This is a genomic window from Hydrococcus rivularis NIES-593, from assembly GCF_001904635.1.
Classification (GTDB): domain Bacteria; phylum Cyanobacteriota; class Cyanobacteriia; order Cyanobacteriales; family Microcystaceae; genus Hydrococcus; species Hydrococcus rivularis.
This window is the reverse complement of record NZ_MRCB01000031.1, coordinates 1-57,671: the sequence shown is the minus strand read 5'-3', so window position 1 is coordinate 57,671 and position 57,671 is coordinate 1. Positions and strand designations below refer to the sequence as shown.

52 protein-coding genes, 3 pseudogenes and 1 riboswitch (1 of these 56 running past the window's edge) are annotated in these 57,671 nt (G+C 45.0%); of the genes and pseudogenes, 23 read left to right on the top strand and 32 right to left on the bottom strand.

Annotated elements, in window-relative coordinates; all coding sequences use genetic code 11:
- On the top strand, positions 1-934 hold the 3' portion of the coding sequence (locus tag NIES593_RS19285; protein ID WP_139253754.1) for a hypothetical protein. 209 nt of this gene lie to the left of the window's left edge; the window shows 934 of its 1,143 coding nt (coding positions 210-1,143); its start codon lies beyond the left edge, outside the window; it ends in the stop codon at positions 932-934.
- A 120-nt stretch (positions 935-1,054) separates the two neighbouring features.
- Here the strand turns inward: NIES593_RS19285 and NIES593_RS19280 are convergent, their stop codons facing one another.
- The gene (locus tag NIES593_RS19280; protein ID WP_073601123.1) at positions 1,055-2,383 is read right to left on the bottom strand and encodes a DUF7986 domain-containing protein; all 1,329 of its coding nucleotides are present in this window, start codon (positions 2,381-2,383) and stop codon (positions 1,055-1,057) included.
- Positions 2,384-2,598: 215 nt separating this feature from the next.
- Here NIES593_RS19280 and NIES593_RS19275 point away from each other — a divergent pair, with 215 nt between their 5' ends.
- Both NIES593_RS19275 and NIES593_RS19270 read left to right on the top strand, forming a co-directional pair.
- Positions 2,599-4,119 (top strand): FAD-dependent oxidoreductase, encoded by a 1,521-nt coding sequence (locus NIES593_RS19275; RefSeq protein ID WP_073601122.1) that lies wholly within the window; start codon positions 2,599-2,601, stop codon positions 4,117-4,119.
- A 231-nt stretch (positions 4,120-4,350) separates the two neighbouring features.
- Positions 4,351-5,115: a glycosyltransferase family A protein gene (locus NIES593_RS19270; protein WP_073601121.1), complete on the top strand. Its 765-nt coding sequence runs from the start codon at positions 4,351-4,353 to the stop codon at positions 5,113-5,115.
- Here the strand turns inward: NIES593_RS19270 and NIES593_RS24320 are convergent.
- Complete coding sequence (locus NIES593_RS24320; RefSeq protein ID WP_217651971.1) at positions 5,112-5,264, bottom strand: hypothetical protein; 153 nt, start codon at positions 5,262-5,264, stop codon at positions 5,112-5,114. The two genes, NIES593_RS19270 and NIES593_RS24320, sit on opposite strands and share 4 nt — an antisense overlap.
- Before the next feature lie 81 nt (positions 5,265-5,345).
- On the opposite strand from NIES593_RS24320, the pseudogene NIES593_RS19265 reads away from it, so the two are divergent.
- A pseudogene (locus tag NIES593_RS19265) lies at positions 5,346-5,492 on the top strand (tryptophan-rich sensory protein); the annotation flags it as partial.
- Between the two features lie 25 nt (positions 5,493-5,517).
- On the opposite strand, the gene NIES593_RS19260 reads toward NIES593_RS19265, so the two are convergent.
- From NIES593_RS19260 to NIES593_RS19250, 3 genes are all read right to left on the bottom strand, one after another.
- Positions 5,518-5,712 carry a hypothetical protein gene (locus NIES593_RS19260; protein ID WP_073601120.1) on the bottom strand — a complete coding sequence of 65 codons (195 nt, stop codon included), beginning with the start codon at positions 5,710-5,712 and terminating at the stop codon, positions 5,518-5,520.
- Between the two features lie 367 nt (positions 5,713-6,079).
- The gene (locus NIES593_RS19255; protein ID WP_073601119.1) at positions 6,080-6,583 is read right to left on the bottom strand and encodes a DUF6658 family protein; all 504 of its coding nucleotides are present in this window, start codon (positions 6,581-6,583) and stop codon (positions 6,080-6,082) included.
- Between the two features lie 57 nt (positions 6,584-6,640).
- Positions 6,641-7,063, bottom strand: coding sequence for a rhodanese-like domain-containing protein (locus NIES593_RS19250; RefSeq protein WP_073601118.1), 423 nt, complete (start codon positions 7,061-7,063; stop codon positions 6,641-6,643).
- Positions 7,064-7,539: 476 nt separating this feature from the next.
- Between NIES593_RS19250 and NIES593_RS19245 the strand changes: the two genes are divergently transcribed.
- Positions 7,540-8,325 (top strand): histidine kinase, encoded by a 786-nt coding sequence (locus tag NIES593_RS19245; protein ID WP_073601117.1) that lies wholly within the window; start codon positions 7,540-7,542, stop codon positions 8,323-8,325.
- Positions 8,326-8,723: 398 nt separating this feature from the next.
- Here NIES593_RS19245 and NIES593_RS19240 read toward each other — a convergent pair whose 3' ends face one another.
- Positions 8,724-8,900 (bottom strand): YqaE/Pmp3 family membrane protein, encoded by a 177-nt coding sequence (locus NIES593_RS19240; RefSeq protein ID WP_071880586.1) that lies wholly within the window; start codon positions 8,898-8,900, stop codon positions 8,724-8,726.
- A 231-nt stretch (positions 8,901-9,131) separates the two neighbouring features.
- Between NIES593_RS19240 and NIES593_RS19235 the strand changes: the two genes are divergently transcribed.
- Both NIES593_RS19235 and NIES593_RS24970 read left to right on the top strand, forming a co-directional pair.
- Entirely contained in the window at positions 9,132-9,524 is a 393-nt protein-coding gene (locus NIES593_RS19235) for a phage holin family protein (protein ID WP_073601131.1), read from the top strand.
- A gap of 346 nt (positions 9,525-9,870) precedes the next feature.
- On the top strand, positions 9,871-12,969 hold the full coding sequence (locus tag NIES593_RS24970; RefSeq protein WP_073601116.1) for a hypothetical protein: 3,099 nt from the start codon (positions 9,871-9,873) through the stop codon (positions 12,967-12,969).
- Positions 12,970-13,188: 219 nt separating this feature from the next.
- On the opposite strand, the gene NIES593_RS23720 is transcribed toward NIES593_RS24970, so the two are convergent.
- Positions 13,189-13,434, bottom strand: coding sequence for a hypothetical protein (locus NIES593_RS23720; protein ID WP_139253752.1), 246 nt, complete (start codon positions 13,432-13,434; stop codon positions 13,189-13,191).
- Positions 13,435-13,664: 230 nt separating this feature from the next.
- On the opposite strand from NIES593_RS23720, the gene NIES593_RS19225 reads away from it, so the two are divergent.
- Positions 13,665-15,317, top strand: coding sequence for an alpha-amylase family glycosyl hydrolase (locus tag NIES593_RS19225; protein ID WP_073601115.1), 1,653 nt, complete (start codon positions 13,665-13,667; stop codon positions 15,315-15,317).
- A 112-nt stretch (positions 15,318-15,429) separates the two neighbouring features.
- A complete protein-coding gene (locus NIES593_RS19220; RefSeq protein WP_073601114.1) occupies positions 15,430-16,263 on the top strand; it encodes a transglutaminase-like domain-containing protein in 834 nt (277 codons plus the stop codon).
- Between the two features lie 102 nt (positions 16,264-16,365).
- On the opposite strand, the gene NIES593_RS19215 is transcribed toward NIES593_RS19220, so the two are convergent.
- The 10 genes from NIES593_RS19215 to NIES593_RS19155 all read right to left on the bottom strand — a co-directional run bounded on the left by NIES593_RS19215 (position 16,366) and on the right by NIES593_RS19155 (position 26,734).
- Positions 16,366-16,680, bottom strand: coding sequence for a hypothetical protein (locus NIES593_RS19215; RefSeq protein WP_073601113.1), 315 nt, complete (start codon positions 16,678-16,680; stop codon positions 16,366-16,368).
- A gap of 44 nt (positions 16,681-16,724) precedes the next feature.
- Positions 16,725-16,934, bottom strand: a complete 210-nt coding sequence (gene psb35 / locus NIES593_RS19210) for a photosystem II assembly protein Psb35 (protein WP_073601112.1) — start codon at positions 16,932-16,934, stop codon at positions 16,725-16,727.
- Positions 16,935-17,251: 317 nt separating this feature from the next.
- Positions 17,252-17,467, bottom strand: a complete 216-nt coding sequence (locus NIES593_RS19205) for a hypothetical protein (RefSeq protein ID WP_073601111.1) — start codon at positions 17,465-17,467, stop codon at positions 17,252-17,254.
- A gap of 270 nt (positions 17,468-17,737) precedes the next feature.
- A complete protein-coding gene (locus tag NIES593_RS19200) occupies positions 17,738-18,289 on the bottom strand; it encodes a Uma2 family endonuclease (protein WP_073601110.1) in 552 nt (183 codons plus the stop codon).
- A gap of 226 nt (positions 18,290-18,515) precedes the next feature.
- A complete protein-coding gene (locus NIES593_RS19190; RefSeq protein WP_073601108.1) occupies positions 18,516-19,112 on the bottom strand; it encodes an exopolysaccharide biosynthesis protein in 597 nt (198 codons plus the stop codon).
- A gap of 13 nt (positions 19,113-19,125) precedes the next feature.
- The gene (locus NIES593_RS19185) at positions 19,126-20,463 is read right to left on the bottom strand and encodes an ArsB/NhaD family transporter (RefSeq protein WP_073601130.1); all 1,338 of its coding nucleotides are present in this window, start codon (positions 20,461-20,463) and stop codon (positions 19,126-19,128) included.
- Positions 20,464-20,871: 408 nt separating this feature from the next.
- Positions 20,872-21,001: riboswitch (cyclic di-AMP (ydaO/yuaA leader) on the bottom strand.
- Positions 21,002-21,082: 81 nt separating this feature from the next.
- A complete protein-coding gene (locus NIES593_RS19170) occupies positions 21,083-23,284 on the bottom strand; it encodes an EAL domain-containing protein (RefSeq protein WP_073601105.1) in 2,202 nt (733 codons plus the stop codon).
- Between the two features lie 24 nt (positions 23,285-23,308).
- Positions 23,309-23,851: a Rab family GTPase gene (locus NIES593_RS19165; protein WP_073601104.1), complete on the bottom strand. Its 543-nt coding sequence runs from the start codon at positions 23,849-23,851 to the stop codon at positions 23,309-23,311.
- Between the two features lie 136 nt (positions 23,852-23,987).
- Positions 23,988-26,075, bottom strand: a complete 2,088-nt coding sequence (locus tag NIES593_RS19160) for a BON domain-containing protein (protein ID WP_175561178.1) — start codon at positions 26,073-26,075, stop codon at positions 23,988-23,990.
- Positions 26,076-26,110: 35 nt separating this feature from the next.
- Entirely contained in the window at positions 26,111-26,734 is a 624-nt protein-coding gene (locus NIES593_RS19155; protein WP_073601103.1) for a hypothetical protein, read from the bottom strand.
- Positions 26,735-27,069: 335 nt separating this feature from the next.
- Between NIES593_RS19155 and NIES593_RS19150 the strand changes: the two genes are divergently transcribed.
- The 3 genes from NIES593_RS19150 to NIES593_RS19140 all read left to right on the top strand — a co-directional run bounded on the left by NIES593_RS19150 (position 27,070) and on the right by NIES593_RS19140 (position 30,184).
- Positions 27,070-28,020, top strand: coding sequence for an ABC transporter ATP-binding protein (locus NIES593_RS19150; protein WP_073601102.1), 951 nt, complete (start codon positions 27,070-27,072; stop codon positions 28,018-28,020).
- A 95-nt stretch (positions 28,021-28,115) separates the two neighbouring features.
- The gene (locus NIES593_RS19145) at positions 28,116-28,337 is read left to right on the top strand and encodes a hypothetical protein (protein WP_073601101.1); all 222 of its coding nucleotides are present in this window, start codon (positions 28,116-28,118) and stop codon (positions 28,335-28,337) included.
- A gap of 80 nt (positions 28,338-28,417) precedes the next feature.
- Positions 28,418-30,184, top strand: coding sequence for a hypothetical protein (locus NIES593_RS19140; protein WP_073601100.1), 1,767 nt, complete (start codon positions 28,418-28,420; stop codon positions 30,182-30,184).
- 73 nt (positions 30,185-30,257) lie between these two features.
- On the opposite strand, the gene NIES593_RS19135 is transcribed toward NIES593_RS19140, so the two are convergent.
- Both NIES593_RS19135 and NIES593_RS19130 read right to left on the bottom strand, forming a co-directional pair.
- Positions 30,258-30,599: a thioredoxin family protein gene (locus NIES593_RS19135; protein WP_073601099.1), complete on the bottom strand. Its 342-nt coding sequence runs from the start codon at positions 30,597-30,599 to the stop codon at positions 30,258-30,260.
- Between the two features lie 214 nt (positions 30,600-30,813).
- The gene (locus NIES593_RS19130) at positions 30,814-31,530 is read right to left on the bottom strand and encodes an NnrU family protein (protein WP_073601098.1); all 717 of its coding nucleotides are present in this window, start codon (positions 31,528-31,530) and stop codon (positions 30,814-30,816) included.
- Positions 31,531-31,818: 288 nt separating this feature from the next.
- Between NIES593_RS19130 and NIES593_RS19125 the strand changes: the two genes are divergently transcribed.
- From NIES593_RS19125 to NIES593_RS19110, 4 genes are all read left to right on the top strand, one after another.
- Positions 31,819-32,820 carry a LysR family transcriptional regulator gene (locus NIES593_RS19125; RefSeq protein ID WP_073601097.1) on the top strand — a complete coding sequence of 334 codons (1,002 nt, stop codon included), beginning with the start codon at positions 31,819-31,821 and terminating at the stop codon, positions 32,818-32,820.
- A gap of 99 nt (positions 32,821-32,919) precedes the next feature.
- Positions 32,920-34,287 carry a serine/threonine-protein kinase gene (locus tag NIES593_RS19120; protein ID WP_073601096.1) on the top strand — a complete coding sequence of 456 codons (1,368 nt, stop codon included), beginning with the start codon at positions 32,920-32,922 and terminating at the stop codon, positions 34,285-34,287.
- Positions 34,288-34,385: 98 nt separating this feature from the next.
- Positions 34,386-34,880, top strand: coding sequence for a hypothetical protein (locus tag NIES593_RS19115; RefSeq protein WP_073601095.1), 495 nt, complete (start codon positions 34,386-34,388; stop codon positions 34,878-34,880).
- Between the two features lie 78 nt (positions 34,881-34,958).
- On the top strand, positions 34,959-36,803 hold the full coding sequence (locus NIES593_RS19110; RefSeq protein ID WP_073601094.1) for a peptidoglycan D,D-transpeptidase FtsI family protein: 1,845 nt from the start codon (positions 34,959-34,961) through the stop codon (positions 36,801-36,803).
- A 16-nt stretch (positions 36,804-36,819) separates the two neighbouring features.
- On the opposite strand, the pseudogene NIES593_RS25665 reads toward NIES593_RS19110, so the two are convergent.
- A pseudogene (locus tag NIES593_RS25665) lies at positions 36,820-36,933 on the bottom strand (IS607 family transposase); the annotation flags it as partial.
- 89 nt (positions 36,934-37,022) lie between these two features.
- A complete protein-coding gene (locus NIES593_RS19100; RefSeq protein WP_073601093.1) occupies positions 37,023-40,973 on the bottom strand; it encodes a PAS domain-containing sensor histidine kinase in 3,951 nt (1,316 codons plus the stop codon).
- Between the two features lie 640 nt (positions 40,974-41,613).
- On the opposite strand from NIES593_RS19100, the pseudogene NIES593_RS19095 reads away from it, so the two are divergent.
- Positions 41,614-41,796: pseudogene (locus tag NIES593_RS19095) on the top strand (cyanophycinase); the annotation flags it as partial.
- An 85-nt stretch (positions 41,797-41,881) separates the two neighbouring features.
- Here the strand turns inward: NIES593_RS19095 and rpmA are convergent.
- The gene (gene rpmA / locus NIES593_RS19090) at positions 41,882-42,157 is read right to left on the bottom strand and encodes a 50S ribosomal protein L27 (RefSeq protein WP_015141970.1); all 276 of its coding nucleotides are present in this window, start codon (positions 42,155-42,157) and stop codon (positions 41,882-41,884) included.
- Positions 42,158-42,219: 62 nt separating this feature from the next.
- The gene (gene rplU / locus NIES593_RS19085) at positions 42,220-42,642 is read right to left on the bottom strand and encodes a 50S ribosomal protein L21 (RefSeq protein WP_073601092.1); all 423 of its coding nucleotides are present in this window, start codon (positions 42,640-42,642) and stop codon (positions 42,220-42,222) included.
- Positions 42,643-42,817: 175 nt separating this feature from the next.
- Between rplU and NIES593_RS19080 the strand changes: the two genes are divergently transcribed.
- Complete coding sequence (locus NIES593_RS19080) at positions 42,818-43,882, top strand: tocopherol cyclase family protein (RefSeq protein WP_073601091.1); 1,065 nt, start codon at positions 42,818-42,820, stop codon at positions 43,880-43,882.
- A gap of 20 nt (positions 43,883-43,902) precedes the next feature.
- Here NIES593_RS19080 and NIES593_RS19075 read toward each other — a convergent pair whose 3' ends face one another.
- Positions 43,903-44,241, bottom strand: coding sequence for a type II toxin-antitoxin system PemK/MazF family toxin (locus tag NIES593_RS19075; RefSeq protein WP_073601090.1), 339 nt, complete (start codon positions 44,239-44,241; stop codon positions 43,903-43,905).
- A complete protein-coding gene (locus NIES593_RS19070; protein WP_073601089.1) occupies positions 44,235-44,477 on the bottom strand; it encodes an AbrB/MazE/SpoVT family DNA-binding domain-containing protein in 243 nt (80 codons plus the stop codon). The genes NIES593_RS19075 and NIES593_RS19070 overlap by 7 nt, the downstream gene beginning before the upstream one ends.
- A gap of 211 nt (positions 44,478-44,688) precedes the next feature.
- Between NIES593_RS19070 and NIES593_RS19065 the strand changes: the two genes are divergently transcribed.
- Positions 44,689-45,258 carry a Uma2 family endonuclease gene (locus NIES593_RS19065; protein ID WP_073601128.1) on the top strand — a complete coding sequence of 190 codons (570 nt, stop codon included), beginning with the start codon at positions 44,689-44,691 and terminating at the stop codon, positions 45,256-45,258.
- Between the two features lie 373 nt (positions 45,259-45,631).
- Positions 45,632-48,049 carry a transglycosylase domain-containing protein gene (locus NIES593_RS19060; protein WP_073601088.1) on the top strand — a complete coding sequence of 806 codons (2,418 nt, stop codon included), beginning with the start codon at positions 45,632-45,634 and terminating at the stop codon, positions 48,047-48,049.
- Positions 48,050-48,066: 17 nt separating this feature from the next.
- Here the strand turns inward: NIES593_RS19060 and NIES593_RS19055 are convergent, their stop codons facing one another.
- The 6 genes from NIES593_RS19055 to NIES593_RS19030 form a co-directional block, all read right to left on the bottom strand.
- Positions 48,067-49,698, bottom strand: a complete 1,632-nt coding sequence (locus NIES593_RS19055; RefSeq protein WP_073601087.1) for an alpha-D-glucose phosphate-specific phosphoglucomutase — start codon at positions 49,696-49,698, stop codon at positions 48,067-48,069.
- An 81-nt stretch (positions 49,699-49,779) separates the two neighbouring features.
- Entirely contained in the window at positions 49,780-50,226 is a 447-nt protein-coding gene (locus tag NIES593_RS19050; RefSeq protein ID WP_073601086.1) for a DUF1269 domain-containing protein, read from the bottom strand.
- A gap of 39 nt (positions 50,227-50,265) precedes the next feature.
- Entirely contained in the window at positions 50,266-50,961 is a 696-nt protein-coding gene (locus tag NIES593_RS19045; RefSeq protein WP_073601085.1) for a 2,3-bisphosphoglycerate-dependent phosphoglycerate mutase, read from the bottom strand.
- Positions 50,962-51,000: 39 nt separating this feature from the next.
- On the bottom strand, positions 51,001-52,425 hold the full coding sequence (pyk, locus tag NIES593_RS19040; RefSeq protein WP_073601127.1) for a pyruvate kinase: 1,425 nt from the start codon (positions 52,423-52,425) through the stop codon (positions 51,001-51,003).
- 175 nt (positions 52,426-52,600) lie between these two features.
- Complete coding sequence (gene hpsO / locus NIES593_RS19035; protein WP_073601084.1) at positions 52,601-53,788, bottom strand: hormogonium polysaccharide biosynthesis glycosyltransferase HpsO; 1,188 nt, start codon at positions 53,786-53,788, stop codon at positions 52,601-52,603.
- A 125-nt stretch (positions 53,789-53,913) separates the two neighbouring features.
- Complete coding sequence (locus NIES593_RS19030; protein ID WP_073601083.1) at positions 53,914-55,152, bottom strand: tRNA nucleotidyltransferase/poly(A) polymerase-related protein; 1,239 nt, start codon at positions 55,150-55,152, stop codon at positions 53,914-53,916.
- A gap of 111 nt (positions 55,153-55,263) precedes the next feature.
- Here NIES593_RS19030 and NIES593_RS19025 point away from each other — a divergent pair, with 111 nt between their 5' ends.
- The 3 genes from NIES593_RS19025 (at position 55,264) to NIES593_RS19015 (ending at position 57,360) form a co-directional block, all read left to right on the top strand.
- Entirely contained in the window at positions 55,264-55,512 is a 249-nt protein-coding gene (locus NIES593_RS19025; protein WP_073601082.1) for a Ycf34 family protein, read from the top strand.
- 110 nt (positions 55,513-55,622) lie between these two features.
- Positions 55,623-56,252 carry a DedA family protein gene (locus NIES593_RS19020; RefSeq protein WP_073601081.1) on the top strand — a complete coding sequence of 210 codons (630 nt, stop codon included), beginning with the start codon at positions 55,623-55,625 and terminating at the stop codon, positions 56,250-56,252.
- A 388-nt stretch (positions 56,253-56,640) separates the two neighbouring features.
- Positions 56,641-57,360, top strand: a complete 720-nt coding sequence (locus NIES593_RS19015; RefSeq protein WP_073601080.1) for a hypothetical protein — start codon at positions 56,641-56,643, stop codon at positions 57,358-57,360.
- 45 nt (positions 57,361-57,405) lie between these two features.
- Here NIES593_RS19015 and NIES593_RS19010 read toward each other — a convergent pair.
- A partial coding sequence (locus NIES593_RS19010; RefSeq protein ID WP_139253748.1) for an ester cyclase occupies positions 57,406-57,671 on the bottom strand: 266 nt, incomplete at its 5' end.

Genomic DNA, 57,671 nt, shown 5'->3' with positions numbered 1-57,671 from the left:
CACCACGCCACCAGGTGGAACTCCTCCGTCCGATGGAACCACGCCACCAGAAGCCACTACGCCACCAGGTGGAACTCCTCCGTCCGATGGAACCACGCCACCAGGTGGAAATCCTCCATCTGATGGCACAACGCCGCCGGGCGAAATGGCTCCACCACAGGGAACCGAGCAAGAGGTTTTTGAAGTAGAATCTGGATTGACGAGTGTATTTCTCGACGAGAGCGTCCTCGCCGATGCCAACCTCAAACTAACGCAAACCGATGCCGCAGAACCCAACACTGAAGGCTTTCCCGAAGGCGCACCAGCAGTTGGTTTTGAGATTACGCCAAAGACTGACTTTACCTTTACCCAAGAAAATGGTTTTACTCCCGTCGATGGAACCATTGAACACTCTGGCTCTCTGACCTTTGAGGGATTGGGGACGGTCGGCGACTTCTCGATTGGCTTCGACCCCAGTCGGGATACCGATACTGCTAGCGGTTTCTTTATCGCCGATACCCTTGATACCGATGAGATTCTGTTCGACTTGGGCGACCCGGAGACGGCTAACTTTGACGGAGAAAACCTCACCATTGCTGGAAGCGATTTGCTAGTCTCGCCAGAATTAGCCTCGCTGTTGGGCAACGAGTCTCTGGCAGGAACCGACATTGGTGGCGCTCGCATCGATGCGGTGGCTCGACCAGAAGAGCCTTTAGCCGATGCCATTCGCGATTTTGCCGATTTTATTACGGATGTCGAGATTCCACAGGAGACTATCGATGACATAACCAATGCCATCGAGGATTTTGTTTCTCGGACTGTCGCTGATGCCATCTCTGGGAATTTGGGTTCGAGCGACCCAATCAGTCAGCCGAAAGATCCAATCAGCCAACCAACCGACCCGATTAACGGTTCCACCGACTCGGTTAACGTAACTTTGGGAACTTTACCCTAAAAGTAGCTTCACATTTAATTCTCACTCTTAGGGGCGATCGCAAGGCATCGCCCCTATGCTTTACATCAATTATATTCAATCCGTTTCAATGACCAGAATACTCAAATAACAAAAACGCTACTATTTAAAGCCTTTTGCTGTCTTTTGTCTCTTCTTCCCTTTGGACTTAGATTTACTTACTTGCACTACCGCTTCTTCAAACAAATCGTGTAAATGTCGAGGAACGCTAGCTGTCTCTGGCAACTCGGTTTCTGGTAATTTATTAAATTTCTTAAGTGTGGCTTCTAAATCGCGATCGAGATTAAAATCTCGACGTTCTAAAACAGTTTGTAATACTTTTTCTAGTTGGGTTGGATATTGCTCTTTGAGTTGCTGCCAGATAAAAAAGTTAATCTGAGGTTCTTCTAAATATTTGCGAACGAGAAATGCGCAATTTTCTTGGCTTTGGGGGTCTTCTGCTTCCAGCATTGCCTGAAATTTCGTGTAGGTTGGAATAAACATTTGACCCCATTTGGGATGGGAAAAAGCTGTTACTTGTTCGGCTGTTTTAATTTCTGGGGGTAACTCAACTTTCGGAGTAACCATTGCCAGTTTTTCTTGACTGTTCATTGCTTCGGTGACTGCTTCTGCGTCAGTACCGAGTTCTGCTGCTGCTTCGGCGATCGCTTCTTCATTTGCTCCAGATTCTTGCATGACTTCTTTGAGGGATTTAGAGGGATCGATTCCTGCTGAAGCTAGAATTTTTTGGCTCATTTTTGACTGGAGTTCGGCGAGTTTAGTATTGAGTTCGCTTCCAGAAAGGGTAATGCGATCGCTGCCAAAAAAGTCAACAAATTCTTGATGGTATCGAGCCACTGATTCCCAAGCTTGTTCTAATAATTCTGGTGCGTCGCTATAAAGAGACTCTTTGTGTTTTTTTTTGAATTCGCCAATGGCAACGGCTAACTTGGGTTGGCTCAATTTTCCTTTAGGAATACAATCGCTAAAAATCATCCAGTCGCGATCGCCAATCGGTGCAATACGAGTCAATAGAATTTCTCCCGGTTGCCACCGTGCCATCTCTGCTTCAGAAATCCGAGCATTGGGGTAGACGTTGTAATGTTTGGCACTCAGCCAATTCATTAGCTCTAACCCATTGGGAATCGTTTGGATAATTTCAAATAAACCAGTAAAACTGCGCTTCCAATGGTTGACTAAGGCGCGATCGCTTTGTGTTAAATTTGGCTCGTTTTCTAAAAATAGCTCTAGCGGAGTTTGCTCTCCAACTCTCCCCTCAGTAATAAAAGTATCGATAATTAAATTCTGTTGTTTGATATCGTAGCGTTCTTTGTTGCTATTCTCAGCAGCATATTTTTCTAGTGCGACTGCTAATTCTCCCTCCGCCTCATAGACAAAATCGACCAAGGTTTCTTTGAGTTGCTTTGCTTGCTCTAATAAAGTAACATTCACAATTTCTGCTCGTAGGATCTACAAATTTTAGACTAGCAATTAGAAAGCGCGATCGCCTCTCCTATGAGATAGAAACATTCAATAAAAATTAACTCTATGGATAGAATTCTTGGCTTGTCTAATGCCACAGTAAAATTCCACCACTAGAGAGATGAAGATAAGCGGGATTTCTCAGCAAAATTGGACGAGTAAACCAATTTTTCATCTGAATTTTCATGGTTATTCTTTCTGGAACACCTGTCTCCTACTGGATAGACTCAACACCTGAAAATAACTTTTCACCTTTTGTCGATAATCTATTAGTAGATGTGGCGATCGTAGGAGCTGGTATCGCTGGTCTGACGGCTGCTACGCTACTCAAGCGAGCGGGGAAAACCGTTGCCGTCATTGAGTCCAAGCAAATTGCAACGGGAACGAGCGGTCATACAACGGCTAAAGTGACCTCTCTTCACCAACTCATCTATGCCGATTTAATCGAACAATTGGGCAAAGAAAAAGCCCGTATCTATGCTGAGTCTAACCAGGCGGCGATCGATCGCGTTGCTCAATTCGTGGAAGAAGAACGAATAGAGTGCGATTTTAGCCGTCAAAGCGCCTATACGTTTGCAGAATTTCCGGAAGATTTAAAAAAAATCGAAGCTGAAGTCGAAGCCGCGATCGCACTCGGACTTCCTGCTTCTTTTGTCAAAGAAACTTCGCTTCCTTTTTCCATTGCTGGAGCCGTCAAATTTGACAACCAAGCCCAGTTTCACGTGCGCAAATACCTGCTTCATTTAGCCAAAAATATTCTCGGTAACGGCAGCTATCTGTTTGAGGAGACGCGGGTAGAGGCTGTTGAGGAAGGCAATCCATCTCAAGTCAAAACCAACAAAGGCGTAGTCAGAGCGCAAGATGTCATCGTGACAACGAATTTGCCAATCCTAAACGAGGGACTGTTCTTTGCTAAAACCTATCCCAAACGCTCGTACATCGTGGCTGCACCCATCGACCCTGCTAAAGCGCCAGAGGGAATGTTTATCGGTATTGACAACCGCTATCGTTCGATTCGCACGACTCCTTACGATGGCGGTTTGCTATTACTCGTCGGTGGCGAAGGGCATAAAACTGGTACGGTTGAGGATACGGAAAAATGCTACCTGCGCTTAGAAGAATACGCTCGCTCTCGTTTTGGCGTTGACTCTTTTGCATACCGTTGGTCAACTCAAGACATGGTTTCTTTTGATAAGTTACCTTACATCGGCAAACTGACACCTTTTAACAACCATATCTACGTGGCAACCGGATTTAGTCTTTGGGGAATGACGAAGGGCACGCTATCGGGCATGCTTTTATCGGATTTAATCTTGGGGAGAAATAATCCCTGGGCAGACTTATGCGATGCTACTCGCGCCACGCCTTTTGTCTCCCAGACTTCGATTAAAGAAAATGCCGATGTAGCCGTGCATTGGCTTGGCGATCGCTTCAAAGGGCTTACTTCTTCTCTAGCTTCAGTGTCCCAAGGCGAAGGAAAGCTTGTCACTGTCGATGGGAAAAAGGTAGCTGCCTACCGAGATGAAGGCGGTACTATCCATGCCGTCTCAGCCACCTGTACCCATCTGGGATGTATTGTGAACTGGAATAGTGCCGAGAAAAGTTGGGACTGCCCCTGTCATGGCGCTCGTTTTAGCTGTGATGGAGAGGTTCTCCACGGACCAGCAATTGATAATTTAGAGAAAATCAACCCGAAACAATCATGATTCCCTCTTGGCTTGCGATCGCGGGCGTTACGCTTCTAGTCGCCCTAGCAGGCAATCTCCTCTCTCCTGAAGATGTTCGCTGGGTTTGACTTGGTTTTCACTAACAAAAATTAATTTACCTTATTAAGCGACAACTCTATTATTTGACACAACGATCAAAATTAAATAGGCTCTTTAGTGAAGAGTACAAGTCTACTCACGCGATCGCTGAAGATTTGTTGAGGCAAGACAATGCTAGTATTCATCATTCCCCTAAAGAGTCCTCAAGTATCTAAATCTTGGGAGAATGTGTGTTCTATATTTGAAAGAACGCTAAGATCTGTATGCAATCAGACATCTTCTAATTTTAAAGTTATCGTTGTCTGCAATCAAAAGCCTGATATTACTTACAATCATCCTAAAGTTATTTATCTAGTAGATACCTTCCCCATTCCTAAACCAGAAGTTGGTTTTTCTAAAGAATTGGATAGAACCAGAAAGATGTTAGCAGGAATTATATATGCTAAGAAGCTAGAAGGCACTACTCATATAATGCTAGTAGATGCAGATGACTGCGTGAGCAATAGACTAGCGGATTATGTTGAAACTCATCCAAACGAGCCAGGTTGGCTTGTTACTAGTGGTTACTGGTATCGCGAAAGTAGTAACTTTGTTAAAGTAATGCGTAAAGCTTTTTATGAGTATTGTGGCACTAGTAATATTTTAAGAGCGGATATATATGATGTAGATACCTACAATGAAGAAAATGTTAATAAATTATTTAAGTATTATCGACATAAAATCATTAAGAAGAATTTGGAAAATAAGAGAGTACATTTAGCTCCACTTCCTTTTAAAGGCGTTGTTTATATCGTTCATCATGGAGAAAATACTTATTATGCTGTGGGTAACAAACATCACAAAATATCCTTGAAAAGTAGATTTCTAAGATGGAAAACGTTATTAGATAACAGATTCTTAACTCCAAAAATCAAGGAAGAGTTTAGCTTAATTTAGCAACATTGTTGAATCAACTCACGAATTTTTGCATATGGCATGTGAGCATAATTTCCCAACCAACCAATCAATGCTTGTAAGCGCACCCCTAAATCTTGTCCGGCTATTATTTCATCGCCGATGTACCAACTTCTGTACATTTGGTACATTGGCGGTGAAAGCGTTTTGTTGAAGAGGTTATATTAGTAGTTGGCATGGTTGGCGAAAATTATCTGCGAACCATACTTCCGGGTTTCTTTCTCGCTTTAATTCTGGCGTTAATGGTGTTGCCGATCTCCGGCTGGGCAAGTTTGCTTCTGCTTCCTTATTTGCTGTGGAGTCCGATCGGAACTCTGGTAACTTGGCAGATGATGCGCCTAAATCCCTTGGATGCCTAGATCGGCAATTAATCAACACTTTAATTTACGAATCGAATTTGGCTTTCGCGATCGCGCGTTTCTGATAGTCTTGGTAAGAAGGCAATAGCTTGCTTGTTTTTAGGGTGGAAAATTCGCTCAAATCCGGCACTTCTTCGTGGCATTGCGGACAATACCAATAAATTCGATGGCTGCTAACATGCCGGAGAATTTTTGCGGAGCATATGGGACAGTTGCTCATGATTTTTAATGTTTTTTAATTCAATAAGTAAAATGATTTTTGATTGATTAATTATTGAGGAAAGCTGTAAAAAAAGCTTAACGATCCCCTATCAATTGTTAGGAAACCATGATTTATTCTAGCTATTAATAATCTACGTTCGGTAGCAATCTATACACATCTTTCTAGTAGTAGAAATTAGGGTTTTCAAAAATCTTACTAATGATAGAATAAATTTGCTTGCTTCGAAATATTTTTGTAAATAAAATTTGCTTAAGAATAGTAAACTTTAGTAAAGAAAAATAAAAAAGCTACGATCGAGCTTAACGCCAATCGTAGCAGGGATTATCGGGAATGCGAAAACAAGCAAGTTTTCTGATTGAGAAATCTAGCGGATGGTTTGTTGGACATTTTCCGAGACATCCTCGGCAGCAGATTTAACGTTTTCTTGCAAATTTCTGAAGCCTCTTTCAGCGCCTTCTTTCATTTCTTCTACAGAGCTACCAACTCTTTCAGAGGCTTTTTCTAATTTATCTTCTGCTGTTTGAGCCGCAGATTCTCTTTCTCTGAGTAAATTGTCAACAGCTTCAGCAGGAGTTGCAGCGCGTTTCTGCAAATTTCGCTGGGATTGGTTGACAAGTTCGTTAGCTCTCGATTCTACTGCGTTCATTTCCCCTCGGCGAGGTTCGGTAGTATAGCTTTCTTTGAGATGCTCTGCTTGGGGTGTCTTTAGCTCATAGGGAGTCGTATCTTTATCGGCACCCAATTTAGAACTACTAACAGAAGGCGACTGACTGCAAGCCGTACTGACGAATAAGACAATTCCTGCCAAGCAGACAACTAAAATTCGCGCTAATCGTAAACGTTTTACAAATGCGATCGTATTGTTCATGGTAATACTCCGAAATATTTATATTTCTTGGTAGAGGGTAAAGGTAGCGGCTAGCAATTATTGGTCGCTAAAAGCAGCGTTAAACCCTTGTCCTTCAGTCGGTCCCGAAATCGCTTTCCAACCAGGAAGTCCTCCTTCAAGTTCGGCTACATTTCTAAATCCCGCCTCCCGCAAGCAAGATGCAGCCTCAGCAGTTTGTTGGTCGGTTTCGCCGTAAACGTAGATATCGCGCACGGGTTCGAGACTGTCTCGCACTTGTTCGACTAACTCGTCTAGCGGCATGGACATTGCCCCTGTAATACGCTCGCAATTGAAAGCTTCGCGATCGCGCACGTCGATAATCGTCAATGCAGGCTCTCCCCAATCCAGACGATCTTTGAGGGCATTCGCGCTGGATTTTTCTTTTAACCCTGGCGGTTTGGGAAAAGCTTGGGTAATAGTTTCTTTAATTTGTTGAATGTTATCTTCAAGATCTGCCATGACTCAAAAATTTAAATTCGTTGGTCTTATTCTGTAAGCTAACAAAGATTCATTTTTTATTTATCTTTCTCTAGAGAGAAGTTACTTTTTTAACATTTTTGTTTATAGAAATTAAATTTTTATTGCGCGATTAGAACCTAAAATTAACAAATCTAATCTATCTTTAGATGGAGGCGATATGTCCCAAGGCAGATTTTTCTATAGAACAGCAAATCATTTAGAAATGAATGAGTTAACCTAAATAGTAGAAATGAATTGTAAAATTCGTTAAATTAATTTACAAAAATCAATTTGAAGATCGCAAAAAATCTAGAGCAAGAAAACAAGATTGCCGACATTGGCGTTAGCCGATGATATTTCATTCTGGGTTAATAAAGTCCTAATAAGACAAACTTTAGCCTCTTATACAGAGAATTTATTCTCTAGCTAAAATCAAAAATAGCTTTCTTTCTACTTTTTATGTCGGGGAATTAATCATGTCTCAAACAACCAAAGAAAAAATTACAGACAATCTTCAACAAGCGCTTCAAAAAGCAAAACAAGAAGGAAAAACTAGAGCCGAACATGTTCGAGAAATTATTCGCTCTGCGGTAGCGCAAGCAGCTTCGGAAGTTAAAGAAGGCTCTGGAGAAATTCGGTCTTTTATTCGAGAAGCAATTACAGCGACAATCGAAGCCTTTCAAGAAAAAGGAGAAGAAATCCAAGAAGAAATAACTGCTGCTATAGAAGGAGTTATTGAAGGAGTTAGTCGCTCGAAACGTCAAGCACTCTCCCAAACTCAAACAGAAGTTAAACAGCTACAAGCGAAGCTAGACAATGAAGAACAAGAACTGCAAGAACAAATTGAAGGCGTTCTTAGCGAAGTAAAAGAAACGGGACAAGGGCGATCGGAAAAGATAAAACATAGTATAGAATCAGCGATTAATACTATCAGAGATAGTGAAGAAGTTGCTATCTTGAAGAAGCGCTACGCTCAGCTTAAAGCTCAACTGGCGATCGTACAAGCTAATTTAGCAGAACGTTATGGCGAACGTTTTGATGAAGTAAAGCATTATTTAGATGAAGCAAAAGTTTGGTACGAACGTGCTAAAGAAGATCCAGAGGTTTTTACCAAAAAAGTAGAACAAAAGCGTACAGAATTTGAAACCAAACTTAGTGAAGCAGGAAGTACGGTTGCCAAAAAAGAACGGCAAATCAAACAAATTTTGCGAGACCTTTGGAAGTCTTTAATCGAAGCTTTTCGCGATAAGGACAAAGAATAATAAACAGAAAACTTACCCAGGTTACTACGTTAAATCTGGGTAACATCCAACCCATTTCGGGAGAATATTTATCGGGCAATTCAAGAATTGTTTATTGCCAGTAACTTCTGAAAATATGTAATTATTGTATTCTAAATCAATTTCTGCGAGCGTTATTTTATTCTGGCTCGATCGCACTAAGCAATAGATTTCTGTAACCTAAATATAAAGTCTATTTAAACTGAGAGCTTGCACCATTTTCAACAACCGTTTTTGTCATTAATTTTCTGTCAGTCGATTTTAATCAAGTTGAGCTTTGAGCCTAGAACTGTAGTTCTAGGCGTTGATGCTTTAACAAAAGAATTTATTAGAATTTATTTTCTGGCTACTCTGGCTACTGGCTACTATATCGATAAATCCTAAACGGTAGCTCTGTCTGACTGCTTAGAAACGACCCAAAGTGCGTGGATAGCACCGGGAAGCCAACCTAGAAGAGTTAATAAAATATTAATCAAGAGAGTCGGCCCGGCTCCAACTGTGAGGAATACACCTACAGGGGGCAACAATATAGCTAGGATAACTTGTACGAGTCTCATCTTTTGGTAATCTTCCTACCTAACAATTTTATAGATATATGCTCTCAATAATTGAAAGCAACTGCCTCTACCTTGAGAAAGAGAATTTATAAAAAAAATCGGCTACATCTCTTTGATTATCGGCTGAAAATCTATCTCGCTGGAGAAGCAGGAGGTCGATCGGTTTCAGTATATTGATGCTATTCAAAATAAAATTTGGATGTTACTTTTTGTAAATTTGAAGGAGAAGTTATGCTTGGCAACCTATTAACATTACTAGCTACCGCTCTGAGCTTACTTGTCGTTGACATAATTTTTCCAGGAGTAGATTTAGCTAACTTTCCGACTGCTTTAATTGCCGCAGCTGCAATTGGTGTGGTTAATGCTTCTGTTAAACCAGTCCTGTCGGCTCTTGCTATGCCGCTTAATTTCGTAAGTTTGGGAAGCTTTTCATTGGTGGTCAATGGCTTATGTTTTTGGCTGGCTTCAGTGCTCATTCCTGGATTTCGGGTCAGTGGTTTGCTAGCTTTTATACTGGGCCCGGTAATTTTATCCTTTGTCAACACTTTCATTAGCAAATATTTTGCGGAAAAATACCCAGCAACTATGAATTCTACATCTGTGAATAAAGAGCTACCGCAGTAGTTCGGATAAGAATTTTAGTTTTTCATAGCTTGCAGAAAAGGCGTTGCTGAATTTAGGGAGGATTTGTCATTCCCAACGGAACCCTTCGCACTTGGCGATTCGGGCAGGCTCTATGCACTGAAGAATACCGACAGATGCTTTGTTTCGCTTCACTGCACTTAGGCAACGCCGCAGAAAAATTAGCTAGAGCGACACCACTTTTGCTAGAAAGCAACTTCCTATCCTCTGGCTAAAACTTTGTCATAGTCGATCGCAAAGGGTTAATTAAAATTTAGCTTCAAGCTGCAAAGTATTTCCAGTCAGCGATCGCGACCTCAAATGCCATAGAAATTAGACCAAAAATCCTATGTTTTCCAGCAGTTTAATAACGACAGGACTTAATATTTCACCATCTTTGCTAGCACAAGCCCCAGTTGCACCAGCTTTAGTTTTTAACGGCGCACAATTTTTTGCTGCTTTGGTAGCTGGAGTAGCACTCGCGTTTGCCTTTCAGCTATTGCTAACCAATCTCGGCGTAGCTGCTGGGATTTCTCTAGCCGGGGGAGGGAATTCGTCCTCCCACTCTCACGAGAAATCAGACAGTATTGGCAGCACTATCAATAAAATTGGCTGGACGGTAGGGCTAGGAACGCTCGTCAGCGTCACGATCGCCCTATTTTTTGCCAGCCTGCTTGCTGTAAGGCTGGGCTTGTATGTTTCCCCCGCTGCGGGCGCGATCGTAGGGTTAACGATCTGGGCAATTTATTTCTGTTTGATGGCTTGGGCAAGTTCGGCCACCGTTGGGTCTTTCGTCGGATCGGTCGTCAACGCGGCGACTTCTGGGTTACAAGCCTTAATAGGAACGGCAACGGCTGCCATTGGCGGCAAAGCAGTTAACAAACAAGTAGTCGCCACGGCAGAAGCAGCAGCGGCGGCAGTGCGTCGAGAACTGGGAACGGGGATCGATGCGGCAAGCCTACGGGAAAACCTTCAGGATTATTTGGAAGCACTGCGACCTCCAGAATTAAACTGGCAGAGGATTTATGCCGACCTGGAAGATTTACTTGCCGATCCGAGGCTGCAAGAAATAGACGACGATCGCCTTGCGAGTATTGACAGACAGACTTTTGTCGATTTGATTAGAAGCCGCAGCGATTTGTCCGATGCACAAGTAAATCGCATTGCCGATCGCCTCGAATCTGCCTGGAAGACCAAGGTGAAGCGATCGCGCAGAAAAAATGTCTTCTCAGAATTCGGCGATTATCTTCAGTCAGCTACCCGCGAACAATTATTGGGAAGCGAACTGAGTCAAAAACTCGACACTCTCATCCAGGAAACCCGCAAAAGCCGCGATTCCGAACCTTCCAAGGAGCAATCGGGAAGATCGATCGCGCAAGCGATGTCGCTTGGTTTTAATAGCTTAGTAGGAATGGTACTGGGACGGACGGATCTCTCCGATTTAGATGTCGAAAAAATTCTCGCTCGGCTCAATAAGCTCAAAGACCAGGTAGAGGAACAGACGCAGAAAGTTGCCCAGCTAACGGGCGGCGACACGACCTATAGCCCAGTGAGAGCGGATATCGAACATTTCTTGCTCGATGCCTACCCCTGGCAACTACAACCAGAAAACTTAAGGCGAGACTTCCGAGACTTGCTCTATGACCCCGAAGCAGACCCAGGAGCAGTCCAGCGCGAGTTAGAGCCAATCAATCGCTCGGATTTTGTCGAGTTGCTGGAGAGGAAAGGGATTTTTACCCACAACAAGATCGAACAAATCGCTAACTCGCTCGAAGAGATTCGCCTAGAAGTGTTGTCGGTAGCGAAAGCCGCCCAGGAGGAACAAAAAGCGATCGCTCTGTTGGCAGATATAGAAAATTATCTGATTAATACTCCTAAAGAAGATCTGACCCCCGAAAAGATTCAGCTCAACTTTAGACCTATCTTAGAAGACCCAGATGCAGATTACGATCAATTAAACATTCGTCTAGCTCAGTTCGACCGTCCGGTTTTTGAGCGCACCTTGGCAAAACGGCAAGACCTCTCGCCTACGGAGGCTGCTGCGATTATCGACGAGCTAGAAATAGCACGGGAGCGGGTTCTCCAAGAAGCGCAAGAGCAGCAGGCAGCTATTAAAATCAAAGCCGAGCAGCAATGGCTCAAAGTTCAGTCCTATCTGCGAGATACGGGCAAAGAAGAACTCAACCCACAAGCTATCGAACGAGAGCTACAATTGCTGTTGCACGATCCCCAAGCAGGAGCGGCAGTTTTACGAGAGCGCCTGTCTCACTTCGATCGCGATACGCTGGTGCAGTTACTCGCTCAGCGTCAAGACATCAGCCAAGAGCAAGCTGCGCAAATTGTCGATCGCGTCGAAAGAATTTGGACTCGCGTTCGCTACGCGCCCCAACAACTGACTGGAAAAGCAAAAGAGCAGTACGAGAAAACGACCTCAGCGATTGAAAATTACCTGCGCTCCACGGGTAAGGAAGAACTCAATCCCGAAGGGATTAAGCGAGACTTAACCCGACTGCTAGAAGATCCGAAAGCTGGTGCTAAGGCGATTAGACAGCGTTTGGCAATGATGGATCGAGATACCTTGGTGAAGTTGTTCGGTCAACGAGAAGATCTCAGCGAAGAACAAGTCAACCAAATTATCGACCAAGTGCAGGAAACCCTGCGCAGCTTTGCGAGAGCGCCTCGCCGCTTGGCAAGACGAACTCAGCAGCAGGTTCGGGAATTTAGAGATGCGATCGCCGATTACCTGCGCTCTACCGACAGAGAAGAACTCAACCCCGAAGGGATTCAGCGGGACATCGAGTTATTGCTCCACGACCGTCGCGCTGGGGTAGAGAGTTTGAAAGAGCGCCTCGCGCACTTCGACCGAGATACTTTGGTTGCCTTGCTATCCCAACGAGAAGATATTTCCGAAGCGGAGGTCAATCGCATTATCGACCAAATTTTTCTCGTTCGCGATCGCTTCCTCATCCAGTTGCAGAGCATCCAAAACCGGATTCAGTCTATTATCGACGGGATTTTCCTCAAAATCCGCGACTATCTCAATAGCTTAGAACGTCCCGAACTCAATTATGAAGGGATCAAAGGCGATCTGCGTACCTTGTTTGACGATCCGCAAGCGGGATTTGAAGCGTTGCGCGATCGCTTCTCCCAAATCGATCGCAATACTCTAGTTGCCATCCTCAGTTCGCGCCCAGATATTTCCAAAGAGGATGCCCAACGCATCATCGGACAAATTGAAGGCACTCGCGATCGCATCCTCCAAAAGGCGGAACGTCTTCAACAACAGGCACAACTTCGCCTCGAACAAGTTAGGCAAGAAACGCAGCGACAAATGGAAGAAACCCGTAAAGCAGCCGCGACAGCCGCTTGGTGGCTTTTCTTGACCGCTTTGATTTCGGCTGCGGCTGCCGCTGGCGGAGGTGTGGCGGGAGTAATTGGTATTGTTTGAAGAGTGTAGATATAAGGGATAAAAATACCTCTTTTTTTTCACACTTTGTCTCTTGGTTTTTTGAGGTAAAACCTCACTCTTCTCATTAGATCGAATCCGGTTAGACAACCACTAAAAATAGGAGTGCGACTATCTTGGTCGCGATCTGGAAGCTCGCACTACATAATTATGGCTAATTAAACGAATTTGATATTACCAAGCTCAGCCTAGTAGCGAGGGTTAGAATCCGAATCGAACAAGCATCATTACTGGTAGTGCGGGCATCTTGCCCGCGCATAGGCATTTCCACAAACGAGCGAGAAGATCGAGGTTTGACCTCGACGAAGTCAACGCCGCTCCTACGCACCTTTGAAATGGAAAGGCTGTATAGCGAATAATACCAATTTTCATGTTTTCACGATCGACATTCTTCTTCCCTATTTGGGAGAGGGGTTGGGGGTGAGGGCGATCGACCATCTCTGTCATTAATGAATGAAAAATGATATATGTTTGTTCTGAAATATATCTTAGGAAATAAATTTTAAATTAGGATTTATTACGCAAGAAGGATGCTATTAAAATTCAAAATTTTAATGATTAAGAGAGTCTTGATTTACTGAGGTCGCTTAATAGGAACATCTTCAAGTTCACATCCAAAATAAAGTAGCGCAATTCCAAGCGTTTTTTTGTAACTTAATCATTCACTGAGAAAACCTATGGCAAACTTAATTGAATTTAAATTATTTGCTCCTTACAATAAAGAAGCTGCTTTAATTGGCTCTTTTTCTAACTGGGAAGCCATTCCGATGGAAAAAGACGACAAAGGTTATTTCCGAACTAAAGTCGAACTAGAAGATGGCAGTTATCAATACAAATTCCGCATTCGCTCGAAAAGCTGGTTTTTTGAACCCGACCAATTGGTAGATGTCATCGATCCCTATGCCACGGATGTTGACGAACCAAACCAAAATGGCGTTATTCGCATTAAAAATGGTCGGAAGATAGTCGATACCTACGTGTGGCAGCACGACGACAAACCATTGCCTCCCGATCGCGAATTAGTTATCTATGAAATGCATATTAGCGACTTCTCCGGCGGCGAGGACGATCCCAATCCGCGAGGCACCTACAAGCACGTTATTGAAAAACTCGATTATCTGTGCGAACTGGGTATCAATGCGATCGAGCTAATGCCCCTTAAAGAATATCCCGGCGACTACAGTTGGGGCTACAATCCCCGCCATTTTTTCGCCACCGAGTCTAGCTATGGTTCGACAGAACAGTTGAAACGAATGATTGATGAATGTCATGCCAGAGGCATTCGCGTCATCATCGACGGGATCTATAACCACTCAGAGGCAGAAAGTCCCTTAACGCAGATTGACCACGATTACTGGTATCACCACTCCCCTCGCGATCCCGACAACAACTGGGGACCCGAATTCAACTACGAACACTACGACGAAAACTTAGATGTCAAACCGGCATGGCAGTTTATCGGCGATACGGTACGCTTTTGGATCGAGGAATATCACATCGATGGCATCCGTTACGATGCAGCAAGACAAATTGCCAACTATGACTTCATGAATTGGATCGTCCAAGAAGCCAAGAAAACGGCAGGAATGAAACCTTTCTATAATATTGCCGAACACATTCCCGAAACCCCTAGCATCACTAACCTCGACGGTCCGATGGATGGCTGCTGGCACGAGAGTTTTTACCATGCTGTCAAAGAACACGTTTGCGGCGACACCTTTGATATAGAGAGACTTAAAGATGCGATCGACGGCAAGCGTCAAGGGTTTATGGGAGTGACTAATATCGTTAATTATGTGACTAACCACGACCACGATCGCCTGATGGTAGAACTAGCCAATCGCAATATCTTTGACGAGGCGGCTTTCAAACGAGTCAAGTTGGCTACCGTCCTATTGATGACAGCCGTAGGAGTTCCCATGATTTGGATGGGCGAAGAATTTGGCGAATATAAGCCTAAAACAATTGAAAAAAGCAAAATTGAATGGTCTTTGCTAGAAAACGATCTCAATCGCGGTTTGTTTGAATATTACAAAGGCTTGATTAATCTGCGCAAAAATAATCATGCCCTCTACACTGAAAATATTGACTTCTTCCACGAAGATCCGGAATCAAAGGTTCTTGCCTACACTCGCTGGAATGATGAAGGATCTCGTATCGTTGTCGTGGCAAGTTTCTCAGACAACTATCTCGCTGGCTACCAAGTTCCCCATTTTCCGGCTAACGGTACTTGGCACGAGTGGACGGGTGACTACGATATTGAGTCTGGAGACGACAATATTCTCATCGATTTGCCAGAGTATGAAGCCAAAGTATTCGTTTGGCAATAATTGCAAAGAGGCATAAACGACATTTGTAGCTCGATCGCTTTTTAACCCAAGCGATCGCTACTTTTTTCCGAGAAACACTTGCAAAGCTTAAATAAAAAACGGTTCGCAGTCTATGAAATTTAATCTTGGATGTCAGCTAAACTACAGTATTTCCACACCTAGTACTTTAATTTTCAATATTTGTGCAGCTAAAAACAACTATCAAAATATTCTTCAGGAAACCATAAAATTTGAACCGTCGCTAGATTATGAAGAATATATTTCTCCTGTGCTTGAGAACCGATATCTTCGGGTAAATGCACCAGAAGGCGATCTACAAGTTTCCTATCAGGCAACTGTCGAACTATCTTACCTTGACGAAGATCCTAACTCGATTGCTGAAGTTGCGCCGGCGGAGTTACCTCTAGATAAGTTGCATTATTTGTTTCCGTCGCGGTACTGCCAATCAGATCGCTTAATGCGTTTGGCACAACAAGAATTTGGCAAGCTACAACCCGGCTATTCTAGAGTCACTGCAATCTGCAACTGGATTTATGACAATGTTACTTACTTATCGGGAAGCACAAATTCCCAGACTTCTGCTTTCGACATCGTAACGGAAAGAGCTGGAGTTTGTCGGGATTTTGCCCATTTGGGGATTGCTTTGTGTCGTGCCTTAAACATTCCTGCACGATTTGTGTCAGTATATTCACATCAGCTACAACCGCCGGATTTCCATGCAGTTTTTGAGGCTTATTTGGGCGATCGCTGGTATCTATTCGATCCGACTCGCCTTGCACCTCTGGAGGGAATGATTCGCATCGGTACGGGACGAGATGCTGCTGATATTTCTTTTGCGACAATTTTTGGCGCAGCACAAATGCAAGACATGACTGTTTTTATTGATTGTTTGGAGGGCAAATCTCCAACATTTACAACCGACGCGATCGCTACTCGTTCGCTTTGAAAAATTTTTATCTTTTAATTAAAAAGCCTAGCACATGCACTAGGCTTTCATATCAATCTCTCAGACATAGACGAAGCTATTTACACTCACCGGCAATTAAACTTAGATAATTCCCTGCCCTTTTCTACCTTGTCCGCCTTCTTCGTTGATTTCTTTTAACTCTTGAGCGCGTTCGGCTTTTTCAGCTTCTTCGATTTCTCTGCGATCGCCAGGTTCTTCATAATACATTTCAGGTTCGATCGCATAGTTGTTGAGGAGTCCTTCTTTATCTACAGTATATCCTGCCGTAGTGTCAAGTTCTTTCTCTGGTTCGGGGGTTTTCTTGAAGTTTTCTCCCTCTCTTTCCTCGCGTGCCGCAGTTTCAGCAGGAGTGATATGCGCATCGTAATTTTTGTTAGTTTTTGCTTCTGGTTTCATGATAAATTTCTCCTAGAAAATGTTTGCGATCGAAGATAAATTTTTTATTGCTCAATTTTTGGCACTGTATCGGACGTATCGAGTTCGGGTACGACATCGGGACGTTCTTTATTTTCCCAACCTACAGGACGCTTAGAGTTATACCAAGCGATAGATCCAATCGTTGTAGCAGCAATAAATCCCACTATCAAGGACAATGTTGCTGCCACTGGAAAATGGGGAGTATTGGTGTAAGTTTCTATTAACAAATGCATGAATCCTTCACTTGATTTTCATTTCTTTCTCAAGATTATAGGAATTACAGCTATTCGCACATCTTCCTTTTTTAGGACTTTTTTTCAATCCTAAGGAATAGTTAATTAACTCGATCGCGTGAAAAGCATCCTTAACAAAACGCGCTCTAACTTTAGACAGACATAAGTTAAATACCTAGTTTTTTTAGTTCTATAGCAGTGTGCGGGCAAGATGCCCGCGCGAGCGGGACGCTCGCACTACAATTTTTATGAATCAACTAGGATTGCTATACCTTTGGACAGATCGACCAAAACGCTATTTTTTATTTTCTGGCTACTCAATAACGATTTGTCATTCCGCGATCGAAACGTCCGATTTTTAAGTGCTCAATATCTATTCCAATTCTATGACAAGCAAATTGAAGATTTTGTAGAAAAAGTTGGGTATCATCACCGTATCCACATTGCCAGGTAGCGGTTTCTAAACCCAGCTTGGCATTAGCTTGAGCGCAGTTAATTAACTCTATTCCTTGAAGTGGTTTTGCTGCTGACATTGTTTTTAATCCCGATAAATCAATCCAAGTTTTAGCTTATAGACTTGGTTGACTGACAAATCTTTGTCCCCTCATCCTTAAATCCCTTCTCCCACAAAGGGCGAAGGGACTTCAGTCCAAAGTCTTAAGTTGAGAGCCACTCTCCCACTCTGGGAGAGAGGTTGGGGTGAGGGCGATTTGCGTTTTGTCACTCAACTAGCTTATAGACAGTTAATCAGATCGGTTTCGATCCATACATCTGCCTTTAGTCTTGCCTTATTAGAAATATGATTATGTGCTAACAATTGAATTTACCGATACAGCTACCTTTGGGAATGCCAATGGATAAACTATTCCTCCAGTAAGCGTAGACTTTGAACCATATTCTCCATCTTGAGGATCTCGAAATACTATCAGTTGTCTCTTTTTAAGATTGACTACCCAGTACTCAAGGATATTAGCCTCGGCGTAGACTTTGCTTTTCGTTTCTAAATCTTTCTCTAAGCTGGAATCCGAATATTCAATCAGCCAAAAAATATTTTCAGGATAAGGGTGATGCTCTAGATATTCGCGTCCCAACCGTTGCACGATCGCAAGATCGGGTTCGGGTTCGGAGTTGTTAGGAAGCGTAATCGGTTTGCTCGATCTCACCGTAGCGCGATCGCCCAATAACCGAATTAGATATTCCGCCGCTTCGGTGCTAAAGTAGGCGTGGGATTCGCCTTCAGGTGGCATCTCTACAATTTCTCCCTTCAGCAGTTCCACGCGCCTGTCGGTTAATATCCCCGCTGCAATCATGCGATGATACTCGTCTATTGTCCATTTAGCAACGGTTACGGTCATGTTGGTATACTAAGTTTTTGCTTCGCGATCGCTACGCTCAACATGATATTCTATACTTTTGGGACAACCTGTGAAACAAATCTTTGTCCCCTCATCCCTAAATCCCTTCTCCTACAAGGGGCGAAGGGACTTCNAGTCCAAAGTCTTAAGTTGAGAGCCACTCTCCCGCTCTGGGAGAGGGGTTGGGGTGAGGGCGATTTGCGTTTTGTCACTCAACTAGAATTCTTCAGTTAAATATTAAAATAGACGTTCGCAGGAGGGAGTAGCCAAGGAAGATAATCAAACCAGTAATCAAAATACTCCACAAATAGGCAATACACATTAATAAACCATCGGCTTCCAAAGTCGCTACACTCAGCAGTAAAATACCGATGGTCGGCAAAGGATTAGTACCGGGAATTGGCAATATTAACAAAATCGTCAGCCATACAATTAAAAGTCCATTCACTCTCCAAATATAGCGATTATTAGCTACGATCGCCAATCGAGGACGAATAAATTTTTCAATAATTTTAGTAATTTGTTTCAGTTTGGATAGCAGTTGCAGTGCGACCTTTTGAGGAAAGCGAAAACGAGCAATTCTTCTCGGCAACCAAGGTTTATGCCTTCCCAATGCCATTTGCCCTGCTAATAAAAGCGATGCTGGACCTATAATACCTGGCAATCCAGGCGGCATGGGAAATAAAAAAGGTAAAGCCAACAGAAAAATTATTAAACTAAATCCTCGTTCGGAGGTTTCCTCTAAAATATCTTGCAGCGTTATCGGATGAGTTGCTAACCGTTTTAAAATTGCCTCGATATCTTGAGAAAACCTCAAATGCATGGGATGCGCTTTGCTAAATCAGATGAAAAATCAAGATATATAATGCTGATGTTAGCAATTGCACTCCCATTACGGGTATTCCATATTGCAGAAATGTTTTGAAGGAAATAACTTTCCCGTGTTGTTCTGAAATTCCTGCTGCAACAATGTTAGAAGAAGCACCGACCAACGTTCCATTTCCTCCTAACGTTGCTCCAAACATCATCGCGTAGAAAAGCGGTAAAACTTCAGGTGGCAACTGCCCATCAAAATTATTATTGAGCACTTCCTGTCCGACATATCCGACATTGACAAGGTACTCCTTGAGTAAGGGAACCATCGCTACGACCAAAGGAATATTAGGAACGACGCTGGATAATATCCCAACAACGAAGATTAAAAGAATCGCACCCAAGGCAATATTTTGTCCTAAAATTATTGCTAATAATCTCGATAAATTACTAACGATTCCTGTTTTTTCTAGTCCGCCAATCAAGACAAAAATAGACATAAAAAAGAGCAAAGTACTCCAATCTACATCTCGCAAAATATTGTGAACGGTATCGATTTTAGTCTGATGAGCTAATAACAAAGCTAAAGCTGCACCTAATAATGCTACGGCAGCGGGAGGAATAGGAATTGGCAAAGCCTCCTCGCCAATAACAAAAAAGATGAGAACGAATAAAACAATTATTTCTCCCACGGCTAATACTCTGGGATGATTAATTTTTGGGTGCGGTATTTGCTCTAAATTTTCAAATTTAGTCTGCCAAATTTTTGAGAATAAAAAAGGCATAATTGCAACAACAGACACAACGGCTAACACGCCTCCTAAACTCAAGTTTTTTAGGTAATCTGTAAAGGTAATATTGACAGAATCTCCGACGATAAACGTCGCCGGATCGCCTACTAGCGTCAATAAACCAGCACTGTTAGCCACAAATACCATCAAGATGAGCAAAGGAACAAAATCTACACCAATATCTTGAGCAATTGGGGGAATTAAAGGCGCTAATAGCATTACCGTAGTAGCATTGGGTAAAACCGCACAAATAGGCGTAGTAATAGCTACGATTCCCAAAAGCAATAGTTTCCCGCTACCTTTAGCAATCAGCACCATTTGCATGGCTAAATATTCAAAAATTTTAGTCGGTTCAAAAGCACGAACCAAGACCATAACCCCAAAAAACAAGGCTAATGTCGCATAACTTTTGCTGATGTAGCCAATCGCTTCTGGCAGGGTCATAACATGGGCAAAAACTAAAATTAGTGCGCCTAATAATGCAGCAACTGTCAGGTGTAACCACTCAAACATAATGATGACGATTACACCAGTAAAAACCGAAGCTGCAACGATCGCGTGTAATTCCATTGCTCCCTCAAACTGTAAGATCGACAAAAACATATATCGGAGGACTATTTAACCAAAAATTCTTTGCGTCCCACCAGCATAAATAACCGTTTAAGTATTTATTTGATACTAATAAAACTAGACGAACGATTTGCTTTAGAAATCATTACAACTCTGGGTAGCATGAGTATTTTATTAATAGGATTAGCGATCGGCAAAGCGCTTCCCCAGGAAATCGCTGACTTCAATGCATCGAATGAAATAGAATCTCGCCCTATTCGGATTATACGTTTCCACGCGCCTTGACCTGCAATGGCAAGCGTTAGCATGTTCATATAAGCTACCCTCAATTATTAAAAGTAGGTACGACAACACAGAGCAGTACCAACCAGGAATGCTGATGAGGGCAAAAGTTGAAATTCTGCCTCTTCAATCTCCTCTCAATGCCGACGAGGTTAGCTGACGGGCTAGGACTGAGAGATGTCCCCCTTGACCTTCTAAGGTTCGCCCCAGGTTTGGTTCCCCCGTTCCTGCTCGATCTTTCAAGCAACTTTGTGCACGATCGCGCAAGGGATTAGGCTGACTTACTCTGAACTTTCTAATAAAATAACACATTCTGAAAATCTGCATAATATTAAGGTCAACCCTCGATCGCGCCGAGCAAAAACTCGGTCATGGCTTCACCGTTCATCGGTCTGGAGAACCAATACCCTTGCCCGTAATGACAGTTCAAGTCTTTCAATTGCGCTACTTGTTCTGGGGTTTCTACGCCTTCGGCAACGACGTTCATTCTCAGGATTAAACCCAAATTAACGATCGCCTTGACGATTTCATCATTCTCTTCTTCCATGCCTAATTGTTTGATGAAGGAGCGATCGATCTTTAACGTATTAAACGGGAAACTGTGCAGATAACTTAAAGATGAATAGCCCGTTCCAAAATCATCGAGGCAGGCTTGAACCTTGCGATCCCTCAACTGCTTGAGCATAACTGCTGCCGCTTCGGTATTTTCAATCACGATGCTTTCAGTGATCTCTAACTTCAAAGTACTGCCGTCTAGACCCGTTTCCTCAAGAACGCTATCGAGGAATTCGATTAAACCGGGCTGGTAAAAATGCTTGCCAGAGAGATTGACGCTCATAGTCAGCGGTGCGGGCATTGGAAATTGTGCTTGCCAAGCGCGTAACTGGTAGCAAGCCGTCTTTAAAACCCAGCGATCGAGAGGGACGATTAACCCCGTTTCTTCTGCGATCGCGATAAAATCGACTGGCGAGATCGTCCCTTTTTCTGGGTGTTGCCAGCGCACCAGCGCCTCGAAGCCTTCAATTTGCTGAGTTGCAATCGAAAAAATTGGCTGATAGTAAACGGAAAATTCCGGCTGTGTTGCCTCTGGCGAAGTCGTACGAACGATCGCTCGGCGCAGGTCATTTTCTAACTGCAATCGCTTGAGAGCATAAGTATACATCGAGGGATCGAATACTTCGTAGTTTCCCTGACTGCGACTCTTAGCCCGATACATGGCGATATCCGCGTCTCGTAACAGATCGGTCACTTGTTCGGGATTGGGATAAGTCCTAGAATTGCCGATGACGATGCCAATGCTAGCGGCGACGAATATTTCCTGATTATCAATAAGAATGGGTGTTTTTAAGGCATTTTGGACGCGATTGGCGATTTGAATCGCGTCGTTCGCATCGGCTATTTCCTCAAGCAAAATGACAAATTCATCGCCTCCAAAACGAGCCACTGTATCTCCGGCACGCTGACATTTTTCCAGGCGATGGGCGACGGAAACCAAGAGGCGATCGCCGAATACGTGACCGAGACTGTCGTTAATAATCTTAAAGCGATCGAGGTCTAAAAAGAGCAAGGCAAAGCGATAGTCATCTCGTCGTTGACTGCGGCGAATGGTTTGCTTGAGGCGATCGATCAACAAATTCCGGTTGGGTAAACCTGTCAGTCCATCGTGAAAGGCATCGTGCCGCAATTGCTCCTGAATTTTGTGACGCTCTGTGATGTCGGTAGTAATGCCATTAATGCGGATAGGCGTGCCCTCTTCATCGGTAATTAGACGAGCGCGAACGCGAATCCAGCGGCTCTCGCCGTCGGGTAATAAAATTCGGTATTCTAATTCTTCTCTGCCAGTGGAGTACAAGGCATTGAGTGCCTCTTCTACCCGTTCTTTATCTTCTGGATGAATAACTTCTCGCCACAGTTCGATGTTCTCAATAAACTCTGCCAGCTTGCGACCATAAACTTGCTCGACTGCCGTGTTGAGGAAAAGTAACTGCAAGCTATAGGGTTCTATCGACCAAACGACATCTTCAATCGAACTGAGGATGCTATCTAAGCGATTTTGGTTGAGTTGCAGTGCTTGTTCGTTTATCCGCAGTTCTTCTTCTATCTCCCGATAAGCTTCTAGTTCTTGCTTGAGTCGGGCACTAGTATCGATCGCTTCGGCGATTTTAGGCGGTAAGCTTTGTAGGATGGTCGCACGGGTAACGAGACCGAAAACTCGATTATCTTCCGTCACAATGGGCAGATATTCGAGGCAATGCTGGCGCAATGGGTGCAGTAGGGAGGAAAGATCCGCTACATCCTTGACGGGAAGCGTAACCAAGTTTTGAGTCATGACTTGGGCGATCGCGATCTCTTGCCAATCTTGTCTTGAGTCGATTAATTTGAGGACATCTCGTTCGCTCAAAATCCCGACTAACTTTTGCTGCTCGACGAGCAAGACGCAACCGACTTGCGTTTGTTTCATCAGCGCGATCGCTTCTTTTACTGACGCTTGGGCAGAAACAATCGGGGGGGTTTTGTCGATCGCCTTGTCTACGGTCATAAAGATACAGCTGAGGTTACTCGACTATGCAGTTACGCCTTCTAACATACGGTGGGCTAATTTTTGGAACATTTCATCGACGTTTTCGCCCGTCCTAGCAGAAGTGATATAGGTGGGGAGAATGTGAGAATGGTCTTGAAATCGAGCGATCTCAGAGAGATTTTCCAACCCGTCTCCATCAATAAGATCCGATTTATTCAAGGCTACGATCGCGCTGATTCCTCTGGGATTGGCACAAGACACCAACTCGACGTGTTCTTGGATGCGTGCGATCGTATCCCGACGATTGAGATCGGCGACAATAATCGCTCCGGTTGCTCCTTGCAAATAACTCGAAGTAATCGCATGAAATTTGGTTCGTCCTTCGAGATCCCAGATCAGCAATTGGACTTTTTGCCGTTCTATCCCTTTCGGAGTTGGTATTTCGACTAGCTTTCGCGAAATTTTTACCCCAAGCGTTGACAAATATTGATCGCTAAACTGTCGGTCTACAAAACGACGAATTAAACTCGTTTTGCCAACCCCGTAGTCGCCAATAAAACAAATCTTTTTAGAGATGACGGACATATCAACAATCAGATAAAACTTTTATAAACTTATAAAAGTTTAACTTGCATATCGTCTTAAGATGAGAAAATTCCCGTAATTTTTTTATTTTATCGAGTCCGCATATCTAAAGCTCCAAATTAGCACGGATGGTCTTTTAGCGATCGCCTGGGGAAGGAATAAAGACTTCAAATCGGACGCAACGGCTTAACCATAGAGGTCGATCTGGAGTAACGCCGGGGGGAAGTTCGGCACTGTCAGAAACGTGCAATCGAGAAGGCTCGATTTGCTCGGCAATCAATGCCTGTTGCACAACGCGAGCGCGTTGGATGCCCAACTCCTGATTTTTAGGTTGGTATCCCGTATAATCGGTATGACCGATAATTCTCAGATGAACCCCTGGATTGCGATCGAGAAATAGCCGAATGGCTCTGAGGCGATCGGCGGTGTCTGGAGAACTATATTTAGTCGAACCCGATTCAAAGTAAATGCGAGTCTCAAGAATCGGTCGGATCTGTACTGTATTGGTGACGGTTTCAACGCCTGGAATCTTTTTGAATGCCTGGGTAATTTGTTCGGCTGCGCTGCGATCGGGGACGAGGCCTTCAACTGCGACTGTCTTGGTGTTGTAATCGTGATGGGCAGTAATCGCCACGCCTTCTTTTTGATTAAAAATCCAGGTGACTCTTTCTATCTCTCCTGCGGTTAGTACGGGATCGGCTGGGACTTCTACAGCGATAATTTGATTGTCTATTTTAAGATTTGGTGCGACTTGGCTGGCGATTTTTCCGGCTTTGTCTTTTAGATCTTGATTGGGAACTCTTCCGGCGAGCGTTAATTTACCCCAATGCATCTCAGGAGAGATCCGATAGATGGATAGTTCTGGCGCAGCATCCAAAGCAGCACTGGTTTTAGCTTCGATGCGATTGGCAACGCTACCTCGATAGAGTACGAATCCCCAGAAGAAAATTATGGCACCCAGGATCGCTAACAGTGCATAGGGCGGCTTAGAGGCTTTCTCTTGTGCTTCGGTTCTCGTTAACTTTTCCAGCAGCGGTTCTATAGAATTGGGAATCATTGCGGGATCGCCATTGTAGGCAGCGATGAGCTTGCCGTACTTGAGGACAATCTTACCGAGAGTTTTTCGGAGCTTTTGCATGTACCGTTTAGAGGGCGAACCCCGGATGACGGCGGCGATGTAGCAGTAGCCCGCAACTTCTAGAACGATTGTGGAGGCATCGTATTCGATTTGGTTGAGTTCGGAGACTTCTCCTTGCTGTACGATACATTCGTTAACAAAGCTGCGGATAGCCGTTAGCAACCCCGCCAACATATCGGCTTCCAGCCTCAACTCTAAGGATGGATGAAGTTCGCGGATGACTAAACCCGACGCTTTGTGAATCAGAAAAACTGCCTGCACTTCATAGTTAATCGCTTCTTGGAGAATCAGTTCGGCTTCTGAGACACCTTGAAGCTGGGCGCGAATTTTGCGTTTGATTCCCTCAAAACTAAAAGCCGATTCGACTTTTTCGTTGATGGATTTAACGAGTTCGACCATGTATTTAGAGATAGTTCTGCCGATGACGGGATAGAGGGCATCTACCATCGCATTTTGTTCGACCTTGATTTGATTTTTGATCGCTTCGCCCATTTGCGGTCCCAGAGTCGTTGCGATCGCATCGGGATCGAGTCGAATTTGTTCTTGTATGGCGATCGCCATTTCTGGCGCGATCGCTTTGGCGATTTCTGTGGGCGAATTTTTAATTTCGTGGGCAATTGCCGTTGGGAGAACGGGGGCAATTGCCTCTCCCATTTTTTGGAAATCCTGCCCGGATCGCTGTTTAATTGCCTCGTCAATAATCGGAATGAGAGCTTTGAGCAGGGATTCTTGCGATTCTATCGATCTAAGATTGAGCAGTTCTGTAATTAAGGGAAGAAGGGGATTAATTAAATCTGTTGGTTCGTAAATTTGATTTTCTAGACTTTCTAACTTTTCTTTTAGCTCGACGACTGCCCGATGCAAAGATAATAAGTCGGGATCCTCTGGGGGAGGAGTTGAGGGATTTGACTGAGACTGTTGTTTGGCTTGTTGTTTTGAAGAAGTAGAAAACTTAGTTAAATCCTCCTTTGCTAATCCCAGATTCCTCAGTAAAGCAATTAACTCCTCTAACGAGTCTGTTGCTTCTGGATTGGAGTTAGCGGATTCAGATTTTTTACTAGACGAATTTTCTTGCGATCGCGCCATATCCTGCTTCCCGATCTCGCTTTCCGTCGCTCAGATTAATGGGATTGCTCTGGCAACAAAAACTCTGCTTGAACGTGATTTTCTGCCGCTTCTTTTAGGTTGGGAATGAATTCAGCTCCTTTAATCTTTAGACATAATTCAAATAAAACTTCTGCTAAATCTACGCGAGAAACTTTACTATCTTTGAGTTCTGACATTCCTTTCTCAAGTTCGGCAAAAATTTGTGTTTTTAATGATTGAAACTCTCCTTCTAATTTTTCTCTAGTTTGAGTCATTTCATTTTTTAAAAAATTAGCTTGATGGTTAACTTTTCTATCCAAAGATTCAACTCCCTGAGAGAGTTTTTGATTGGTCAAGTTAACTGCCTGTTGAAGTTTGCTAGTTTCTTCGTGAGTTGTTAAGCTAAGATACTTAAGTTTCTTCTCAAGAGAATCAAGCCCAGAGCGGATTTCACTAGAGAGAGATTCTTGAAGCTGAGTAAGGCGATCGCGCATTTCTGATTGAAAACTGGCTAGTTCTGATTCAAGCCTGTCGAGGCGGCGATCGCAACTTTTAAATCGTTGTTCGTATTCTTCAATCTGTTTTCCGAATAATAAATTGCGAATTTGGTCTATGTTGCCCAGTCTGTCTCTCATCTGTTCTTTGGCAATGTCACTCATCTGTGTTAGTCTCCATCGCGTATAACTTGGGAGGCAAAGTGTATAACTTTTATCAACACCTAAGTTTAGGGTATGTTATTTAACACTAACACAGACACAATTGCTCAATATTGTCAAATTCCGATCGTATAATCTCTCTAGCCAATGCTTACATTAGTCTTCTGAACGTATAATTTTCATAAATTTTTGTTTCGAGTAGGGACGTTTTAGGGAACATCTCTACGACTCCCGATCGTTTCAATTTTGGAAATTCTCTAACAAGTCGTTGAAGAAAAGGCTAAGCTGGCTGTAATCGATTCAGTTGGCATATTTCAACCTTTTTAGAGGAAAGTTGGATGGAACGGGAACTGGCGATCGCAACCTATGGACTGACCAAACAATTCGATCGGCACATCGCAGTCAATAACATAGAATTACGGGTCGAGAGTGGAGAAGTTTACGGACTGATCGGTCCTAATGGTGCCGGAAAAACCACTCTGATCCGAATGCTAGCAGCAGCAGAGGAACCGACGATAGGAGAAATCTATATCCACGGCGATCGCTTGCTGCGCGATGACAGCAATCCTCGACTGAAACAGCGCCTCGGTTATCTTCCCGACGACTTCCCTTTATACGACGATCTGACGGTTTGGGATTATTTAGACTACTTCGCACGACTTTATCGACTCAGGCAGCCTCATCGTCGCCGTCGCTTGCAGGAAGTGCTGGAATTAGTTCAACTAACCAGCAAGCGTCACAGTCTCATTGCCACTCTCTCGCGGGGAATGAAGCAACGCCTGAGTTTGGCACGCACGATTATTCACGAACCGATTTTATTGTTACTAGACGAACCCGTTTCTGGTTTAGATCCCATTGCACGGATGCAGTTTCGGGAAATTATCAAGGTTTTGCAAGCAGCAGGCATGACCATTTTAATTTCTTCCCACGTTCTTAGCGATCTCGCAGAATTATGTTCTTCGGTGGGGATTATGGAACTGGGTTTTCTGGTCGAAAGTGCTTCGCTACAAGAGTTATATAAGCGTCTATCGCGCCAGCAAATTGTTATCTCAACGTTGGGAGATTTAGAGGCGCTAAAGGGAGAGTTAAAAAATCATCCCTGCGTAGAAGGTTGGGAAGTTTTGTCTCAAAAAAATAGTTTGCGAGTCGATTTTTCTGGAGGAGATGAAGAGAGTGCCGAACTGTTGCGATCGCTTGTCGCTGCGGGAATTTCTCTAAAAGAGTTTCACTGTACCGCCGAAGATTTGGAATCTATTTTTCTCAAACTCGGACACAAGCAAGTTTCTTAAATAAACTTTTTGCAAAAGTCATTAACTTAGCGGAATCCTTTGCGTCTTTGCGTCTTGGCGTAAGAAAAAAACATTTATTCAGGAGGTCTAATGATATGAATATTGCATCTCTATTGAAAGAAACTAATACAAATGAGTTAACCTGGGTTTGGTTGCTCTCGTGTCTTCCAGGAGTAGCAACCGAATCTGTCACGACAACGATGGTTTGTCTGTCAATGGTTATTACTTTACTGGGTTTCCTAATGACTCAACAGTTGCAAAAAGTAGGGGAGTCAGGCACAAAAGCTTTGCTGTCTCAAGGAAACTATTACCAGTAACTAGCGATCGCAGATAGAGAACCCTTCGCTTTGTGTCTTTTTTAGATGGTTATTTTTCTAGTCGTGAGGAATAGCAAACAATGATATCAACGTTAATCGATCGCTTGGGCGAGATCAATCCTCAACTGTTTCGAGAACTCAAAGGACGATTGCAACCTCGCAATCTCGTCATCGCTTCTGGAATTTCTCTGGTAGTACAGCTATTAGTCTATTTCTACTATCGAGCATCTCTTCCTGCGGTTAGTGCCAACCTAACAACAAACGATCTATTCAATCGCTACTGCATTGGCAGTCCCCCGATAGATTGGAATGGCTACACTCCCTATCCCTACAGTATCGACAACTTCTGCGTCAAAGACTTGCTGGGCAACTGGATGCTCAACTGGCAACTGTGGTGGCTAGATATATTTGTCTGTTTGAGTTTCATCGCCATTTTTGCTTTACTGGCAGCAGGAACCTGGATGCTCATTGCTGACTTGTCTCAGGAACAGAGGCGGGGAACGCTCAATTTTATCCGCCTCAGTCCTCAGTCTGCCAAAACTATTCTCTTGGGGAAAATGCTAGGGGTGCCAGTGGTATTGTGCCTAGCAGTAGGACTGGCACTGCCTTTGCACCTAGTTGCAGGATTGTCCGCACGCATTCCGTTAGGAGCGATCTTGGGTTTCTATGGCGTTTTAGCAACAAGCTGCGTTTTCTTCTGGAGTGCTGCTTTGTTGTTCGGACTCGTTACGACTGGGTTGGGAGGTTTTCAAGCTTGGTTGGGTAGCGGGGTTGTTTTGTTTTTCCTGTCGTGCTTAACGAATTTTGTTAGGTTAGGGACTGTAGCAACTCACACTCCTTTTGATTGGTTAGCTTTACTTTATCCCGGTACTGTCCTGCCCTATCTGGTTCATGCTACCTTTCTCCCGCCAAAAACAGTTGGCTATTTAGCTTTAGAAAGTGGCTACCAATCGGGAACTGGGGGGTTAAGCAATTTGCTTTGGTACGGGCAATCGCTTTGGCGTAATGTTTGGACTGGCGTTGGCTTTATGCTTGTCAACTATGGATTGTGGATTTACTGGATCGGACAGGGACTAAAACGCCGTTTCCACAATCAACTAGCTACGTTGTGGAGTAAGGGACAGAGTTATGCGATCTCTGGCTGTTTTGCAGCAACTATTCTCGGATTTACTTTACAAACGACCGAATCCTACCGACTCTACGAGAACTTCTTCATGTTGCAAGCTTTTGTGTTACTTCTGTTCTTGCTTTTGATGGCAGGTTTGAGTCCCCATCGCCAGACACTGCAAGATTGGGTAAGATATCGCCATCAGATGAGTCGAGATCGCCGCAACTTGCTCAAAGAATTAATTTGGGGAGATAAAAGTCCTTCTACCGTTGCGATCGCGCTGAATTTATTAATTGTCATGGCTTTTATCTCCCCTTCGCTGTTTTTATTTCCCCTCGAAGACCACAAACTTCGCCTTCTAGCAGGCGTGCTGCTCAATTTAGGGACGATCCTGATTTACGCCGCCATCGCTCAACTGATGCTAATGATGAAGAGTCAAAAAAGAACGGTTTGGGCATCGGCGACGGTCACCGTGCTGATTTTCTTGCCTTTAGCCATTATGGCTCTCTTTAGCGGCGGCGAACCGGGCAGAACGGCTGCATTCGGCCTCTTTTCTCTAGCTTCAGTCTGGGCAGTCGATTACGTCAGCACGACGACGCTTTTCCTGTCGCTGTTGGGGCAATGGCTGGCGATCGGACTGGTTAGCTTCCAGATGACCAGACAGTTGCGAAAAGCTGCCGAGTCGGAGACAAAAGCTTTTTTGTCTGACTCTTACAAGCGGGCGATCGCTAGTTTTTAGTACTGCCGTGTTTGACACTCCCCCGACTCCATTTCGCGATCGTTCGGGGGATTCTCTTTTTCCTTTTTACTTGTTAAGCAGATTTAACCCAAAAATTAGATGCAAGCAAATTTAGATTTCGCTGTAGTTCGTCGCGTCCATTAAAACCCTCAAGTCGGTAAACTATCTGTCCTTTTTCAAAGAGAATCAGCGTTGGTAGACTTTTAAGACGATAAGTATTGGCTAATTTGAGATTGTCATCGGCATTGATTCCCACTAATTGCATCTGTCCGGCTGATTCTGACTGGAATTTAAGCAGTGAGGGCACGATTAAACGGCATAAACCGCACCAAGGCGCCCAAAAATGAACGAGAACGGGTTGAGAAGACTCTAAAACGACTTTAGAAAAAGTTTTTTCATTTGCTGACAGCATCACGATCGAAAAAATTTGTTATCGAAAGATTTAAGTTTTGATTTAAGACTTTGAATCATGTTACAACCAATTGGGATCGCTTGGCAAAACTATTTTCAGCAATTGCATTAAGATCGGCAAATTCACTCATTTTTATTGGCTTAGCCTCAAATTTTGGGTTTTACTATGTAAAACACTGTATTATAAGTTCGACTAACTGGGGAAAATTTTGCCAAAATCACCAATTAATTCTAGCTGTTGCTAGAATTAGCCAAGGATGTCCCCACCAAAATAGCAGGACAAATCCAAGAACGCCTAGATAGGCTGGACGAAGAAATTCCTGCCATTTAAGAGTTTGACGACCGTCGAAAATGGCAAGAAAGGGAATTATTGAAGTTCTTTCCTTGACAGCAACAAAGGCTTCGCCGTAGCGTTGATATAGGCGACGATCCCCGTGCCAAACGGCGAACAAGTGATGGGCGATCAGTCCCAGAGAAGTCACCAGCGTAAAACTCGTTCCCACCCATAGAGTATGCGCGATACACCAGATAACTTGCCCAACCATTTGGGGGTGACGAGTAATCCGAATAATTCCGGTTTCGTAAAGATGAACTTGAGGCTTTTGGATAGCAGCAATTTCAAGCAAATTAAAGGTAGCGGGATAGAGAAAGAGAAAAGAAATCGCCGACATTATCCAGACCAAAACCGATATTCCCGGCACGTTTTGTACCTGCCAAAGAATTAAACCGTCATAGCGATGATTGAAAAAGTAGATAATGAGAATAGTTGCTAGCGGGATACTGACTAGCGCAAAAAATACGCGATAGAGTCTAGCCCCAATTTTTCGTTCTCCCCAAGGTCGCAAAGCCGCTAAACCGCTGTGGGCAATCGCAAATCCCAACAGCAATCCCAACATAACCCAATGACTCGATGTCAACCAATCCCAGTTAACCATTAATTTCTATCTATAGATCTATAGATAAATTAAAGATAGTTCTTTGTTACGTTTTACTTATTCATTATCCTAAAGGAAATTTGATCCCCTTATTATGCTACTGTCAAGTAAAATCCTTCTCGCCAAGGAAGTGCAATAAGTAAAACGCTATCTGTTATTGAGTCGGGCTAACTGTCCTGCCAGATAGCAGCCAATTCGATTCTGCTAGACTCGCTCAATTGTGTAGAGCCATTAGTTTTGTGGTTGTTGGTTGTCTGCTGACTCCATATTCTCTGTTTCAAATGTTCTATGTCTGACATTCCTTTTACTTTAGATCAACTTCGGATTCTTAAAGCGATCGCCGCTGAGGGAAGTTTTAAGAGAGCCGCCGATACTCTGTATGTTTCCCAACCTGCCGTTAGCTTGCAAGTTCAGAATCTCGAAAAACAATTGAACGTCCCGCTGTTCGATCGCGGCGGACGCAAAGCCCAACTAACAGAAGCCGGGTACTTGCTACTCAGCTACGGAGAGAAAATCATCACCCTTTGCCAGGAAACTTGTCGGGCGATCGAAGATTTGCAAAATCTTCAGGGAGGTACCTTAATCGTCGGTGCGTCTCAAACGACGGGAACTTACTTGCTGCCGCGCATGATCGGAGTATTTCGGCAAAAATATCCCGATGTTACGGTTCAATTGCAAGTTCACTCGACGCGGCGTACCTCCTGGGGAGTAGCCAACGGACAAGTCGATCTGGCAATCATCGGCGGTGAGGTTCCCCCAGAACTCCAAGAAACCCTTAAAATCGTTCCCTATGCCGAAGATGAATTGGCGCTAATCCTCCCCGTTTTTCATCCCCTGGCAAAAGTGGACACGATTCAAAAAGAAGATTTGTATAAACTCAAATTTATTACCCTAGATTCACAATCGACCATTCGTAAAGTTATCGATAAAGTTTTGAGTCGCTGCGATATTGATACCAAGCGTTTAAAAGTCGAAATGGAACTGAATTCTATTGAAGCGATTAAAAATGCCGTTCAAGCCGGATTGGGTGCTGCCTTCGTCTCCGTGACAGCTATTGAGAAAGAATTACAAATGGGCGTACTTCACATTGCCCCTATCAAAGACGTTGAAGTCAGACGAACCCTCTCTGTGGCGATCAATCCCAATCGCTACCGTTCTAAAGCAGCAGAAGCATTTATCCGGGAGGTACTGCCTCAGTTTTCTAGTCACCCAGAGTATTTGAATATCGAACGGCTATCCCACGATAGCGAGCATTACAAAGAAGTAGCTGCCAATGGGGCAGGAAGTTGAGTTAATTGGCATTTATCGGTTCACAGTTCACAATTGATCGGTAATAGGATAACAATTGCGAATTGCCAATTGTGAATTGCGAATTGGATTTATGCATCCATGGAAATTCTTTGCACTCGTCCGGGTTGTCCTCGCCCTAAAAATCTTTTTGCCGATCTCGACGATCCCTCAACGCTAAAAAGCGTTCAGCAGAAATACTGTACTAGCTGCGGCATGCCACTAATTTTGGGAGGGCATTACATACCAGTACGATTGTTGGGACAGGGGGGATTTGGGGCAGCCTATCTGGCTTGCGATCGCTTTTCTCCCACCCTGCGATCGTGCGTTGTCAAACAGTTTCAACCTAGCGGAAATTTAAATCAGCAGCAGCTAGAAATTGCCCAGAATCTGTTTGAAAGGGAAGCCATCGTACTAGAAAACTTAGGCAACCGACACGAGCAAATCCCCGATTTATATGCTTTTTTTCCGTTAATCGCTCCCAATCGGTCTAGCGGCCAACAAGATCGGTTTTTTTATTTAGTACAGGAATTTATTGACGGACAAACGTTAGAAGAAGAACTGATCGATCGAGGACAATTCTCGGAAGCCCAAATCCGCCATCTCCTGACAGAAATGCTGAAAGTTCTCAAATTCGTTCACGAAAATGGCTCGATCCATCGAGATATCAAACCTTCTAATATCATGCGCGATCGCAACGGGCGCTTGTATCTGCTCGATTTTGGTGCTGTCAAGCAACAGGCAATAGGTAGCCCGTCGTCGGGAAAATCTACAGGGATTTATTCGATGGGATTTGCGCCGCCCGAACAAATGGCAGGTTCTCAAGTGTATCCCTCGACCGATTTATATGCCTTGGCAACCACTTGCCTGAATTTACTGACGGGGAAAAAACCGGAGGAACTTTACGATTCTTATCATCATGGCTGGAATTGGCGGACTCATGCCCCGCAAGTGAGCGATTCCTTGGCTGCCATCTTAGATCGCATGCTTTTACCAACCCCCAAAGATCGCTTTCAGTCAGCCCAGGACGTCCTCAATGCCCTCGAACGACCGCAGTCGGTCACTAAAACTCAACTTCAACCCTCGCCCGCTAATCCAACTGCTGCTGCACTGTCAACGCGAAAGCCTTTTTCCTTGCTAGAAGTGCTTGGTAGTGCAGCTTTTATGGGATTTGAGGGGGCTTTATCATACATTGCTTTTACCAGCTTATTGCCTTTCCCCGGTATCGCTCTTGGTTTATGGGGAATGTGCTTGGGAGGACTGATTTATACGCTATATCGCCGGGGAATTGAGGGCAAGGATTTACCAATTTTGGCGGTTCTGACATTCCTACTCATGTCGATCCCAGCCCTGCGGGGCGGGTTAGCCATTTCGGTTGTCGCGATTATTGCCGTTTTGGGAGGAGCAACCGCGATCGCGATTACAGCAATTTTTCGCTTGATTTATTTAATTCTCTCGCGTTTTTTCTAAAGAATTTTAACAAGACTCAAGGAAACTTAAATTCTGAATTCCGACTCTTGACGGTTATAATGCCCCTAAAATATACACCATTAACCGTAGGGTCGGATATGTCTTTGCACAATCATTCTAAAAGATCGGTAACGTTACCGAGAAATTCTCGTTCCCACAGAGCAACTCGTCCTTTGGCTGCTTCGTCAGCATCGCAGCCAAATGTCAAACCATTGCCCCCGCGATCGCATCGATTATCTCCTCAATGGCGATCGCTCCTATTCTTACAAAAGCTGTCATCTGGGATTGCTTTTTGCCTGGTAGCTTCCGTATTGGGAATTTATGCCTGGAGCGTTTATACTCCCAGGATCTGGGGTCAGGAGTATAAAAAACTAGAAACTTTGCAGCGGCACGAACGTCATCTAACAGCGATGAATGAAACGATAAAAAACCAACTCGCCCAACAAGCCGAAAAACCGGAAACAGGACTCGCTAATCTTCATCCGGGTCAAATCCTCTTTCTTTCTCCAACACCCGTGCCTTCTCGAAGCCAACCGCAAAAAGCGACTGCTAAATATAAACCCATCATCGGTAAAACTCCCGTAGCCTACTAAATTGTTAGTGGTTAGTAGTTAGTTGGCAAAAAATTTTCTCCAAATAACTAATAACCAGTAACAAACAAACAACAACCAATGACTGATTCAACCTCCAAAGTCACATTCTCAAGAGCCAGAGATCGCGCGAAAAAACAACCATCACACAAAAAAAGACCTTCTCCCCGTCAGAATTCCCGTCGCTCTCTTTCCAAAGCCAAAACCGAACTCAACCCTACTAAGTTACCGAAGTTCAGGTTACTTCTCGTTTGGGGAGTCATGGTAGCTGGATGTGTCGGCTTGGGATGGAGGCTGTATCAGTTACAAATAGTTCAGGCTGACGAACTGCGGCAAAAAGCAAGACAGCAGCAAGTCATCAACGTCCGTCCTTACATTCCTCGACGAACGATCGTCGATAGCCAAGGAAACGTACTCGCTACCAGTCGGCTAACTTATAGCCTTTTCGTGCATCCGCAACTGTTCGAGTCACCAAAAGAGAAAGTTGCAACCAAGCTTGCCCAGTCTTTAGGAGACACGACCGAGCAAAACCTGCTAGAGCAGTTTAGACGGCAAAAAACGGGAATTCTCCTTTCTGCGAGTTTGACAGAAGATATTGCCGAGAAAATCAAGAAATTAAATTTTAATGGCATCGACGTACAAGAACGCTATTCCCGTTTTTATCCGCAACAAGAAATGGCTGCCGAAGCAGTAGGTTACGTCGATCGCGAGTATAAAGGTCAGGCAGGAGTCGAAAGCAGCCAGCAACCGTTGCTAGAGAGAAACTCGACGAGCTTCTCGCTTAGAAGTTCTAGAGATGGGACGATCGTGCCAGCCTATCTGCCTAAAAATCTCTTGAATTTCGACCATTTGCAGTTGCAACTCACTATCGACCTGCGCCTGCAAAGAGTAGCTCGTTCTGCCCTAAAGCAACAACTGAGAAAATATCATGCCAAACGAGGTGCGGTCATCGTTATGGATGCAACCGATGGCTCTCTGGTAACGCTCGTTTGCGAGCCAATCTTTAATCCCAATCAGTACCATCGCTCTCAAGTCGAACTGTTTAAAAATTGGACGGTTGCCGATCGCTACGAACCCGGTTCGACCTTTAAGCCAATCAATATCGCGATCGCGCTAGAGCGAGGCGCGATCGAACCCAACAGTCGCTTCTATGACTCTGGCTCGATTACTGTCGATGGCTGGGAGATCTACAATGCCACTCGAGAAAAATTTGGCTCGTTGAGTATAGCGGAAGTCTTGCAAACTTCTAGCAATATCGCCATGATTCAAATCATGAATCGACTGAGTCGCAAAGATTACTACAAAAGTCTCCAGAAACTCGAACTCGGAAAAAGAGTAGGAATCGATCTCCCCGGCGAGGTTGCCGGATCTCTCAAAAGCGAATCCGAATTTAGTGCCAAGGCGATTGAAGCTGCTACCGCTTCCTTCGGTCAAGGCTTTTCCCTAACTCCGATAAAATTAGTCCAGCTACATGGTGCCCTAGCTAATGGCGGCAAGCTGGTCACGCCTCACGTAGTGCGAGGATTAGTCGATGCTAAAGGATATCTCCATTGGCAACCTTCTTTTAAGACTCATCGGATTTTCTCGCCCAAGACTAGCCGAGAAGTTGTAGAAATGATGGAAACCGTCGTGACTGACGGGACGGGCAAACCCGCTCGAATTCCCGGCTATCGCATCGCCGGAAAAACAGGAACGGCACAAAAAGCGGGCGCGAGTGGAGGCTATATTCCCGGCGCCAAAATTACCAGCTTTGTGGGAATTTTCCCGGTTGAATCTCCTCGCTACGTCATTCTCGTCGTCGTGGACGAACCCAAGGGCGAAAATACCTTTGGCTCTACTGTCGCAGCACCCGTTGCTAAATTGGTTATGGAAGCGCTGATTTCCTTAAAGGGGATGCCGCCATCGCAGAAGGTAACTGATGAATAATAGGTTGATTAACATCAACAATAATAGTACCTGAAGGTAGTTGAGTAGCTTTAAGATCGCCTCTCTTCCACATCCTCCAGGCGGTTTGATAACTTATTCCTTTTGATTTGGCATAGTCAGATAGTTTCATATTCTTATATTAACATAGAAGATTATGTCTGACTATATATGACTATACCTTAATAGTTTGGATTATATACCAATTCGCAAAAATCTGCATTAACTTTTTGACTTGGGCCAAGTAAAGCGGAAAGTCGCTCCTTTGTCTAACTCTGACTCCAGGACTATCTCGCCTCCCTCAGTTTCAATAATTTTTTTAACAATGGATAAACCGATTCCAGTGCTTTCATGGGAGTGGTTGGCTTTGAGCGTTTGAAAGATACCAAAAATCCTTTCGTGATATTCGGGAGCGATGCCAGGTCCGTCATCAGTTATGGCAAATTCATAGTAGTCTCCTTTTTCTGTAGCAGCAATCTCAATGCGCCCGTTGGGACGATGGTGGTGTTTGATGGCATTGCCAATCAGATTGGCAAACACCTGGGTGAGAAGCAACCGTTTGGCGACGATTGTTGGCATCTGGGGTGGTGCGGAGATGGTAAAAGTAGCTGGAGGAGCAAGGGAATCGAGTACCTCGTCAAGCAGTTCGCCAACGTTCACAGTTTCTGCGGTAACTTCGCTACGACCGACGCGAGAATATTGTAGTAATCCGTCGATGAGGCTCTCCATGCGATAGACTCTTTGCCGCAGAAGCTCCATCTGGTATTGGTTTTCTTCGGGAAGTTGCCCTTCGAGGTCTTCTTCGATCCATTGAGAGAGATTGGCGATCGCTCGCAATGGAGCTTTGAGGTCATGCGAGACGACATAGACGAAGCGATCCAGCTCTTGATTGCGTTTTGCTAACTGGGAAGTTGTTTGCGTCAAGGCTGCGTTCAACTGGCTGAGTTCGCTTGCTTGTTGCTGAAGCTGGAGTTCGGCTTGCTTGCGATCGCTGATGTCTTCGACGACTCCGATGATGTATTTCGGTCTTCCCAGGCGATCGCCACCGTCGCTGGAAACGGCTTCGCGGGCTAGCGAGACGGCGAGATTGACCCAAACGGTAGAGCCATCTTTGCGGATGTATCGTTTCTCCATCAAAAAATTGGGAATTTCTCCGGCTACTAACTGACGAACGTAATTGCGATCGCTTTCCAAGTCGTCTGGATGGATAATTTCCTGATAGGTCATCCCCATCAACTCCTCGCGGCTATAGCCTGTGATTTCGCAAATTTTTTGATTAAATCGTAGCCAGCGACCGTCGAGAGCTACGTGACAAACGCCAACCGCTGCCAAATCGAAGGTCATGCGATATTGTTCTTCGCTCTCTCGCAGCGCTTCTTCGGTTTGCTTTCGTCCGGTCACGTCAAGTGCCGTACTGATGACCAAACGCCTGCCATCGGGCAGTTTTCCCAAGGGAGCAGAAGAAAAGTCCCAAATGCGGGTCGCTCCCGTGCGCGTTCTGATGGTAAATTCTCCCTCTCTGACCGATCTGTCCAAGCTGTAGAGGCGATCGATGATAGCTTTGACCTCTTGTGAGCGTTCTCCATAGGCGCGTCGAGTCCAATCGGCGATCGTGGGAATATCTTCTGGTGCGTAGCCTGTTATTTCTGTCCAGATACGGTTAACGAACAAGACTTCTCCATCTTCGGCATGGAGAATGATGGGGAGCGGCGCATCGAGAATCGAACGCCGGAAACGGTCTTCGCTTTCTCGCAGCGCTTCCTCCGCCTGCTTGCGATCGCTGATGTCGAAAACTACCCCAAGCATCCGTATTGGCTTTCTGTGCTCGTCATAAAGCCCCCGACCTTTGCTCATCAGCCAACGAACGGTTCCATTCGGGTAGATGATGCGGTATTCGGCTTCAAAATCGGCTCGATCGACCACGGCACGGGCAAGGGCTTGCTCGACCCGTTCGATATCTTCGGGGTGAACGCGATCGCGCCACGTCTGATAGCTGCTTTCTATTTCTCCTGGTCGCAATCCCAGCAATCGGAAATGGTTTTCGTTCCAAGTTAAAATATTTTCCTCAATATTCCAATCCCAACTACCGATATGAGTTAAAGCTAGGGTTAATCGACGCTTTTCCTCGCTCTGGCGCAATGCATCTTCTATTTGCTTGTGTTCGGTAATATCGGTAATCGTTCCGACATAGCTAATAACTTGACCGTCGGCTTCAGTTTCGGGCAGCGCTTGTCCCAACACCCAGCTAATCGTTCCGTCTGGGCGTTGGAAGCGATATTCCGAATAAAAAGGCTGACTTTCCTCAACCGCTTGCTTCCATTCATTAATGACTCGCTCGCGCTCGTCGGGGTGAAGCGCGCCCTTCCAACCCGTGCCGCGTGCTTCTTCGGACGAGAGTCCGGCGATTTCGAGCCAGCGCTCGTTGGCATAAATACAGTTGCCCTCGCGATCGCAGCGAAAGATCCCGACGGGTGATAGTTGAGCGAGGGTAGCATAGCGGCGTTCGCTCTCTTGCAACTCTCGTTCGGCTCGCTTGCGATCGGTGATATCAGTTGCTACGCCGATCGTGCCGATGACATTGCCCCGTTCGTCCCGATAAGGCGATTTGGTTGCCAGAAACGTGCGCATTCCTTCGGGCAAGCTCACTTGTTCCTCGAAGACTTGCATCTGACCGGTTTCCATCACGGAGCGATCGTGTTCCATAATCTGCCGTGCCTGTTCGCGGTCGATCTGGAAATCCACATCCGTGCGACCGAGAACTTCATTTTCCGACTTGCCCATCAGGCGGAGCGTCTCTGGATTAGCCATCAGCACGCGCCCCTGCCGATCTTTGGCAAAGATTAGGGTGGCTGTGGCTTGATTGACCGCATTCAGGATTGCCATTTTTTCGTGCACGACGGCTTCGGCACGCATGCGATCGTCGATATCGGTACAGGTTCCGAACCAATAAGTAATGACCCCGCGATCGTCGCGGATGGGAATGCCCCGCCCGATGTGCCAGCGATACTCGCCATCGTAGCGTCTCAAGCGATATTGAACTTCATAGGGGTTGCCTGTCGCCAGACTGGTCGTCCATTGCTGGAAGGTCAAGAGGCGATCGTCGGGATGCAGAACTTGCTGCCAGTCCCACCCCAGGGTTTCGTGCGGTTGCAGTCCTGTATAGTCGAACCAGCGTTGGTTCATGTATTCCACAACCCCATCGGGACGGGCAATCCAAACCATTGGCGGAATGTTTTCAGCTAGTACCCGATAGCGTTCCTCGCTCTTTTTGAGGGCTTCCTCGGCCAGCTTGCGATCGCTAATATCAGAAACGACGCCGACCATTCTCACCGGACGACCTTCGGTATCATAGTAGAATCGCCCTAATGCATCCACCCAGCGCACCTTGCCATCCGACCCAATTACCCGATACTGCGCTTTATAATCTTCTCTATCGTTCAAAGCTTTTTGAACTAATGCTTCAACTCGCTCTATATCGTTAGGATGCCCTCGCTCTTTCCAATTTTCATAGGTAACTTCTTCTGTGTCGTTATAGTCAAAAATCTGTCTGCCTCGAACCGTCAATTCGACTTTATTGGCTTTCATATCCCAGTTCCAAGCTCCCATTTGGGCAATATCCATTGCTAATACAAGTTGGGCAGCATAATTCTGGGCTTCTAGTGAAACCGCCTCAAGCTCGGCAGTGCGATCGCTAACTCGTTGTTCTAACTCGGCATTAAGCTTGCGGATCTCGGCTTCTGCTTGCTGGCGCTCTTCGATCTCCTCAGCTAGCGCTCGGTTGGCAATCTCTAATTGTTCGGGGCTCGGTAGGGAAAGTGCCTGGGGAATTAAAGGATACAGTTCTGAGGCAGTGTAGAGAGAAACTAATGCTGTAATCGCTTTAATCGACCCGGAAAGCCAATAGGTCGGATGCCAAAGCGTCCAAACTTCCATCATATGAGTCGTGCCGCAGGCAGTAATAAAGGCGCTAAACATCCAGAAAATTCCTTTAAAGGGAACATCTCGTCGCTGGCGAACGAAGTAGACCAGCATAATCGGAATGGAATAATAAGCTAGCGCGATTAGGGAATCCGACAACAGATGGAGCCATACTAACTCCGACTTCCAGAGGTAGCAATGTCCGTGAGGAATAAACTGCCGAGAAGAAAAGAAGTTTTGCAACAGTTCTAGCATTGAAGATATACTTAGGAACTAATCCCGTAGATAGGCGCAATATCTAAAGTTTTAGAAAATTTAAGCCAACAGAACCATTCTAAAAAACCTTTATATCGCCTTTTTTAGGCTAACAAACTCTTCAAAATTACAAGGAACGCCAGATTGTTTTTATACAGTAGGATACAAATCTTGACTATTTTTTCTAGTAGTAGCGCGTGTGGCAAGCCGATTGGGAAACATGGCAATTCTAATTGATTCATAAAAATTGTATTGCAGGAGAGCTTTCGCTCGCGATCGCGACGGATGTAAAGAAGGACAGGCTTTGCTTTGCGCACTACATTCACAAATGATTTGGGATTGCTATATAGTGTGCTTACCAATCGGAAAGACTTTTTTCTTCTATCTTTAGATAGAAAAGATAGAAAGCTTTGATTTTCATAGCCAGAAAAATTTATGACTATTGGCGGACTCTACCAAAGCAGCACTATTTCTATAATCTAAGTTGTTTTAGTTTTTTTAAGGATTTCTAGCGATAAAAGAGCGATCGCTCTACAGATGCACTGCGACCCAAATTAAACAATCGTACGGGCGCAAAATCCTGTGCCCGTACGGAATTTCTGGTCGCTAATAACTGATAACTGTATAAGAGGATTTTATGTCTGTTACAATTGTGGATGAATCTGAAGCAACTTATAATAATTTGGATGAAGTGCTAAAAGACGAACCGATGGCTGTGTGTGGAGTCAAATTGCACGTTCTGCCCCACGGATTCCGCTTTAACCTGAAAACTCGCCGACCAGTTGTTTCTCAAACTAATCATTCAGCTGCGATCGCAAGTTAGATCCAGCTTTTAGTAGTCTTAGTCTCCGCGATTGTCTCCGACTGATGAGGGGCAGGTTTTACAACCTGCCCCTCCAACGCCTATTTTAAGCTACCGTAGTCTCCTGGGCAACCGGATAAACGCTCACTTTCTTGCGGCTTCTATCTTTGTATTCAAAAGTTACGATCCCATCGACTAAAGCAAATAGAGTATCGTCGCTGCCTCTACCGACATTGTTTCCGGGATGAAATTTGGTCCCGCGCTGGCGAACGAGGATGTTACCAGCTTTGACCAACTGACCGCCATAGCGCTTAACCCCTAAGCGTTTGGCATTGGAGTCGCGCCCGTTACGAGTACTACCAGTTCCTTTCTTATGAGCCATAGTTTCTTACTTTAACTTTAATTTCCTACTTGACTATTCCAAATCTATTTTATTTGTTTCGCCTAGGCTTTGGTTGTTTCTTGGGTCTCAGACTCGCTTGCAGAACTTTCTTCATTGGCGGGTGTTGCTGCTGTCTGTGCCTGGGCGGATGCAGAAGCGATAACCGTTCCATTAAGACCGATCGAATCAATCATCAGGCGAGTAAGTTCCTGGCGATGTCCCCGCTTTTTACGGGTTTTCTTCTTTGGTTTCATCTTGTAGACGATGACTTTTCGTCCTCGCAGATGTCTCATTACCGTACCTTCTACGATCGCGCCTTCGACGAAAGGTTGACCGATGGAAACTTCGCCATCGTGGTTTATCAGTAAAACTTTGTCTATGGTATATTTACTATCCGCTTCGACAGGAAGAAGTTCGATATCATAAAAGCGACCCGGTTCTACCCGTAGTTGCTTGCCGCCAGTCTCAATAATTGCGTAGGTCATTTCTCTAGTTCCAGTAAATTGCCGTACAGGTAGCAGAAAATCAATTCTGAAAATATTTTTTTGCTTTTGGTTGATGTCTTAACCTGGTCCGAGCAGGAGTTAGACACACGATCTTTTATTATCTTAGATTAGTTACAGTTATGTCAAAAAAAAATTAAATTGTCAACTTTGCGATATGGCAAATTCACTCCAAACCCCGCATAGCGGCTATCACTGGGATGGTAATGGCGATCGCTTTTTTGAAGGGTGGTACTATCGAGTCACTCTTACCGAATGGGGGCAAAGCTTTGGCTTTATGTATTCGATCGAAGATCCCATCGGAGGTAAACCTCACAGTGGCGGTGCGGCTCAAATCCTCGGTGCGGGCGATCGCTATCTTTGGCGCACCTTTCCCGACGTGCGGAGTTTTTGGGGCGCGAGAGATTATCTAGGTTTGGGGCACACCAGACGAACTAATGGAAAACATTCCTGCCAACGACTCGCTCCTGCCTCGTTTGAGCGGGAAATGCAGGAGGGATATCAAGCCACTGCAAGGTTAAATCAAGGCTATATTCGAGATCCGGGCAGTCAGTTTTATTGCCGATGGCACTACGAAATTCAGCCAATCTATGGCTGGGGCAATCCCAATTTACCGCAACAAGCGACTGGCGGTTTAATGTCTTATTTGCCTATTTTTGAACCCGGATGGCAGATTTTGATGGCTCATGGCTTAGCGACGGGTTGGATCGATTGGAATGGCGATCGCTACAATTTTACCAATGCCCCAGCCTATAGCGAAAAAAACTGGGGTCGTTCTTTTCCGCAAAAATGGTTCTGGATTAACTGTAATAGTTTTATTTGCCATCCCGATCTTGCTTTAACTGCCGGCGGGGGAAGAAGAAAAGTCTTGTGGTGGATGGAGTCAGTTGGGTTAATTTGCCTTCACTACCAGGGCAAGTTTTATGAGTTCGTGCCTTGGAATTCCCAAGTCAGTTGGCGAGTTCAGCCGTGGGGAAGGTGGGAGATACAAGCAAGAAATCATCAATTTGAAATATTGCTTATTGGCAAGTGCGATCGCCCTGGAACTTTGGTGCGCGTGCCGACAGAAGACGGTTTAAGCTTTCGCTGTCGGGATACGATGAATGGGCGATTATTGTTAGAATTGCGAGAAATTAATGGGAGAACGCTTCTGAGAGCAGAGAGTTTTTTATGCGGTTTGGAAGTCGGTGGCGCACCCTGGGATGAAGCTTGGGTGTTTTGAGATCGCTCGCGTTACTAAACTCACGTTACTAAAGGTGCTAATCGAGCTAAAACTTCATCAACCAACTCTTGGGGAGCGTTTTCGACAAATTGAGCGTTTCTAACTTGCCAATCAAATACGCGAATTTGGTCGGATAAAACTACGCCATAAGTTGTCAGTCCTTGAGGGAGAGGTACTTCAAATCGCCATCCTTTGAGGCGGCTGGTAATTGGACAAGCCAGAATCGAATGAGAAATCTGATTGTAAGCTTGTGGTGAAACGACTAAAGCTGGACGAACTCCTGCCTGCTCTCGCCCTCGTTGCGGGCTAAATGAAAGCCGAATAATATCTCCTCTGCTGGGAACATATTCTTCTACCATACTTCTCGTCCCATAGGCTCTCCCCAATCAATTTCCGTGTGTAAATTGTCCTCGCTCATCCCATCGAGGAGTTCGGAAAGCGTGTATTTCCTGCGACGAACTGGTGTAACAACTAATCGGGAGCCTTCAACAGAAAAGGTAACTTCGTCCCCTTCGTTGAGATGAATTTGTTCGGCTACCCATCCCGGTATCCTTAGCCCTAAACTATTGCCCCATTTGCCGATATTGGTAGACAAAACGATCTCCTTTTGGATGATTTATACTTTATTAATTCTAAGTATATACTTAGTTTATACGAGGAGCGGAGAAAAGAACAAACGTATTTTAATCATAGTTTTAATCGGATGTAAAAGAATGATTCCTTCTTTTTCATCTCCCTCGCCTTATGGTATATTTGTTCTATCCGGGAACGGGGTTTTGCCCGCTTACCTGTTTGGAGCGATCGCAATGGTTACGTTGAAGTTAGAACCAGTCATTCATTTGAGCGCCGAACAGTTTATCCAACTGTGTTATACCAATCCCGATGCCAAACTAGAACTGACCGCGCGAGGAGAATTAGTTGTCATGTCGCCCACGGGTGAAGAAAGCGGAATGAGAAATAGTTGGCTGACAGCTCAATTGACGGTTTGGGCAAAAAAAGACGGTACGGGCGTAGCTTTTGATTCTTCAACCATGTTTCAATTGCCCAGTGGTGCTTTCCGTTCTCCCGATGCTAGTTTGATACAACGTTCTCGCTGGGAAAATTTAACCGACCAACAAAGACAAACGTTTCCTCCCATCGCCCCAGATTTTGTCGTCGAATTGCGATCTCCATCGGATAGCCCCAAAGAACTGCAAAACAAAATGCAAGAGTATCTCGATAATGAGGTGCGATTGGGATGGTTGCTCGACCCGATGCTCAAAACCGTGGAAATTTATAGAATCGGACAACCCGTAGAAGTTTTAACCAACCCAACTCAGTTGGATGGAGAGAATGTGCTACCAGGTTTTGTGTTAGATTTGGGAGGAATTCTTTAACTGCGATGGCTAATCTACCTGTTATCCGACTGATTCCCATCGAGTCACAGAAAACTTCTCCGATTGGCTACCGGCAATGATGGCGGTGGTTTGAATGGATTTGCCCTTTTGTTGACGTACAGCATCACTGCTTGCACTTGTTTGACCGCTTACGAATGTAGTTTGTGGAGGAATATCAAAAGTAATTATTTTCAATCGTTAATTATAGTAACTAGATGTAGAGCGCCTCTCGCGCGTGTTTGGAACTGAAAGTCTTTGGTGGCAGTCCTTGTTGTAAGGCTTGCTTTCGCTCCTCAAAAAATGAGCTATGATAAGCGGTACTAGACAGCTCGACACTGGAATTTTACCAGTCCCGATCGCTTGAGAAGGTAACGTGTTCAAAAAGTTCAACCCCAAGGCAAAAAAACGGTTGAGTCAATTTCTTCGCGCGACCGCCGAGAAATTGGAGTCTAACTCCGAAACTCGCTCGGAATCGCCTTCTCCTCCTCAACCTAACTCACGGAGGCGACGAAAACCTACCGCAAAAAAACAGAAACAAAGAACGAAATCATTGCGTCTTCCCGTCCTGTTGGCTAATTTTTCCAGTCGTTTCAAAGCACTTTCTCAAGGAGTTTTTCGCCATTATCGTCCCAGATTTTGGTTTTTGATGGGTACCGGGGTTGCCCTGGGCGGCGGCGCGATCGCGCTTGGTGCAGGAGCGTACTATATAGAAAGCGGATTGCCGGATTCGGTAGATGAAATCTTGACCTATACTCGGCCAGGAACGATAACGATCGAAGCAGCCGATGGCACGATCTTGCAAGAAATCGGTCCGGTGACTCACGAAAAACTAAAAATATGGCAAATTCCCGATCGCGTTAGCAAAGCGTTTATTGCCAGCGAAGACCGCCGCTTTCAAGAACACCAAGGAGTCGATTTCTTGGGCATTGCCAGAGCCATCGTTACCAACCTGCAAGCTGGGAGAGTGGTAGAGGGAGGCAGTACTATTACCCAGCAGCTAGCGCGCATCACATTCTTAAACCAAGAGCGCAACGTCGGACGCAAGTTCAAAGAAATGCGACTGGCAAAAAAAATTGAGGAAGATTTTGATAAAGAGCAAATTTTAGAGCGCTATCTCAATCTCGTGTATCTGGGGTCGGGCGCCTATGGCATTGCCGACGCAGCCTGGGTTTATTTTAGCAAACCCGTAGGCGAACTAACCCTGGCGGAAGCGGCAACGCTGGCAGGAATCGTTCCAGCCCCCAGCGTTTATTCGCCGCTAGACAATCCGAAAGCCGCCAAGGAACGTAGAAATCAAGTTCTTAGAAAGATGCAAGCTCAAGGATTGATTACAGCCCAAGAAGCCGAAGCGGCGATTGCCTCGCCTCTAGAAGTCAAGCAAGGCAAGCTCAAGCGTTTGGAACGGAAAGCGCCTTACTTTACCGAATACATTCAAAAAGAACTTCCCAAGTACGTATCCCCAGAGGTACTCAAGGCGGGAGGAATTGTCGTCGAAACAACGCTTAACCCTCGCTGGCAGAGACATGCCGAAGAAACCATCGAGAGAACCGTAGAGCGCTACGGCAAATGGCAGCGTTTCGAGCAAGCGGCTATTGTTGCCATCGATCCCCGCAACGGTCAAATTAAAGCGATGGTTGGAGGAACGGATTTTGGCAAAAATGAATTCAATCGCGTAACGCAAGCCAAACGCCAACCCGGTTCGACCTTTAAAACCTTTGTCTATACAACGGCGATCGCGGCGGGTTTTTCGCCCAATCGTCGTTTTCCAGATGCGGAATACGTCGTCGATGGCTACAAACCAGAAAACTATGGCGACAGATATAGCGGCGCTCAAGTCTCTATGCGCAACGCGATTTCTGACTCGCTGAATGTCGTAGCCGTGCGAGTGCTGGTAGAGGTCGGTTGGAATCCAATTATCAAAATCGCCCAAAAAATGGGCATCGAATCGAAGCTTTTCCCCACCTATTCGCTTGCCTTGGGCGCGTCCGAAGTCAATCTTCTAGAACTGACCAGCGCCTATGGCACGCTAGCCAATCGAGGCGTTCGCCAACCCCCTTACGGAATTAGTCGCATTCTCGATCGCCGGGGAAGGGTTATCTATCAAGCGAACTTTAAAGCTCAAGAAGCGATCGATCCGGATACGGCAGCGATCGTAACCTGGATGTTGCGAGGGGTGGTCGATGGCGGAACCGGCGTTGCTGCCCAAATCGGGCGAGCCGTAGCGGGGAAAACGGGCACCTCTGACAAAGCTCGCGACCTATGGTTTGTTGGCTATATCCCTCAATTAGTGACCGGAGTCTGGTTGGGAAACGACAACAATCAAGCCACTTGGGGTCAAAGCAGTACGGCGGCGGCTACCTGGCGGCAATTTATGTTAGAAGCGGCTGAAGACATACCTAGCGAATCTTTTCCAGATCTTCCCAGTCGAATAGAGGGTCGCCAAGGAACCATCAAAGCCGAACCGATTAAGCCCAGGCGCAGTTATTATAATTACACCACAGCAACTAACCCGGATGGCGAACGCGTCGGTGCGGTAGGCGAAGCTAGCGTCCCTCGCAGGAGACGGCGTTTGCGACGCGATCGAAGCACTGCTACCTACGTTCGACCGGAACGAAAAGTTTATCGCCCTCGGCGATCGCGATCGGGATATTCTCGTCGGGTAGCGCCAGCGCCAGTCAATCGAGCGCCAGAACCCGCTCCTGCTGCTCCCAAACCGACGACGGCTCCAGCAGTTCCCCCTCCTGCTTCTACTTTTACTCCCCCAGCCCCTCCCGCCTCTCGAAAAGATTAACATGATAGGAGTTGAGGTTACGTAATTACCGTCGGTGCTTCCCTTCCCGTAAACTCTCTAATCTGGGCGATTTCTTGGGCAATGCCAATCAAGGGTGCGAGCGCTTCTTGGGGATCGAGATCGTGCTTGCTGGCATCGGGTTCGTAGCTTTCTAGATACACTCGCACGGTTGCCCCTTTCGTTCCCGTACCGGAGAGACGAAAGATAATGCGCGAACCATCGGTAAAACCGATACGAATACCTTGTTTTTGGCTGACGCTGCCATCTATAGGATCGGTATAGCTAAAGTCATCGCTATAGGCGACTTGATAGTTGCCAAATAGCTTTCCTTTGAGATTTGGAAGTAGAGAACGCAGGCGTTCTACCATTTCATTAGCCCTCGCTGCATCGACTTCTTCATAGTCGTGACGGGAATAAAAATTGCGACCGTATTTTTGCCAGTGACCGCGAACGATTTGTTCGACCGATTCGCCCCGCGCAGCTAGAATGTTGAGCCAGAAAAGAACTGCCCACAAGCCATCTTTTTCGCGAACGTGGTTAGAACCCGTCCCGAAGCTTTCTTCGCCGCAGAGAGTGATTTTGCCTGCGTCTAGCAGATTGCCAAAGAATTTCCAACCCGTCGGGGTTTCATAGCAATCGATACTGAGTTGAGAGGCTACCCGGTCAACTGCTGCGCTAGTGGGCATAGAACGGGCAACTCCTGCCAATCCATCTTGGTATCCCGGCACGAGATGGGCATTCGCCGTGAGGATGGCGAGGCTGTCGCTAGGAGTGACAAAAAACTTGCGACCCAAAATCATATTGCGATCGCCGTCTCCATCGGAAGCTGCCCCGAAATCCGGCGCATCGTCGCCATAGAGAATGTCTACTAACTCGCGCGCATAGACTAAATTGGGATCGGGATGACCGCCGCCAAAATCTTCCAAGGGAACGCCGTTGATTACCGTTCCTGCGGGCGCGCCCAGACGTTGCTCAAAAATTGCCTTGGCGTAGGGTCCGGTTACGGCATGGAGGGAATCCATGCACATACGAAAGTTTCCAGAGGTCAGCAAAGTGCTAATGCGATCGAAGTCGAAGAGGGACTCCATTAATTTGACGTAAGGGGCGACGGGATCGATAACCTCTACGTCCATCGTTCCCAGCACAAAAGAACCGGGGCGATCGAGATTGATATCTGCTGCTTCTAAGATTTTGTAGCTGTCTATAACTTGAGTCCGGGCATAAATGGCTTCGGTAACTTTTTCGGGTGCGGGTCCGCCATTAGTAACATTGTACTTGATCCCAAAGTCGCCGTCCGGACCGCCGGGATTGTGGCTAGCTGAAAGGATAATACCGCCAAAAGCCTTGTTCTCGCGAATGACGCAGGAAGCAGCTGGCGTTGATAGAATGCCACCCTGACCGACCAGTATTCGTCCTACGCCATTAGCTGCCGCCATTTTTAGGATCGTCTGAATGGCTTGGCGATTGTAATAGCGACCGTCACCGCCGATAACTAGGGTTTGACCTTGGCAATTGAGGGTATCGAAGATGGACTGGACGAAGTTCTCTAGATAGTGGGGCGACTGAAAGACTTTAACTGATTTTCGCAGTCCTGAAGTTCCGGGTTTTTGGTCGGGGAAAGGAGTGGTTGAGACAGTGCGTATATTCATAAGCTAATAGAATTTATCGAGTTTTACTCACAGAAATACTCAAACATTCTTATCAGATAAAGTCAAAAGTTTGTATTGTTTTTAAAATAAAAGTGCCTCCAGTTCTGCCGCCTCCTGCTTCGATAAAGAGGTTCGCAAGATTCTGCCTTTAAATTTTCCCAGTTCTTCTACAATTTTATCTGGCTCGGCTTTTCTCACTAAGACGAAAATAGCAGAGGTGTCTGGCTTCATTGTCTGTTCGATCTTCTGGATAAATAACTTATCGATGCCGATTTTGGCTAATGTCTCAGGATCGGATCCCTCCATTAGCGTCGTCAGTAACCTCCCCCAAAAGTTGCCACTCATTCCACTAGCTGCAACTACTAGATCGTAATAAGGTTTAATTCTGATTTTACCTGCCGAATTTTTAGTTACGACAACGGCATCTTCGAGATCGACAAGATGCTCCTGTTCTAGTTTTAGCAGTGAGAGCATTACTTCATCTGCTTCAAATTTATTTTGAAATCCGATTGCAACAAGTTCGCTCATATTTTTTGCTTTAAATTTTAAACAAGAAAAATTCCCCGATTAGTTGAGAATGATTTTATCAACAATATTCGTTTCTGAATCGAGTTCGTAGACGATAGGAACGCCAGTAGTGAGTTCGAGATTAGGGACTTCTTCGGGACTGAGATTTTCCAGTTTCATAATCATGGCACGCAAGGAATTGCCGTGAGCCGCCACTAGCACTGTATCGCCGTGCTTGATATGGGTGAGAATGCGACTGGTAAAGTAAGGAATGACTCGTTTTTGCGTATCCTCTAAACTCTCCCCGCCCGGAGGTGGAGTATAGTAGGAACGCCGCCACTCGCGTACTTTTTCTTTGCCATACTTTTCGGCAGTTTGCGCTTTATTCAAGCCTTGCAACTGACCGTAATAGCGTTCGTCTAGTGCCTGAGAGAGAAAAATGGGCAGTTCTTCATTGGGATTGCCTTCATATTTATCCCAACCGTGCCATTCTGGGTCGTCTGCTGCGTGTTGAAAAATAGGAGTCTTTCCACCGCAGATTTCTTCATATTCAGTCAGGCACAGGATTGCCGTTTCCATTGCCCGAACTAAGAGACTGGTGAAGCAGACATCTACCCGGTAGTGTCTTAATTTCGCGGAGGCAATCGTTGCTTCTGCACGACCTCGCCTGCTTAAGGGAACGTCAACCCAACCTGTAAATTTGTTGGCGGCGTTCCAGATACTTTCGCCGTGACGAATGAGAATGAGTTTTGCCATTTGTCATTTGTCCTTTGTTGTCCAGTCATTGCTTGCTGGCTACTGACCAATCTTGTGAATTTTGAGAAAATTGGTTCCTCGCGAATGTTGTGTGGGAATTCCTGCCATAATCAAAATACAATCCCCAACAGATGCTAAATTTTGTTGAATTAAATAAGTTTCAGCTTGCTCGACCAAATCTTCAAAGGATTCCACCTCGCGATCGAGCAGGATGGGCATGACTCCCCAAATCAGGTTTAAGCGATGGTATACTTTGGGGCTAGATGTAAAAGCAATTACTGGCGCTCTAGGACGCTCTCCCGCAGCAATTCGAGACGTATAATCTGTAGTGGTGAAGGTAACTACATAGCGCAGATTGAGAATTTTGTCAATAGCGTTGAGGGCTTCGCTCAAGGCGTGGGTTTCGTCAGTTTCTGCTGGTGGATGATTGACGAATTGAATGTCTTTTTCGACTTCATTGGCAATCTTGACGAGCATTTCTACCGATTTAACCGGGAAATCTCCCACTGCCGACTCTCCTGATAGCATGACAGCGTCAGTTCCGTCCACAATAGCATTAGCAACGTCACTAGCTTCGGCGCGAGTGGGGCGGGCATTGCGAATCATGCTATCGAGCATCTGCGTTGCCGTGATAACCGGAATGTTCTTGCGATTGCACATCCCAATAATCCGCTTTTGCAACATCGGCACTTTTTCGGGATTCATTTCTACGCCCAAATCTCCCCGCGCCACCATCAAGCCGTCACACTCTGCTAGAATAGCTTCTAAGTTTGCGATCGCCTGGGGTTTCTCTATTTTGGCGATAACGGGCAAGTCATTTGCTCCTTTTGCCGCCAAAAATTCTTTGAGAGTGCGAAGATCTTCTGCTTTGCGAACGAAACTCAAGGAAACCCAGTCTACTCCCTGAGATAGTCCGAATTCGAGATCCCGTTCGTCTTTTTCCGTCATCGACGGTAGACGCAAATCTACGCTGGGTAAATTCACCCCTTTACGACTTTTAAGGATACCCCCTTCGATAACTTGACAAATAAGGGCATTCCCTTGAATTTTTTCGATTTTTAATTCCAACAAACCGTCATCGAGCAATACTTGCGTCCCCGGTTCGGCTTCTTGGGCTAAATAAGGATAATCTATAGATACGGTATTAGGTTGCTCGGTAAATTCGGCGATTGGAACTAAGGTGAGAAATTCGCCCTCGTTGAGGGGAATCGAACCGTCAGGCAGTTCGCCCACTCGGATTTTAGGTCCCTGAAGATCTTGAAGTAATGTTATAGAAGTCTCTAACTCCTGAGAAACGGAACGCAGCAACGAAACCCTACGGGCGTGTTCTTCATAGCTTCCATGAGAAAAATTTAACCGCGCTACATTCATCCCAGCTTGGATCATTCGCTTGAGGATTTCTGGAGAACTACTTGCCGGACCAATAGTAGCAACAATCTTAGTACGGTGCATGAGAAGTTTCATAAGTACTCTTTTGGCAAAATAGCGATCGAGCCATAGATATTTTTTATGATGCGATCGCATTTTATTTTAATTGAAATCTTTAGATAAAATACTTAAATTAATTCGCCGACAAGCAATTGTATCGGCAAACGCACTGATTTTAAAATGATTCGTTAATCCTAAAATTGAGTTGAATTTAGAGATTTTCTTCTCTAGCTACTAAAAGCTTTTTATAAAAAGCTAATAATTGTTGAGCTAAAGCTTTATTAGTATACTTTTCTATAACTCTCTTATATCCCATTTCGGCTAACTTCTGCGACAATTCTGGCTGTTCTATTATCTGTCGAATACAATGACGCAATGCTTCAACATTGCCTTCGGGAAACACTAAACCTGCCTCGCCAATAACATTAGGAATTTCCCCAGAATTAGAACCAATTACTGGTATTTTAGTAGCCATCGCCTCAATCAAAACATGACCGAATTGTTCTTTCCAACCGGCAGCCGTTAGCGTCTTAAATCGATCGGTTGTTTCTGATGGCAAAACCAGCACATTCATTAAATTAATATAGCGAGGAACTTCATGGTGAGGAACACTTTCTAGAATAATTAATCTGTCTTTAATTCCTGCCTTGCTAGCCTCTGTAATAATTGTTTCTTTGAGACTTCCTCTTCCTAATAACAAAAGCTTCCAGGGCAATTCTTGTAAACCTGTCAAGGCTTTAACTAGCGTTAAGATCCCTTTTTCTGGGACAAAACGTCCTACGAATCCAACAACAAATTCCTCAGATTTAATCCCTAATTGAGAAGCTAATTCGGGTTGGAGGCGACGAGAAAATAGCCGTTCGTCTACTCCGAGTTGAGGCATGACTGTTACGGCTTTTTTATAGCCACGATCCCGCAGAATCTCCGCAGCATCTAGATTGCCAGCAACCAGTCCATCGGTATGAGTGAGATTGTAATTTTCTAATACTGAAACAGGAAATTTGGATTGATAGGGAATATTCCACCAAGTAAAGAAAACATTTTTTGCCTTCAATCCTAATAAGCGATTGAGCGTAATTAATTGAGCATAGGCAAAAGATTTCGATCCTTGTTCGACTTGAATAATTTGCGGTCGAAACTGTTTTAGTAAACTAATAATCTCCCAACCAAAAGTTAGCAATCCTTGATTATTTTGACTGAAATTTGAGATAGGAATGACGCGAAAGCTACCATCGCTCCAAGCTTTGGTTTCAATAATTTGGTTCTGAACGCCACCCGGTTGCCATCGCTTTGGAACAACGACAGTTACTTCAACTCCTGGTTCTAAGTGCGCCAAAGTTCTTAATTTTTCGCAATTAAGAGCAACGATATAGGTATGGCTGGCTACTAATATTCTCATAAAAAAAGTTCGTCTTTCTGCTGTTGGGATTCTTTAAATACTACAAATACTACATAATTTCTACCTTAACGAAATTGATATAGTAGTAAGTCCAAGTTTATCTTTCAATCGAATGCTCCATAAATCTAAAAATTGTTAGATTGCAAGAGAATCTTAGCCAGATGCAATGCTTCTCCAGCCGTGGAAATTTTGCCTTCAATGTAGGCTATTTGCAGCTCGGTGAGTAATTTGCCGATCTTCGGACCAGATGCAAGGCAAAGATGTTTTATCAAGTCGTGACCCTTAACTAATGGCTTGGGATGAGCAACGGGATCGCTCTTATCGAAATAGCGATTAGCTAGCATGGCAATTGCATCGCGATCGACTCCTACAGCCATGGCTAACAACGCTAAAGTTGGAAAAACGTCTCCCACGCCTAAAAAGAAAAAATATTGTTCTCTAAGGCTCATAGAAGTAGCATTCTGCTGCAATTGAGGCAAATATTTTAAAGCCGTTGTAATCGTCCGAATATGGGCGCGAGAGTACTTTAATTTAACTAGCTCCATTTCGGCTTCTTGTGGATTAGAAGCCAACAAGCAGGCAAGCTTTGCCATCTCGATGGTTTCTGGAGATAGGGAAAAGGGTTTATTAACGAGATCTGGCAAGATGTCAGCCGACCTTTCTATTCTTTCGACTTGTTGTAATTTTTCTGCCGTTGTATTTTTAAGCCAAGGTTTGAGCAACCCATCTTCCCAAGCTGTCGCCAACCAAATATTTCCTCTGGGATGAGCCACCAGTAAATGCCCCAACTCGTTTTGTACCCTTTCTGCCGCTATTGTGCCCAGCAGAGGCGCTAATTGACGAATCGTTGCTCTTGTAGTCGCTTCGATGGTGAAATTCAGTTGAGCAGCTTGGCGATAAGCCCGTAATAGACGCAGGGGATCGTCTTTAAGATTGCCTGGCGACACCATTCTTAGCTTTCTTTGTTCTAGATCGACTAATCCCCCTAGCGGATCGATTAACTCTTGTCGGTGGGGATTGTAAGCGATCGCGTTAATAGTAAAATCCCGTCGTCGCAAATCGGTTTCTAGGCTGTCTCCTTCCTGCTGGGCAAAATCTACCGTCCCCTGCTTAAAGACTACTCTAGCAATTCGACGCCGTTCGTCTAGGACGACGAATCCAGCCCGATAGCACTCGGCAATTTTTCGTGCCACCTCTACCGCTAATTCTGGCAAAACAAAGTCTAAGTCTAAATAATCTCTTTGACGATCGAGCAGCGCATCGCGCACCGCACCGCCAACCAGACAAGCCGTCGGCGGCAGACAATCTATGCTGAAAGGCAAATGGTTCCCAAGTAAAAGCGCTAATTTTTTTTGCCAGAACATTCAATTCAGAACTTTAGAAAAATCAATACTTTACAAAAATCAATCTAAAGAGTTGGTCATCAATGGCTTGCCTGAGCTAGATTAACAAAAAAGTGGGATCGAGTTAGAGCCATGTGTATTTGTGTGAACTGCTACTTTGTCGATCGCTGCCAAACCTACCACTCGGTAGAACATCAGCATCAACAACCCCATTTAACCGAAAATCCTGATTTCGAGCCAAACGAACCTACTATCAATGTTAATATTCGTACTAAAGGCGAATACATTGAAATGGAGTGGGATGTTGTTGGCTGCAACAGTTTCTTGCGCGAAACTGGCAAATGGGCAAAACTTCGCCCCGGCGAACCAATACCAACTTAAAGGTAAAAGGTCAATTTTTTTTACTTCTTCCTTTTTCTTTGAAATTGACACTTATGCCTGGATCGCGTCAAGATGTGATAAGAAGTAAACCTTTGTAAAGAACGGTTTAAATGTCATTAGAGCTTTTGTCGCTAGATAATATCCAGGAACTTGCAAGTCAATACGGTTATTGGGCTGTTTTTATTGGGATCGCTTTAGAAAATATGGGGATTCCCATTCCTGGCGAGACAATCACTATAGTTGGAGGCTTCTTAGCGGGGAGTGGGGAGTTAAACTACTGGCTCGTGCTGGCAAGCGCGATCGCAGGAGCGGTTTTTGGCGATAATTTAGGTTACTGGATCGGCAGGATCGGTGGCTGGCAATTTTTATTGCAGTTGGGACGCTTTTTTAGGATTCACGAACACCAACTAGAAAAAGCGAGGAAACAGTTTAGTCTCAACGCTCCTAGAGCTGTATTTTTCGGTCGATTTGTCACGTTATTGCGGATTTTTGCAGGACCAATGGCAGGAATCGCTCAAATGCCCTACTCGCAATTTTTATTGTGTAATTTCGGTGGGGCTGCTGTTTGGGCATCGATTATGGTAACCTTATCATTTTTCTGCGGGCGGTTAATTCCTTTGCATCAATTGGTACATGGAATTACCCAATTTGGAATTCTGGCTCTGCTGTTGGTCGTAGCCTGGGTTACCGTAACCTATTGGCGAGAATCTCGCAAACTGAAACAGCAGGCTGGAGGATGAAGAGAAGATCGATCTCTCGTCTTTTAAAAGTTTAATTAGAATGAGTATTTAGAAAGTATTTCGAGAAACTCCGAACGAGAAAAAGGTTTCGTAAGGTAATCGCTCGCTCTAACCATTTTAGCTTTGGCGCGAGCGAAAATTCCTATATTTGCCGTCACGATCGCGACTGGCTTCGTCTTTAGCAAAGAGTAATTTCTAAAAGCATAATCATAAAAAAATCTCGCCTTTGTAAAAAATAATAAAAGTTAAACTAAGGATAGAAAACTCTATTCGAGTTCGAGAGATACTGGTTGGCATAACGAGCTATAAATGAAGGCAAAGGAGAACTAGCAAAATCCGTTTTTTTGCATCTTAAATAGACTCGCACTCGGATCGAAAGGAGGGATATATGGAAAAAAATATGGCTTTTTGGAATAAAGCAGCAAAAGAATCCGCTCAGTCTTGGACTGAAGCAATGGCTCAAGTGTGGATGAGCTGGATGGCTTTGATGGGTTTTGAGACCGTGCCTAATGCCAATGGTGAAAAGCCAGCCTCAGACAAAGCTGAAGAAAAATATGAAGTGCGGCACGTAGATGACTCGCCAACGCCAGTCGCACAAAAACCTGAAGTGCGATCGCACGCAAGCGACTCGCCAACAATTGAATCCAGCGAAGCTAATTCTGTCCATACTTCCAGCGGCCAGACTTCTGCAAAAGCAGCACCAGCAGACGAAAGCGATCTGCTCAAACAGCAGTTGGAAGCCAAAGACCGTATTATTAAAGAGTTACAAGAGCGATTGGCTGTCGAGCAACCCCCCCCCCCCAAAGAACGCTTAGAAAGCTATGAGGCACTGCAACAGCAGTTGGAAGCCAAGGAGCGAGACATTAGCTATTTACAACAGCAGTTGGAAGTTAAGGAGCGAGATATTAGCTACTTACAAAATCAGTTAGCCTTTGAGCGAAAGCTAGCCAAAGAAAAAGCAGAAAGTTATGGGAATTTGCAACAGCAGTGCGAACAACAGGCTAAATTGATTGTTAGACTGAAAAGTCAAGTGGCAGAGTTGCAAAGTCCGTCGGCGATCGCGTCTTGGCAGCTTAATAAATGGCGCTATCGAACCTTTTCTGGCTAAAGGCACGGTCAAAATTTACTTGACTAAAAAAAGCGATCGCGTTGTCTAAGAAATCGCTCCTAGTTGTTTCATGACTTCTAACAAGTTTGTTTCGTACCACATTTCCACAATCTTGTCTCCAGATAGGCGCAGGAGAGTAAAACCATTCCCACTCACCCACTTACCCGTCGGCGGAACTCCCATAAACTTTCCAGTTTGAGCGCCTCGTAAAACGTGACGATAGACAACGCGATCGCCGCGATGATAGTTAATCGATGGCGTTTTGGTAGCAACCGTACAGAAACTTACGCTAAGGCTGTAATTATTACTGC

Bases quoted from the DNA above. Each gene is read 5' to 3' on its own strand.
- NIES593_RS19145 (WP_073601101.1), top strand. From the start codon at position 28,116: ATGAATATTGCATCTCTATTGAAAGAAACTAATACAAATGAGTTAACC.
- NIES593_RS19050 (WP_073601086.1), bottom strand. From the start codon at position 50,226: ATGAGCGAACTTGTTGCAATCGGATTTCAAAATAAATTTGAAGCAGAT.
- NIES593_RS19020 (WP_073601081.1), top strand. From the start codon at position 55,623: ATGTCATTAGAGCTTTTGTCGCTAGATAATATCCAGGAACTTGCAAGT.
- NIES593_RS19045 (WP_073601085.1), bottom strand. From the start codon at position 50,961: ATGGCAAAACTCATTCTCATTCGTCACGGCGAAAGTATCTGGAACGCC.
- NIES593_RS19015 (WP_073601080.1), top strand. From the start codon at position 56,641: ATGGAAAAAAATATGGCTTTTTGGAATAAAGCAGCAAAAGAATCCGCT.
- NIES593_RS19160 (WP_175561178.1), bottom strand. From the start codon at position 26,075: ATGGCGCGATCGCAAGAAAATTCGTCTAGTAAAAAATCTGAATCCGCT.
- NIES593_RS19255 (WP_073601119.1), bottom strand. From the start codon at position 6,583: ATGAACAATACGATCGCATTTGTAAAACGTTTACGATTAGCGCGAATT.
- NIES593_RS19065 (WP_073601128.1), top strand. From the start codon at position 44,689: ATGGTTACGTTGAAGTTAGAACCAGTCATTCATTTGAGCGCCGAACAG.
- NIES593_RS19125 (WP_073601097.1), top strand. From the start codon at position 31,819: ATGTCTGACATTCCTTTTACTTTAGATCAACTTCGGATTCTTAAAGCG.
- NIES593_RS19200 (WP_073601110.1), bottom strand. From the start codon at position 18,289: ATGACCGTAACCGTTGCTAAATGGACAATAGACGAGTATCATCGCATG.
- NIES593_RS19080 (WP_073601091.1), top strand. From the start codon at position 42,818: ATGGCAAATTCACTCCAAACCCCGCATAGCGGCTATCACTGGGATGGT.
- hpsO (WP_073601084.1), bottom strand. From the start codon at position 53,788: ATGAGAATATTAGTAGCCAGCCATACCTATATCGTTGCTCTTAATTGC.
- NIES593_RS19250 (WP_073601118.1), bottom strand. From the start codon at position 7,063: ATGGCAGATCTTGAAGATAACATTCAACAAATTAAAGAAACTATTACC.
- NIES593_RS19100 (WP_073601093.1), bottom strand. From the start codon at position 40,973: ATGCTAGAACTGTTGCAAAACTTCTTTTCTTCTCGGCAGTTTATTCCT.
- NIES593_RS19185 (WP_073601130.1), bottom strand. From the start codon at position 20,463: ATGGAATTACACGCGATCGTTGCAGCTTCGGTTTTTACTGGTGTAATC.
- NIES593_RS19275 (WP_073601122.1), top strand. From the start codon at position 2,599: ATGGTTATTCTTTCTGGAACACCTGTCTCCTACTGGATAGACTCAACA.
- NIES593_RS19215 (WP_073601113.1), bottom strand. From the start codon at position 16,680: ATGAAACCAGAAGCAAAAACTAACAAAAATTACGATGCGCATATCACT.
- NIES593_RS19130 (WP_073601098.1), bottom strand. From the start codon at position 31,530: ATGGTTAACTGGGATTGGTTGACATCGAGTCATTGGGTTATGTTGGGA.
- NIES593_RS19120 (WP_073601096.1), top strand. From the start codon at position 32,920: ATGGAAATTCTTTGCACTCGTCCGGGTTGTCCTCGCCCTAAAAATCTT.
- NIES593_RS19165 (WP_073601104.1), bottom strand. From the start codon at position 23,851: ATGTCCGTCATCTCTAAAAAGATTTGTTTTATTGGCGACTACGGGGTT.
- psb35 (WP_073601112.1), bottom strand. From the start codon at position 16,934: ATGCATTTGTTAATAGAAACTTACACCAATACTCCCCATTTTCCAGTG.
- NIES593_RS19245 (WP_073601117.1), top strand. From the start codon at position 7,540: ATGTCTCAAACAACCAAAGAAAAAATTACAGACAATCTTCAACAAGCG.
- NIES593_RS19240 (WP_071880586.1), bottom strand. From the start codon at position 8,900: ATGAGACTCGTACAAGTTATCCTAGCTATATTGTTGCCCCCTGTAGGT.
- NIES593_RS19190 (WP_073601108.1), bottom strand. From the start codon at position 19,112: ATGCATTTGAGGTTTTCTCAAGATATCGAGGCAATTTTAAAACGGTTA.
- rpmA (WP_015141970.1), bottom strand. From the start codon at position 42,157: ATGGCTCATAAGAAAGGAACTGGTAGTACTCGTAACGGGCGCGACTCC.
- NIES593_RS19115 (WP_073601095.1), top strand. From the start codon at position 34,386: ATGTCTTTGCACAATCATTCTAAAAGATCGGTAACGTTACCGAGAAAT.
- NIES593_RS19260 (WP_073601120.1), bottom strand. From the start codon at position 5,712: ATGAGCAACTGTCCCATATGCTCCGCAAAAATTCTCCGGCATGTTAGC.
- NIES593_RS19170 (WP_073601105.1), bottom strand. From the start codon at position 23,284: ATGACCGTAGACAAGGCGATCGACAAAACCCCCCCGATTGTTTCTGCC.
- NIES593_RS19225 (WP_073601115.1), top strand. From the start codon at position 13,665: ATGGCAAACTTAATTGAATTTAAATTATTTGCTCCTTACAATAAAGAA.
- NIES593_RS19110 (WP_073601094.1), top strand. From the start codon at position 34,959: ATGACTGATTCAACCTCCAAAGTCACATTCTCAAGAGCCAGAGATCGC.
- NIES593_RS19055 (WP_073601087.1), bottom strand. From the start codon at position 49,698: ATGAATATACGCACTGTCTCAACCACTCCTTTCCCCGACCAAAAACCC.
- pyk (WP_073601127.1), bottom strand. From the start codon at position 52,425: ATGAAACTTCTCATGCACCGTACTAAGATTGTTGCTACTATTGGTCCG.
- NIES593_RS19140 (WP_073601100.1), top strand. From the start codon at position 28,418: ATGATATCAACGTTAATCGATCGCTTGGGCGAGATCAATCCTCAACTG.
- NIES593_RS19235 (WP_073601131.1), top strand. From the start codon at position 9,132: ATGCTTGGCAACCTATTAACATTACTAGCTACCGCTCTGAGCTTACTT.
- NIES593_RS19075 (WP_073601090.1), bottom strand. From the start codon at position 44,241: ATGGTAGAAGAATATGTTCCCAGCAGAGGAGATATTATTCGGCTTTCA.
- NIES593_RS19030 (WP_073601083.1), bottom strand. From the start codon at position 55,152: ATGTTCTGGCAAAAAAAATTAGCGCTTTTACTTGGGAACCATTTGCCT.
- NIES593_RS19270 (WP_073601121.1), top strand. From the start codon at position 4,351: ATGCTAGTATTCATCATTCCCCTAAAGAGTCCTCAAGTATCTAAATCT.
- NIES593_RS19150 (WP_073601102.1), top strand. From the start codon at position 27,070: ATGGAACGGGAACTGGCGATCGCAACCTATGGACTGACCAAACAATTC.
- NIES593_RS23720 (WP_139253752.1), bottom strand. From the start codon at position 13,434: ATGACAGAGATGGTCGATCGCCCTCACCCCCAACCCCTCTCCCAAATA.
- NIES593_RS24320 (WP_217651971.1), bottom strand. From the start codon at position 5,264: ATGTACCAAATGTACAGAAGTTGGTACATCGGCGATGAAATAATAGCC.
- rplU (WP_073601092.1), bottom strand. From the start codon at position 42,642: ATGACCTACGCAATTATTGAGACTGGCGGCAAGCAACTACGGGTAGAA.
- NIES593_RS19155 (WP_073601103.1), bottom strand. From the start codon at position 26,734: ATGAGTGACATTGCCAAAGAACAGATGAGAGACAGACTGGGCAACATA.
- NIES593_RS24970 (WP_073601116.1), top strand. From the start codon at position 9,871: ATGTTTTCCAGCAGTTTAATAACGACAGGACTTAATATTTCACCATCT.
- NIES593_RS19025 (WP_073601082.1), top strand. From the start codon at position 55,264: ATGTGTATTTGTGTGAACTGCTACTTTGTCGATCGCTGCCAAACCTAC.
- NIES593_RS19205 (WP_073601111.1), bottom strand. From the start codon at position 17,467: ATGTCAGCAGCAAAACCACTTCAAGGAATAGAGTTAATTAACTGCGCT.
- NIES593_RS19220 (WP_073601114.1), top strand. From the start codon at position 15,430: ATGAAATTTAATCTTGGATGTCAGCTAAACTACAGTATTTCCACACCT.